Source organism: Rheinheimera sediminis (assembly GCF_004005375.1).
Lineage (GTDB): Bacteria > Pseudomonadota > Gammaproteobacteria > Enterobacterales > Alteromonadaceae > Pararheinheimera.
In genome coordinates this window covers 1-57,671 of the sequence record NZ_RZUF01000022.1, presented here as the reverse complement: position 1 = coordinate 57,671, position 57,671 = coordinate 1, and the positions used below count along the sequence as shown (strand labels likewise).

The following is a 57,671-nucleotide window of genomic DNA, read 5'->3' as shown; positions in this document are numbered from 1 at the left end:
TTTTGTACTGGCTTTATGGCACTACTGGCTGGAGCAACAACTCAAGCCTGAAGCTATACTATTTATAAGTGCGGTTTTTAATTGGATCCTGGCTTTGTTGTGTTATGCGCAGCAAAAGTTATGGCAACAGCATCTGTTGGCTCAGCATTATTTTTGGTTAGCTCTGTGTACGACAAAGCAGTGGCTTGTGTTAAAACTGTTGAATGTTTTACCTGTATTGCTGGCTCTTCTGCTGGCACTGAGCTTATTTGATGCTGTGTCTGCTGTTTGCACTATAGCTTTGGCTGTTGCTTTGAGTTTCAGCCAACAGCTGAAGTTACTGTCGGTGGCGAGCTGTTGTTTTATCCTTTTAGTGGTATTGAACTGATAAGGTCTCCTGCTATGAAAACCTTGATGACATTGCTTTTACTCTGTAGTCAGATGGCTTTAGCCCACACTTTATGGATAGATGTGCGCACTGCAGAAGAGTACAACGCAGGGCATTTAGAAGGCGCGATCAACATTCCTTATGATGAAATTGAACAAAAAATTGCAGCTGTCAGTGCGGATAAAACAGCCGATATTCAGCTTTATTGCCGCAGTGGACGTCGCTCAGGCATAGCTCTGGAAACCTTGAGAGGGATGGGCTACAGCAAAGTGACGAATGCCGGAGCTTATGAGCAGCTCAAACAAAAACAGCCTAAATCTAATGAGTAGCTTGTGGTGCTTTTACCTGGTAAAGAGGGCGCTTTAATTCGGTTTTAAAGGCAACATAGCTGGATCGTAGCGAGCTTATAGTGAGTTGTTGCACCAGCCATTTAGGCAGTTCACCGCCTGGGTTGGCGCTGCCCTGATACTGCATGATAAACCCCTGGTCCCTGGCGGTTAAAGTCCAGACTGCTTTGACATCGCGAATTCGCACATAGTTTTTAGTTTCAGGCACTATATAGGAGCAGTCACTGATTTTGATCTCGATCTTACTCTCTTCTCTGCTCACATCAGCACAGGTCACCATATCCCGTGGCCTGACTGGCCAGACCGAGGTAAAACGGGTATAAACCTTCCAGTGATGTTCTGTGCTGCCATCCAAAAGCCTGGCATCTTCGCTTTGTTTCAGCCAGCGCTGTACTGATTTGGTGTCTTTGAGTAATAGCAAAAAGCTCTCTGGTGTGCCCGAATAAAAGGCACTGGCTTTGACCTCCAGCTCTGGGGTGTATCTGTAGCTTAAACTGATGCCGGCTTTGGTTTTTAATGAGGTCCATACAGGTTCTGCAGAAGCAGAGGGTTGAGCCAGCAACCATAAAACCACAGCGAATAAAAAATGCATAACCACCTGACTTTTTTCGTTAAGATACAAGTCTATCCGAAACACAAGGTTGTTGGGTGCGATGAAAAGCAGTATCGATGAAAAAATAGCGCTGGAACATCAGGCCGCCAAACTTTTTATGCGACTGTACCAGCAGAAATTCGGCGTCAAAATGCAGCATATCTGGCACAATGAGCCAGCTAAGCCTGATGTGTCCTGTTATCTGCAGCAACAACGGCTGGATCTGGAGATTGCGCATTTGTATGGCAGCGAAGCCGAAGCAATGAAAATACTGGGGAGGGAGCTTAAAGGCGGCACCCTTGAAGCTTTGCAGTCTCTGGACCACTGGCCTGTCGCAGAGCGTTTATTGCAGGCGCTGAATAGACTCATTAGCAACAAAGCACAAAAAAGTTATGACTCCGAAAAAGTCTGGCTGGTGATCCGCAATGCTCATCCGGATTGGCAGGCACAAGAGCTGGAACAAACCCCACATTTGTTAAAAATTCCGCTAAAACATCCGTTTGAACAGATTTGGCTGGTGGCGGATATGACGGGGCAGGCCGGACTTGTGCCTTTGTACCCGTTGTCCACGGCCAATGAAAAGAAAGAGCAAAACTGATGAAACTGCTTAACAAAGCTCAGCAGTTAGCGCAAAGGCTGTATTTCTGGCGTTTTGGCCTACTATTTTTAGGTTTTTATGCGCTTGGTTTTGGTTTTTATTATCTGTTGCAAGGCCCATCCGTGGTCTATGAAGTCGCCTTGTTATTATGTGTAGTATTGTTAGGCTGGGTGTTATTGGCCTGGCTGGCGTTACTTTTATTTCGTCATTTACCTGATTGGCAAACACCACAAAGTGGGTGGCAGAGATTAAAACAAGCAGTGCATAAATTGTGGTATCAGGCCTTGCTTTGGGGTTGTCTGCTGCTTAGTATCGCCACTTTGTATTTAATGGCCAAAGCGCTGAAAGCTTTGATCAGCCAACTGGTTTAATAGATGAAAGGTAAGCATGCGCTGTGATTTGTTTTGCTCTGTAGTAGATAATTTTGGCGATATTGGTATTTGCTGGCGTTTAGCTCGCCAATTACAAAATGAACATCAATGGCAAGTCACCTTGTGGGTCGACGATTTAGTCAGTTTTCAGAAAATTTGTCATAGTGTAAATCCACAGCTGGCCAGTCAGATGCAACATAATGTGCTGGTACGACATTGGACTGCTGTATTGCCAGAGCTTGTCGCGGCGGATAGGCCAGATTTGGTGATTGAAGCTTTGGCCTGCACCATTCCGCAAACCTATTTACAGTGGATGGCTGCTTTTACTGATAAACCTCTATGGCTGAACCTGGAGTATTTGTCGGCTGAAGACTGGGTGCATGGTTGCCATGCCTTGCCATCGCCTCATCCGCAGTTACCGCTGCAAAAGTATTTCTTTTTCCCGGGTTTTACTGAGCAAACTGGTGGCTTGTTAAGAGAGCAGGGGCTGGTTGATTCTTTGGTAAAACTTAGTGATACACCAGTGCTGCAACTGCAGTTTTGGCAACAACTTGGCCTGTTGGATGCGATGGATTATCAGCAAAAAATCTCATTGTTTGCTTATAGTCAGGCTGGAATTCAACCTTGGCTGGAACAGCTGGCTGGTGCAACAGTAAAAACGCTAGTGTTGGTACCACAAGGGCAACTGGCAATAGATTTAACCCAACTTTTCTCCGAACTAAAAACAGGACGTTTTGACCATAAGTCATTGAGTATCCGTATTTTAGATTTTATGCCTCAGCCTATGTACGATCAGTTACTGGCCTGCTGTGATATCAACTTTGTCCGGGGTGAAGACTCGGTGATCCGAGCTCAGTGGGCGGGTAAACCTTTTATTTGGCAAATATACCGTCAGGACGAGCAGGCGCATTTGATTAAATTAGACGCGTTTTTGCACAAGTACCTGCAGCAGGCATCAGAGGAACAAAAAGACTGCCTGAAAAATCTGCATATGGCCTGGAATCTGGAGCAGGATATCAGTACAGAATTCGCTTTGTTCGGCAATTTTAGTGAGCAAATTCAAAAGCATAATAAAAAATGGCAGGAATATTTAATTCAGCAGCAAGATCTTGCCAGCAACCTCGTGCGTTTTGCTGAAAATAAACTTATAATGTCGCGCAATTTTTCCTAACAAGAAGATATTTCAATTATGATGAAGACTGCTCAAGAAGTACGCGCTGGCCAGGTAATCATGGTCAACAACGAGCCAATGGTTGTTCAGAAAGCTGAATTCAACAAATCTGGCCGTAACGCTGCTGTTGTAAAAATGAAAATGAAAGGTCTGTTAACTGGTGGCGGTCTTGAGACTGTATACCGTGCTGACGACAAGTTCGAACAAGTTATGTTAGACACTAAAGAAGTAACTTATTCTTACTACGCAGACCCAATGTATGTATTTATGGATGCTGAGTACAACCAGTACGAAATCGAAGCAGACAACATGACTGATGCTCTGAAGTATCTGGTTCCGGATATGCAGTGTTCAGTTGTATTCTACGGCGAGCGTGCTATCTCTGTTGACTTACCTCCATTCGTTGTTCGTGAAGTGGTTTACTCTGAACCAGCAGCACGTGGCGACACTTCAGGTAAAGTGATGAAGCCAGCTAAGCTGGATACAGGTTTCGAATTAATGGTTCCTGCTTTCGTTGAAATCGGCGACAAAATCGAAATCGATACCCGTACTGACGAATACCGCAGCCGCGCTAAGTAATTAGCCCTCCTGTGATACCAGGGGCCAGAGTAAAGTTAAATCCTGAATTTAATTTTACTCTGGCCCCTTTGTTTTTCTGACCCAGTACTTTTTTAAGGAATTCTGATGAGCATTATTTCAACCCGCATTGATGGCCTTGAACTGCGTTTAGCAACAGAAGCCGATGTTCCTGTTATTTTAAGTTTTATTCAGCAATTAGCTGAGTATGAAAAGTTGCTGGATCAGGTGGTAGCCACTGAGCAAAAATTGCGCGACACCTTGTTTGCTGACAAAGCTTATGCCGAAGTGGTGCTGGCTAACTATCAGGGTAAAGATGTAGGTTTTGCATTGTTTTTTCATAATTACTCGACCTTTTTGGCCAAGCCAGGAATTTATCTGGAAGACTTGTTTGTCGAACCAGCCTGCCGTGGTGTGGGCGTCGGCAAAGCGTTGATCACTTATCTGGCGAAGCTGGCGGTAGAGCGTGATTGTGGTCGGCTGGAATGGTCTGTACTGGACTGGAATCAGCCTGCTATCGACTTTTATCAGTCTTTAGGCGCTGTGATGTTACAGGACTGGCGCATCAACAGGGTGACTGGCGCTACCTTGACCCAGATGGCAGAGCTTTTCCCTGCCCCTTAGTCTCAGGCTTTGTACTATCGAAGTGAGTATAAAGCAGATAGGGCTGGCGTCTCTGACCTAGGCTTGGTGCATCACACAGCCAGCTCTGAAGAACGCATGCTTTGTTCCATTCTTGTTCAATCTCTGGCCTGGGTTTTAAAATTTCCGATTGCTGGTAAAGCCAGTTGAGATAAAAGACTGCAGCTGTTGTGTTGCATAAAAAGGGTCTTTTGCCTGCATTAACCATCCTCAGTGCTGCTCAGGTAATAAAAAACCAGTCAGGACAAAACCCATTTCATTGGCAAGGCGAGATACGAGAGAGCATAGCTGCTCTTGTGGCTGCTTTGGCTAGTTTAATGATGCCTTTGTATCAAAGCTTATTTAAACCAAGCGAGGCAAGTCGGGATTTAATGCAAACTTGTTGGATAATCAACCTTAACTCGACATAAGCCTTGCCACTGAATAGACATCTTTTCGCGCCTTGAGATCCACAAAATCTGTGCATTCAGTCAGCAAAGACTTTGCTTGCTTGACCTAATAGTTTTACTTCGTTGATTTAATTCATTACATCAAAAAAAATCGACACTCTTTATCCCGAGTTCAGGTTAATCAAATCTATTTTTCTGTGACCTTTTTTTAAAAGGGGCGTTCTGTTTCTGTTCTGGTTCTGGCATACTCTTTTAATATTGAGAACGGTTACATTGATAAAAATGAAATTTATGAAAGAGTTTTTGGTTTTTTGATTGATTATTTGATAAAAGTGAAATATGTTTAAATAACAATAAACAGTGTTTCTTATTTGAATAAGTCAGGCAAGGCCTCAGGCTCAGTCACGTTTTAGTCCGGGTGCGACCGGACTAAAGCTTTCGTAATAAAACGGACTTTAATTACGAAACTTGGGTTAACATTCTTTAAAAAGAATGTCCTGAAACAGCAGAACCCTGCTTTGCATGGTTTTGCAAGGCCAGTCTTATTGACTGGCCTTTTTTATAGCCTTGCCCCTCAACACAAGCTATAGATACAAGCTATACATAATAGTCGGTAAGAATGGCATTGTACTCATTACCGACTAGGCTATTCATGCAGCTTTGATTTAAATCACTTTTAGTCGAAGCAATTTACATACACCGAGGGGGCCCTATGTCAGTACAGCGCAAGTTTATGTTAACACTCACAGGCCTGGTTTTACTGGCAATGTTAGCCTCTATCATTCTGATTTCATTCACTAAATATCAAGAAATAGAAAGCTCCGTCAACCAAGACCAAGACCGTTTGAATCGGGAAATCACCAATATCCTGACCATCACTGACAGCTTGCTGAGCCAACAGGTTCAAAGCAGCATGAAACTGTTCCTCCGTCGTATTGCTGAAATGGGAGCTGTATCGCAGGGCGATGATTTAACTTTTGGTCCACAACAGGTTCCTGATTTACTTTTAGGCACTGCAGCTCAGGGGAACAATTACCAGCTGGTCGATGACCTTACAAGCATTATGGGTGGGACAGCTACTATTTTTAGCCGGTCAGGAGAAGATTTTGTTCGTATCTCCACTAATGTCGTGACAGACAAGGGCAGAGCTACTGGTACTCTGCTGGCGCCGACCGGTGCCGCTATAGCTGCGATAAGGCAAGGTAAAGCATTTTACGGTTCTGTGGATATTTTGGGTAACCCTTTTGTGACTGGTTATGAACCATTACTCAACGCACAAGGTGCAGTGGTCGGTATAGGATATGTTGGCTACAAAGCCGATTTAGAGTCTCTGCAACAGTTATTGGCGTCCAGCCGTCTACTTGATTCAGGTTTTGTTGCCTTGCTCGACAGGAACGGTGCTATTCGCGCTCAATCCAGTCATATTCAGGCATCAGAACTGGAACAAATCCTGAAAACAAAAAATCCGGATTGGTCTATCCAAACCGCACAATTCGCCCCTTGGGGTTACCAAATTGTCTCGGCATATTCCCATGCTGAGTTAAATGCCGCAGTGCGCGACAATGTAATTAAACGGTCAGTCGCTATAGCTGTAGGTGCCATTATTCTTCTGCTTGTAGTGTACTGGCTGACCCATAGCATAGTAGTGACCCGAGTCAATGACACCATACGTGCTATTAAAGCTATTACTGAAGGCGAGGGTGATTTAACCCGGCGTTTTTCCAATTACAGCAGTGACGAGTTTGGTGAAATGGCCCGCTGTTTTGATCAATTGCTCGAGCAACTGCGCCTGACTATAGTTGAACTGAGATCCATGACCCATGGTTTGGTGCAAGCTTCTGTCGAACTAACCAAGGTTGCCGAAGAGTCCAGTGCTGAAGTTGCAAAACAGACCAGTGATATTGAAGTAACAGCGTCATCCATTCATGAGTTAGCTACAACATCTTCTGTCGTGGCGCAAAATGCGGAGCAGGCAGAACATGCCAGCGTTGAAGCGTCAAAGTTGACTCAAGGCGCAATGAAAACCTTGGACGCAGCGGTGAAAAATGCTGCACAACAGCTTCAGGACTCTCAGCATTCGCAACGTTCAATTGCAACTTTATCGGCTTCAAGCGCTGAAATTGGTAAAGTACTGGAAGTCATCAATACCATAGCGGAGCAAACCAATCTGCTGGCTTTAAATGCTGCCATCGAAGCAGCCAGGGCTGGGGAGCAAGGCCGCGGTTTTAGTGTGGTTGCTGACGAGGTACGCTTGCTAGCTGGCCGCACTCAGTCCTCTACTGGTGAAATTAAACGCATGATAGAGCAATTGCAGCAAGGGGTGACCGAAGTTCAGCTGTTAAACACTAATGCACAGGACACAGTAAAAGATAATGAAATCAAAGCAAGCCAGGCCAATAATGCAATGGTCTTGGTACTAAAAGCTATTGAAGAAATCAACCAACTGAACGCACAAATCAGCTCGGCCGCAGCCGAGCAGCGTGATGTGGCTGATGCTGTAAATCAAAAAACCAGTCATATTCACTCAGCGGCACAGCAAAATGCAATGCATAGCGCCACGACGAAAGACTCAAGTCAGGGCCTTAAGCAAATAGCGGAAAATTTTAGCGCCGTCTTATCTAAGTTTAAAGTCTGAATAGCTTTTGCAGGGGCATCAGCAGCAGTCTGATGCCCTGTTTCTTTAATTCAGCTTTACTTTACCAATGTAGTGGCATTTTTCAGATATAAAGCACCTTGTTGCTGTACCGTGCTGACATCCATTTTTTCAGAAGCAATATGCACTTCTTCCAACACCACTTTGAGTTGGGCTGTTTCCTGATGAATTTTTTCCAACGCTACTTCCATGCTGTAGGTCAGCTGATGAATTTCAGCCATAGCCTCAGGGGTAAGCTTGGCAGATTGCAGCTGAGCAAAACGTTGATTTGCTTCTTTAAAGTTAACCACAGCTTCCGCCAGAGTTTTGGCTTCTTTGCCTTTGAAATGATCTGGCCGTTCCAGAGCGGATATGGCAAAAGAGCTGGCTATCAAGGCAACACAACCTAAAACTAATACTGAACTTTTCATCGCAGACTCCATTAATTACATTTAGATGAGAATAGTTATCAACAAGGTTATCATGAAGTCAGGGGCTACACCAGATCGGTTGTGTTATCGTAGATTATTTTATCGCTTTGTTTGGTGATCCACTCGATCAAGCTATCCAGCACATGCCTCGCTCTGGCCGCTTTGGGATCATTGATAAAGCTGGCCACTACCCAAACCCGGCCGCTTTGGTCTGTAACAAAACCAGCCAGCGCCACTACATTTCTCAAAGAGCCGGTTTTTAATCGAGCTTTACCTAGGGTCTGGGCTTGGGTTAAACGTCGTTTTAAGCTGCCGTCGACTCCTGCCAGGGGCAGACTTGCCAGTAACTCCGGCTGATACTGTGCCCGAAATGCATGCTGTAACAGGGCCGCCAACAAGTGTGGGCTGATGCGCTCAGTTCTTGATAAACCAGAACCATTTTCTAAGCTTAGGCTGCTATCGTCCAAAGCTAATTTACGGATAAAACTACGAATGTGTTTCTCAGAAGTGATGGCGGTCAATTCAGTTTCTGTTGCGCCTTGGTGTGCTCCTATTGCCAGATACAGTTGGCGCGTCAGGGCATTGTCAGAGTTCTTATTGATATCCCTCAGTACTTCAGCCAAGGTACGACTTTGGTGCTCAGCAAGCAGCACTGTGGCCGCAGCGGCCTTTTGCTCCAGCACAGGGACTGCTATTTGTCCGGAGATTTGCTGCCATAGCTGCTGAATCGCTAAACGGGTGAAATCGACTCTGTTGATCAGTTGTAAATAATCATAGTTGTGGCAGTTTTTTGGAAACTTACCCTGTACCACCAATTGCACTGCATGAGGCTGACGTTTAAAGGCCAGTTGGTGCAGATCTGGATACCAGTCTGAACAGGCTGTGTCTGTCAGCTGAACCTGGTCCGTGATCAGTTCAAGACCTTGCAGCGACGGATAAAATTGCCCAGAAAGCTGTTCTGCAGTGGACTTCAGGCTGATCCCCAACATATTCCGCTGTAAAAACAAAGCGTCTGGCAATAGGTTGTAATATTCACGTGGAGTTTCATCAAAAGGTAAAGCGCTGAGCTCTTGACGGGCTGGATTAAACCAGCTGCGGTCGATATGAATTGCCGGTATCTGCCTTATGCCCAAGTCATAGGCCTGCTGTAGCAAGAACCAAAGCTGCTGCAGCGTCAAATCCATATCTGCGACCCCTTGAAGTACTAAGGGGTGCCGCATTTGCTTTTGTGCCTGCTCATAAGCTAGTAACTGAGTTTTACCGCGATAGGCAGCACCCAATAGCTCCAGCCCAGTGATACTGGTCAGCAGCTTCATGGTCGATGCGGGTTGCATAGATTTTTCCGCTTGATAACTAACTTTTTCTGTCGGATTGGTTAAAGGATAGGCTACATAAGCGAGAGCCTCAGCAGGTAGCCGTGCTTGTTGTAACTGCGCTACTAACTGTGATTGCAATTCTTCTTGTGTCAGATGCTGTGCTTTATCTGCAGGACTGCTGGTACAGGCCAGGATAGATAAGGCAAAAACACAAAGGACTATAACTCGCTGAGCTGGCATTCGACATCCTTGGTTATTGCACCGGAAAATCAAAGTAGGTCGTAGGGTAGTTTTCAGCAGTCAAGCTAAAATGCCACCACTCTCTTGCATACGAGATAAAGCCTTGTTGTTGCATCAGATCTTTGAGTAACAAACGATTGGCTTTTTGTTGTGCGTTCACTGCTGTACTGTCTGAATATGAGATGCTGTCGAATAATAGGTAAGAGCCTCCCATATCAAGCTGTTGCCATTGGCCTGCAGCATTTTTTTGCAACAAGGTAAGGTCCACGGCAGAAGCTCGGCTATGGTCTGAATAGGCCGTTATAAAAGTGGGACTCAACTGATTTTTCTGCAGTTTGGGGTAAAAAGATGCTTTGGTGCTTTGATCTGTAGTGTCAGCACTCCATAACATCAAGTGATTGGATGCGCGCTGGGGACGGTAACAATCCAGTAATTGCAGCTGATAACCCAGACGTTGTGCTTTTTGCGCCACGAGAGCCAAAGCTTCGGCAGTATTTTTGGTTAGAAAGCAGCTATTTGCCTGATAACCTGGCACTGTTTTGCCAGTAAAGTTATTGTTGCCTGCAAAAGCCATAGCGATTTGAAGCTGGTTTGTCACCTCCAGAAGATTGATAATATCTGCAGGTTGGCGGGGCTCAACCCTAATCTTATCCAGTGTTTTTGCAGTGTCAGTTGCGGCCTGCGGCGCTGTTTTTTTTTGCTGTACTGTAGTGACGCAGGACACCAGTAAAAAGCAACTAAAAGTGACTAAGGCTGGTATTTTCATCTGATGATCATCCCGTTTTTGCTGTGTTTGTCTATCGTTAGCCTATCATCAACCAGCCACTGATTAAAAAAGCCAGCAGCGCCAGCGCACCGCAAAACAGAGCATAAGGCAGTTGAGTTTTTACGTGCTCTAACACGTCACAACCGGCAGCGACGGAGCTGACTACCGTGGTGTCGGAAATAGGCGAGCAATGATCACCCCAAATCCCACCACTTAAAATAGCCGCCAGCAGCAGAGAAGGAGGTAAGCCCAGCATTTCCACCAGTGGCATACCAATAGGGATTAAAATGGCAAAAGTGCCCCAAGAAGTGCCTGTAGTAAAGGAAATAACAGCGCCAGCGATAAAAAGCAAGGCGGGAATAAGTACCAGTGGCGTGGATTCTTTGACAAAAGATGCAACATAAAGCCCAGTGCCAAGATCTTTCATCGCACTACCCAGAGCCAGCGACAGCAAGACGATACTAACTAAAGGTAACAACTCACTCATGCCTTTAAAGCCCATAATCACCAACTGTTGATGGTTGAATTTTGTGCTGTAAATCATCAGACCATAAGCGACGACACAAGCCAGGGTGGTTGCGTACAACGCCGCTTTGGCGCCTGAGCCATCCACCAAATTGCCATTGCCAGTCCAGAACATAAAAGCCACCATACCTAAAACCAGTGTCAGAAGTGGCACCAGCATCAGCGAAGATGTGGTTGGCGCTATCTCCAAATCACTCTGATTCGATACTGAATTTAACTCGATTTCAGACTGTTTCATCGGGCCATAGACTTTGTCGGTATAGATGGTGTAAAACACCGTTATCAAGGTGAATAACGCATAAAAATTAAGTGGGATACTGCCAATTAACACGGATATTGCAGATTCTGGCAAGCTATAGCTGCTTAACAGTCCCAGTACATAAGCGCCCCAGCCATTCAGTAAGATTAAAATACAGATAGGAGCGCTGGTGCTGTCTACAATATAAGCCAGACGGGCGCGGCTCATTTTAAACTTATCGTATAAACCGCGGGATACTATGCCAGCCGTCAAAGCACTCAGGTTGGATTCAATAAAAACCAAAATACCTATGCCATAACTGATAAAACCAGCCTGGCGTTTAGTCCGGGCTACGCCTTTGCGAATAAACCAGTTCACCATAGCTGAGACGCCACCAGAATCGCGCATATAGGCCATTAGCGCGCCTATCAGCAATGAAAATAACAAAATTCTGCTGTTATCGGCGGAAGAGGTGACTGAAATGATTCGCTCCAGACTTTGCACTGGACCCTGTAACAGGGCGCCAAACAGGCTCAAGTCAGGTTGTTTTAGATAAAGTAAAACTTCAGCACAAGAGACGGCTAAAATCAGTGCCAAAATGACTTCTTTACGCCAAATAACGACGGCAATAGCCACTACAGCGGGTAATAAACTTAAACTATCAGGCACTCTAGCTTCCCTAGATACAGAGTTAAGCAAATAATAGCTTTTATACTGCAGCAATTAGCAGTGCCTTTCCAGTTCGCTTAAGCTTTTTATCAGGTGAGTGGACTGATTTTTATGAAGAATAGAGGAAACGTCAGGTTTTCAAGGACAAATAGCAAGGAAAAACAAAAAAAATAGCTACGGCTTGGATTGGAGCTGTAGCTAATTCACTGCTGTTACAGCTGCTGGTTTGGGCCATTGATGCAGCTGTGCAAGCAAAATCGGAACATGCTTTTATTTAAAGGTCAGGCTTGCGGCATCCACGCTTTGCACACCTTTAATATTCTCTGCTAGTTGCACAGCCAGCGCTTTTTCAGAACCACTATCAACCAAGCCATCAAGCGTAACCACACCTTTGTTCGTATTGACAGCTATGTCGGAACCGTCGACATTACTCGAATACATCAAAGTGGATTTCACTTTAGTGGTGATCCAGCTATCGGCGATCACTGTGCCAGGTTTGGATTCGTTATCCGGATCCGCGACTACTGTTAGTTTGTTGTCCACTGAGACTACACCTCTGGTGGTTATCGCCAGGTTGCCAGCTAACTCAACCGCTTCCTTCGTTTGCGCACTGCCGGTTAAGGTGACCATGCCTTTTTTGGTGGTGATTTTTGTATCGCCGCTATCGATATAGCGACTCCACATTAACTTTGATTTGACCGCCGCTGTTACACTGGCATCATCAATATGTTCAGCATAACTTGTGCCGTCTTTCCTGATGGGGGTTTGGTAGTTATCTTCGGTGATCATCTTATTATCAACGTCGTCTATACCTTTGACGCCTTGCGCAATTTCAGTGGCTAAATCTTTATTTACATCATTTTCTACTCTACCACTGATAGTGGCTTTGCCCTCTGTGACAGCGACACTGATATCATCGTGGCGTAAATAAGGGCTGAGCTGGTATGTGGTTTGAATTTGGCTCTCCAGCCGCGCATCCAGTAGTTGCTGGCTCGTTTTGCTGTCTTGAGCTATCACAGGGACTGACACACTGGCTAACATCAAAACCAGCGCTGTTGAGTGTTGTTTGTTGAGTCGTTTCATAGTGTTCTCCTTGGCAAGATTAACCGCGATTATCGATAAATTTTTTCACTTGTTTGTCAGCGTCAGGGCGACTGATGGAATAACGTTTTTGTACCAGCTCAGCTAATTTATCAGCTGCGCCTGCTGATTTTTTTAACTCACTTTGAGACAGCTTGGTCCACATTTTTTGGGCCGCTCCAAGGCGTTTTTGCCAGGCATCTTCTGCTACTTTGTCTTGTTGTGGCGTTGTTACTCCGTTAACCAGACTCTTTTGCGAACTAGCTGCTGTTGAGGTTTGAAGTTGATTTACTACTTTGGTGCTTGCTGCCGAAGTTCTTGTACTTGCAAGACTGATGCTAGTTATGTTCTGTTTAGATGAAGTCATAAGTATTCTCCTGGGCCAGCATGCTGTTGCAATGGTGCAAGGCATGCGGGGGATAACGTTTGACTACCATAAACCGGATAGGAAATCAGTTCGGTGCGCTGACGCGCTAAACGAACCAAAAGCTTATTTGATTTGCATATCATCTTGAACCGACATAACGCCGGCTATGCTGCGCGTCAGCACAATGGCGCGGTTGGCGTCAGTACGTGACTGAATAAAGCCACTTAATTGCACCACGCCTTTGAAGGTTTCCACGTTGATTTCCGCAACGTTTAAACCTGCTTCTGCTAAAAAGGCTGCTTTTACTTTAGCGGTGATCACTGTGTCGTCGATGTATTCACCCGTTCCTTCCGAGGTGCGGTTGGAGGCACAGCTCAGGCTGCCCAGGACTGTTACTGCCAGCAGGCCAGCAGTTACTAAAGCTTTTATCGTCATCAGTTGTAGTTCCTTGATTTTAGTTGAACTGAGTTCAGGTGCTTGAAAGAGTCTGGTTCAAAGCAAGCTGAGTTCATAAAAGGCCAGACTGGGCTGAAGTGATCAAAGACGGCGTCTTTGTACTATGCGCAGTATAAAAAGCACTAATGCCACAACCAGCAAAAGGTGCAATGCACCCCCTAACGAGTAAGATGACACCATGCCCAACAGCCATAAAATGACCAGCACAGCAACAATTGTTTCTAACATGTGGTACTCCGGATCGGTAAAGAGGTAGTTACTTTGGAGTAAGAGCTGATCAGGGTCTGTGCGTTGACGTACTCAGAGCCAACTCTCTTAACGCTGCAGAACTCAGCTGGAGGCCAGAGGCTAAAACTTAAGTAACCCGGGTGTGGATAGAACCGAAAAAAGCCCCAAAATCAGGGGCAGAGTTTGAGTGATTTGACTATCGGCAGTTGTTCATCAAGAGCTGTGTCAGGAGTTGCTACTCTGGTAGTAACCGTGGATCAGTTCCTGCCAGCTGCTGTCAGCCATATCGGGCCAGTGGTCTTTATCAAAACCTGGCGCGTTATCCAGTTTGTCTTTATTGACATTCAGTTTAAATCTTTTGTGTTCGGTATCCAGAACTAATGAGCTCCATGGCACCGCAAACAGTTTTTCCCCCATGCCTAAAAAAGATCCGAAGGACAACACGGCATAGCTGACCTTGCCAGCTTTCATATCTAACATTAGTTCTTTGATATCACCGATTTTTTCTTCATGGTGATTATAAACATCATTGCCTATCAGGGTTTCCGCGCCCATCAGACCAGGGCCAGGTCCGTTGTTATCATGTTGAAATGGGCTGGTACTTTTATAAATGCCGTACTGATCTTTATCATTGTAATTCACTGAGAACTCCTTGAGGCTTTCGCCTGAGCTGCCGGCACAGCGGCATGATACCGGAACTCAAGTCTGCCTTATTCTGAGGGTTGCTTCCGTTCGTTAACGAACGAAGTCAGTCTGTACACTAGGTAAATCGGGTAAAAAAAGTTGTTGTTTATCAAGCAAGTCGCGATAGCAACTGCAGCTTACCTTCTCCAGTGCTGTGCGATTTAAAATATGAATTTGGCCTCTGTGATAATCGATGATATTTTTTTGTAGTAGCGCCCCTGCAGCTTCGGTCACACTGCTGCGCCTTACCCCCAACATCGAAGCCAGGTACTGGTGAGTCAGAAAAAACTGATCGCCATCAGCTCTGTCATGGGTCATCAATAACCAGCGGGCTAAGCGGGGTTCAGTTTCATGATAATGATTGCAGCAGACTAAACGGGTCAGTTGTATTACATAAAACGCGAGATACTGTTGCATTAGGTGTTGCAATGTAGAGCTATCTTTTAACTCTGCAGTAAAGACCTGAGTCTCGATCTGTAAAGCAGTGCCATTACCCTGAACTACGGCTTGTACTGGAGATAGATGCACACCAATACTAGACAACACTCCCAACATGCCCTCATTACCAATTAAACCTACTTCTAATCCTTGGTTATGCTGCATTGAGGTCAGAATGGAAATAAAACCTGATAAAGGGAAATAAACAAAACCACAGTCTTTTCCTTCCTCGCACAGCAATTGTCCAAATTCCATTTGGATAGTTTTGCCATGCCGTATGATCTTTTGCAGATCTTGATCGGACAATTGTTGCAAAAGTTTATTTTGTGGTGGGGCTCGTTGCATCTGATACGCCTTATTTAACAGGAATAAATAGCATTCTGTTTGATTTGATTGCAGATTTCTGTTCGCCACAGCACTAAACTTTTTGCCTCGCGCATCAAAGCTCAAAGGCGCAAAACGATGTTCATGCAGTCCCGTGCTACTTATCGCGGGTTCAGGTGAGATAGGTGGCGCAGGCTTACTCACACAACCGCAGTTGAGGCACTGTATCCAGGAGGGCGGGAGTCACAACCATAGCAATAAAAGCGCAGAAAACGTCAGGCAGCACAGCACAATCAGGTTCTTTTTGTGCTTTTAGCCCAGTGTAACAAACGGTCAGACTCTTTGCGGACTACCGCATAACACTCACAGCTTAAGCTCTCCAGTTTTGGACGATCAAGTACCTTTATATGACCTCTGTGATAATCAATCACTCCCAAACGTTGTAAACGTCCGGCCGCGTCAGTCACGCCTTCTCGGCGCACCCCCAACATATTGGCGATCAATTCTTGTGTCATCACCAACTCATTGCTGTCCAGTCTGTCGAGTGACAGCAGCAACCAGCGACATAATTGTTGGTCAATAGAGTGATGGCGGTTACAAACCGCAGTTTGTGCCATTTGAGTAATAAGTGCCTGAGTGTAGCGGAGTAAGGTATGCAACAAAGCACCGTGGCGATTAAATTCATCTTTTAAGCGCTGGCCTAATAAACGATAAGCCTGGCCAGCGCTCTGCACTATGGCTCTGCTGGTTGTACTTTCGCCCCCCATAAAAAGTGCGACACCAATCAACCCTTCATTACCTACCACCGAGATCTCGGCGGAAGCGCCACTTTCCATCACATACAACAAGGAGACGATCGAATTGGTAGGGAAGTAGACATAACGCAATGTATCACCGGATTCATAGAGAACTTTGCCTAAAGGTAATTCAACCAGCTCCATATGTGGACAGAGTCTATCCTGCGCGTCGGCAGGCAGGGCGGCCAGTAGGTGATTCTGTTGCGGGCCTTTTATATCAGACATCAAAAACTCCATGTATAAGTTAGCGATCAAGACCGATCGACGCCAGCTTATGCGGTTTGGACTTAGAAGTCTGTACGTCGCCGTACATAAGGCTGAAGATTATTGAATTGAGTTTTCAATTCAAAGACTAAAACTGCTGTCATTGCTGCGTCGTACGCTTTTTCTGTAGCCAGTGTTGCGCCAACCTCAAAGCGACAGACCAGAGCAAGGCCGATTCTTTGCTCTGAACTTTGTTGCTCAGCCGCACCAGCCAAGGGGCTGAATCCGCAAGTTGAGTTTGTAACAACCTCATCCCTAAACTTCGGGGAAAGGGATCGGCGTCTTTTGAGTGTTGCGGCTCGATAAGTTGTTGGATCAAAAGGCGTTGCTGTTTTATTCTCTGCCGTAGCAGCAGGATCTGGACCTGGATGGATAGTGACTGCTCTGTACTCATAGCTGGCGCCTGATAAGTTGTAGGTCAGTTTTTAGTTCCTCATAACAAGCACTAAAGGCGCTCTGACCTTTTTTGCCAAGTTGCTGGACTAGAAAAAAACAGCTGGCTGCAAGCAAGATAAATACCACAGGTAAAAGCCAAACAAAGAGGCTGAAGTGTGGATTAAACCTGTTCAGGTAAAGCAGTGCAAAGCCTGCAAACAGGCAAGCGAGCAACACAAAACTCATGCTCAGAGCGCTTACAAGCATAATCCACTGCAAACGACGTTTTTCTTGCTGCCATTCCAGTTGGATTAACTGGCTATGTAAACCCAATTGAGTCAGCAGTTGTGGACTGGCTTTATCGAGCAACCAAAGCCAAGGTGCAGGATCAAAACCAACAGAGGCATGTTCCATTTCAGGTATTGACATTTGAACTCCGATGAAAAAACCGACCTTAAACTGGTCGGTATATTTACCCGCCTTATTTCAGGATATAAAAACTGCGTCCTGAGTGGATGGGGGCTGAATTATTCAACCTGAACTCGGGATAAAACTCGGGATAAAGAGTGCCGGCCTTTTTCGATTTAACGAATTAAATCAACGAAGTAAGATTGTTGCTCAAAGCAGCACAAGTCGTTGCTGACGGAATATGCAGATTCTTATGGAGCCAAGGCGCTTTGTCGTTCGTCGTAGCAAGCTATGGCCAGACAGAGCAACGCACAGAGGAGTAAAAAGATGCCTATTCAGTGGCGCGGCTTATCCCGGCTTCAGATTATTTAGCCGCTGTACCGCTGTAGCGAGCGATAAAAGCACCCAATACGAAGCTTGTTGCAGCACAAACAGCAATAGATTGCCAAGGCTGCTGGTGCACGTAACGGTCTGTAACTTCTGCTGAGTGTCGTGCCTTGGCAGCAAAGTTTTGTCCTATCCCTTCCACTGAGGCTTTGGCTGTTGCCACTCGCTCAGTCAGCTTTTTCTTTGCTTGCTCAAATTCTGCTCCTGTCAAAGAAGTTGTGGTTTTGAGTAAGTCTTCGATGTCAGCAATAAAGTTGTGGAATTCATCGGTTAAAGCCGGGCCACTAGTGCTGATATGTTGAGCTGCGCCATCGATATGATTTGACATACATGCATCCTTTTAGAGTAGAAGAAATCTGGTCCTTGAAAAAATCTTAGCGTCAAATCCTTTTGCCCAGAGTGAGGAAGCAGAGTACAGGGTCGAAACTGGACTGTATGTGGGCCGTAACACAAAGCTGTGTATTCACTTTGTTTTACATCTTCATTTTTTTGATCAGTTCCAGTCATGTGATTTTGTGCGCGCTGGCGCACCGATAACACTGAGCTGAGGGGGCAGAATGCAACCACAGTCAGACTAGTACCCGGCTGAATTTCAGCAAGAGAATTGTCCTTTGGTGTTGTTTATTGATTAATGATCAGGGAGTTACCATGTATTTATCCACGAATGTATTTTCGTATGCCTCAAACCTCTACCCATCTGTTCGCCAGACTATAGTGCTCATCAGTCTGACTGCGCTGCTGGCTTCTTGTGCTTCAGCCCCTGAAGCACCGACAGGGCAGATCCAATCAGCAGAACAAGCCATAGCGGCAGCTGAGCGCATCACAGCCAGTGATTATGCATTGCCTGAATTACTGGAGGCCAGAGCAGATTTAGTCTCTGCGCGCACTGCTGTTCAGAATGAAGATATGGTGGCAGCGAGTCGTTATGCCGAGTTATCTAAAGCGGGTGCTGAACTGGCTTCTGCCCGGGCGGGAGAGGGAAAAATAAGAGCTGTTATCGACGATATGCAAAAAAATATCGATGTGTTAAGGCTGGAAATGCAACGTAAAACAGGACAAATGCAATGAAAATTACAACAAGTACAACGCCAATTCTTGTCCTAATCGCTGGTGTTATGGGTTTATCCGGTTGTAGCGCTACAGTAGTTAAACCTGAGGGATCTTATGCGGTCAGACAAAAACTAACGGCCTTGCAGGCCGACCCGGCGATGACAAACAGGGCTGTATTGCCGGTACAGCAGGCGACTACAGCTGTCGTCACAGCAGAGCAACCAACGAAAGACAAAGCTCTGGCCATCTACAGAGTCAAATTGGCAGACAAAAAAGTGGATATTGCGAAGGCTGTGGCACAGACCAGTTATCTGGAAGATCAATACAAAAGCTTGGGACAACAACAAGCGGATGCCCGTCTGAATTCCAGAACTCAGGAGGCAGATGCAGCCCGTTATGACGCTAAATTAGCCAGGCAGGATGCAACTACAGCTCAGGCTGAATCGGAAATGGCCAGACAACAGGCTTTAGAGTTAGAGCGAGAAATTAGCGAGCTCAACGCAAAACAAACCGAAAGGGGCTGGGTTGTGACTTTGGGCGATGTGCTTTTTGATACAGGCCGTGCCGAGCTCAAAGATGCTTCCCGGACTAACTTGTCGAAACTCTCTGCTTTCTTGACCCGTTATCCAGAGCGCACTGTAAAGATTGAGGGCCATACTGACAGCGTTGGTAGTTCTGATTCGAATCAAGGTTTGTCAGAGCGGCGCGCTAACTCAGTGCGACGTTATCTGGAGAATCAGGGAATAGCGTCGAATCGCTTGAATGCATCAGGTTTAGGTGAACATTCACCTGTCACTGATAACGATACAGCCAGCAGTCGTCAGCAAAATCGCAGAGTGGAAGTCATTATTGCCAATACAACAGCTGCAGCACTCTGAGTAAGCAGTGACCTTGTGATGCGGATAACTGCCAGAGCAGGTAGCTCTGGTGGCAACCCGGTCTACATTTGAACTTTGCAACCGTAAATTTTAGCGGACTCAATCTGGATGCAGTACAGCGCTGCTGGCACAAAGTGAGCAGAATTCACTCTGTGCAGCAATGCCACAGTTAGGTTCCTGCCGCTGCCGGATCACTGCTGTGCGCAAAGAAGACGGGTAAGAAGTACAGAATTTGTGCGCTACCTGAGTGCGTTAGCGAACATTGAGTTTGATTCTGCTGTATTAAGTTAATTCAGAGCATCCAAAAGGAAATATTGATGACTAAGCAAATGACCGAACATAAACAATTACGCCAGCACGCCAGAAAACATCTGGAAGCGGGTGCTGTTACCCATGGTTACCAAGCCGGGCGGGGTGAGTTGGTGCATTTATTGAATTCTGCCTTAGCTTCAGAACTGACTTGTGTATTGCGTTATCGCAGCCATCATTTTCTGGCTAAAGGTATTCATGCCAACGCAGTGTCAGCGGAGTTTTTGCAGCATTCCAACGCTGAGTTGCAACATGTGGATTGGCTCGCTGCCCGCATAGTACAACTGGGAGGTGAGCCTGATTTTTCACCTCAGGGTTTGATAGAACGGAGTCAGTCAATTTTTGGCTCTGGGCAAAACCTATATGAAATGATGAAAGAAAACCTGATTGAAGAGCGGGTTGCGATAGATCATTACAGAGAAGTGTTGCAGTTTATCGGCAGTGATGACCCAACCAGTACACTGCTGATCCAGAAGATCTTACAAACGGAAGAACAGCATGCTGACGAACTTGCCAGCTTATTATGGGGTCTGCCGGAGCAGCATAACTAAGCAGCATAACCAGGCAAAGTATCAGGAATGGAATCGATGAAATCAGATCAACAATTGACCACAGATATTGAGGCGGAATTGAGGTGGGACAGTGCAGTAGAGTCTGACTCTATTTTGGTGTTAGTGCATGCCGGCATTGTGACTTTATCTGGCAGAGTATCGTCTCTGGCTGAACTGTGGCACGCTCAATCTGCAGTGCACAGAGTCTATGGAGTACAATCGCTGGATAATCAACTTGTAGTGTCCTTGCCCCACCAACATGTGTATCAGGACGTTGATTTAACCCGAGTGGCCGAGGCTGTATTGCAATGGTCCAGTCATATTCCGCCTCAAGGTATCGAACTCAAAGTGGCTATGGGCTGGATCTACTTAACAGGTGAGGTTGCTTTTGATTACCAGCGTCGCGCAGCGACTGAAGCCTTGTGTTACCTGGCCGGCGTACGGGGAGTCACAAATGAGATCCGCCTGACTCCGAAAAATCTGGCTGGCTCTGTGAAAAAAGACATCGAAACTGCGCTGGCACGACAAAGCCGAAAAATGAAATCGGCCATAGAAGTGGAAGTCATCGAATCCGATGTGGTGCTAACGGGCACAGTCAATAGCTGGTCTGAACATGACAAGGCGCTCGTGTCAGTCTGGAGTACACCAGGTGTCAGCCATGTCACTGACCATATTTATGTGCTCTAGCTGTGCTTTAAGGCTTGAAACAGGCTGGTGACTAAGGCTGCTTTATCAGGCTACAGGACTGTCGAAGTCCGTTTACTGTGACTTAACCCGCTGCACAGTTAATCTATCCTGTCAGAGGCTTGTTGTGAATTTGTGCTGTACAGAGCATCTTGGGAAAGAGATTAAAATCCGTTAGTATGAAGCCAGGTGTTATTTTTCGGCCAATCTAAATGGACAAGCTTCGTCTTTCCCCCTTACGCAAAAACAGAACCGCAGGCCAAACTCAGCGACGGATCTTGTTTTGCAGTCAGAAAGCTCAGCCTAAGGTCCGGCATTATGCCGGTTTATCTGTTTGTAGCTCCATAACAATGGCTCTGGTAAAACAGGCTCAACCTTTAGCCTCCATCCTTCACTACGCTGCTGATAGACAGGTCCCTGAGCTTTCGATTGATTCTTTAGTGAGTTTATGATGAAAGCCTTTATCAAATTGAATTGTGATTTAGGCGAAAGTTTTGGCGCCTGGCAAATGGGCATGGATAGCCAGGTTATGCCTTTGATTGATCAAGCCAACATTGCTTGTGGTTTTCATGGCGGTGATCCGACAGTATTAGTCCAGACCTTAACTCTTGCCAAACAACATCAGATCGAAATTGGCGCTCACCCAAGCTATGACGATAAACAGGGCTTTGGTCGGCGTTCAATAAAAATGCCAGCCGATGAATTAAAACATTTACTTTGGTATCAGATTGCCGCAGTAGATGGAGTGGCAAAAAGTCTTGGTTTGTCAATTAGTTATGTTAAGCCTCATGGTGCTTTGTATAACGACATGATGGCAAACTCTGCTTTGCTTGAAACTGTGATGCAGGCAGTGGCCAGTTTCTATCGCCCTTTAAAATTGATGTTGTTGGCGACAACAGCGACAACGCAGCATAAAGCGCTGGCTGAGCGTTATCAACTGGAGCTGTTGTTTGAAGCTTTTGCTGACAGACGTTATCAAAGCGACGGTAGCTTAACGCCCCGCAGCCGGCCGGGCAGTGTACTGGATCATCAGGCAGCACTGTTGCAAGTACAACAGCTACTGCACAGTGGCACGGTACAAAGTGACAGTGGTGAGACTCTGTCTATTGAGGCCGATACTTTGTGTGTTCATGGGGATAACCCGGCGGCTCTTGGTTTGGTGCAGTCTATTCGTGATTTGTTGGCTGGCGCATGATTTCACTGCAGCTGGCTGGTGAAAATGCACTGATCCTATATTTGTCGCCTGAAATCTCAGCACAGCACCTGATGCAGCTGCAATACTTAGCGCAACAAATCCGCACTTTAGTTGCTGATCAATTGCAGGACATTGTGCCTTCCTATGCATCACTGCTGATTGTGTTTAAGCCAGAGCATAGTGGTATTCTGGCACTACAAGCTATGTTGCAACAACAGCTTGCCTTAGGCTGTTCGGAGATTACACAACAAAGCCAGCGCATCACACTACCCGTCTACTATCACACTGCCTGGGACCTGGGGCAGGTTGCGCAAAATTCAGGATTAAGCGCTGCTGAGGTTATAGAGTTGCATCAGGCTCGTGATTACAGAGTGTATGCCATAGGTTTTGCGCCAGGTTTTGCCTATTTAGGTGAACTAGACTCACGCCTGAGCACCCCACGTCTGGTAAGTCCGCGGCCTGCAGTGCCAAAAGGGGCTGTTGCTATTGCTGACCGACAAACCGCAGTTTATCCGGCAGCATCACCTGGCGGCTGGAATATTCTGGGGCTTTGTCCAACCCCCTTATTTCAAGCCGAAAATGCCGGTACAGCTAAGCCTTTGATGCCTTTTAGGGTTGGGGATCAGGTTCGTTTTCAATCCATCAGCAGAGATGAGTTTTTAGCCTTAGGTGGCGAGTTGCCGCAGGAGCTGCGCTGATGTCAGCTTTTGTGGTACTCAAGCCTGGCGTAGTCTCCACGTTACAGGATCAGGGACGCTTTGGTTATGCGCATTTGGGTTTAACTCAAGGCGGGCCTGCAGATCATCGGAGCTATCGCATTGCCGATTTATTGTTGCAAAACCCAAGCCCCAGTTGCCAAGTTGAGGTCTCGGTAGGGGGGCTCAGTGTAGTGGCTTTGGCAGACACAGTGTTTTGTGTGACTGGTGCGCAGATGCCGCTTACAGTAAACGGACAGCCTAAAAGTTTATGGCAAACGCACAGGGTGAAGAAAGACGATGTTATTGCGCTTGGATTTGCTCAAGCTGGAGTGCACAGTTATCTGGCGGTGGCTGGAGGGTTTCGGTTGCCAAAATATTTTGGTAGCAACAGTACGGTGCTGCGTGAAAAAGTAGGAGGTATAGCGGGGGGAGCTTTGCAGCAAGGCCAGTTTTTACCAGTCCGACCCGCGTACCGGTCTTTGCTGTTCACTCTGCCAGAGTCATATTGGCCCGGGTTTTCAACCCCGCTTGAGCTGGGTTTGGTGCCGGGCTACCAGCAGCAGTGGTTTGATACAATACAGTGGCAACAACTTTACAGCACCGACTATAAAGTATCTGCTTTGTCTGATCGTATGGGGTATCGCCTTGAAGGAGAGCCACTTTGCTGCCAGCCCAGAGCTTTATTGTCCGAAGGTATTTGTTATGGCGCTGTGCAGCTCCCGCCAGAGGGCTTACCTATAGTACTGTTAAACGACAGACAAACCTTAGGAGGCTACCCTAAACCCGGTGCGGTATTAGCCACAGATGCGGCCGCTTTGGCACAGTGCAGGCAAGGTCATTCTATCCGGTTTTATCCTGTTTCGCCTCACCAGCTTCATGTTCATCAGATGCAACTAAACCGCTACTGGGCTGAACTACCTCTGATGTTTCGAAGTACATCTTGATCTAGTTAACCTGCACTCGGGATAAGCTGCGCCACTGAATAGGCATTTTTTACGCCTCTCTGCGTTGCTTTGTCTCACCATAGCTCGCTATGGCGTACGACAAAGCGCCTTGATAAGCGCGAAAATTTGCGCATTCAGTTAGCAAAGACTAAAGCGACTTCAATAAATTCGCTTATCTATTTGATTTGTTTGGTTAGATATAGAGTATTCGACAGTCATTATCCCGAGTTCAGCTGAGTTAGCTGGGTTTCACTACTGATACTCTGACCCGGAGAGCGACATACTGAGCATGGGGTTAGCTTCAACAGCCTAATTTGTACCCATTATATTTTATGTCATGACTACAAATACGATGAATGATGATGAATCTTCGGTAAGGTCATGAGTTTTTTCGTAATTTTCGCCTATGCTTTAGGGCGATGATAAATATCAGTGAGTTGTTAGCACTTTATAGGATGGGCAAATATGCTTTTACGGAATTACAATATTGGAACCCGCTTATTGGTTGGTTTTGCAGTTTTAGGCTTACTAGTACTGTTGCAGGGCAGTATGGCACTTCTTACTATGAGCCAGATGCGCACTGTATCGGTTGAGATTGAACAGAATACGCTCCCTAGTCTGGATAATCTGGCAGGGCTGAATTTAAGTATGGTGAGAGTCAGGGTTAACACCTTTCGTTTGATCCTTGCTGAAACTGATACACAAAAAACTCAGTACAAAGCTGCGCTGGATACAGTCAGGGCTGAGGTGACATCCTATCAACAGGCCTACGAAAAACTGATTTCTATTCCCGGCGAGCGAGAGCTGTATCAGGATTTCGTATCAGCTCAGCAGCAATATTTTGCTGGCCAAAGTTTGCTGCTGCAAGCGCTGGATTCGTCAGACAGAACTGAGGCTGTCCGTATTAGCAATGAGCAATTAACAGCGCATTCAGATCGCATGACCCAAGCTTTGATGAAATTAATGCAAATGAACCGGGACTATGCAGGGCAACAAACACAACTCTCTTCTGATCGTTATGAAAACAGCAGGATGCTGATGGTCTTCGCGATTTTGGTTGGCATAGTGGTGAGTATTTTTATAGCCTTGTGGATGACTCGCAGTATCACAGCCCCGATGAGCCAGGCTTTGACTGTGGCGGAGAATGTCGCCTCAGGTGATCTCACGCAAAACATTAGTGTGTCGGGTCAGGATGAGGCTAGCCGGTTAATGGCGGCTTTGCTCAAAATGCAGCAGAGTCTGCGTGATGCGATGAACCATATTTCCAATTCGTCGAATCAATTGGCTTCCGCCTCTGAAGAGTTAAACTCTGTGACTGAGGATTCGTCCCGTGGTTTACAGCAGCAAAATGATGAAATACAGCAAGCGGCAACAGCCATTACCGAAATGAGCTCTGCTGTGGATGAAGTGGCGCAAACCGCAGTACAAACGTCAGAGCAATCAACAGAGTCTGCGAAAATGGCGGTGCAAGGCCAGCAACAAGTGGATGAAACAGTGACAGCGATTCGTGACATGAATCAGGATGTTGCTTTAACCTCAGAACTCATTCAGGGCCTGGCGGTGCAATCTCAGGACATAGGTAAAGTGCTGGATGTGATCCGTGCTATTGCTGAGCAAACCAACCTACTTGCGCTGAATGCGGCAATAGAAGCAGCTCGGGCCGGGGATGCGGGCCGCGGTTTTGCTGTGGTTGCCGACGAAGTCAGGGCTCTGGCGCACCGTACTCAAACCTCCACTCGTGAAATTGAGGAGATGATTGCCAAAATCCGCAGCGGTACAGGTGATGCCGTCAATGCCATGAAACACAGCAGCGAAAAAGCAGTTCATGCTTTAACTGTGGCTCAGGCTGCAGGTCAGGCGCTGAGCATTATTACAGAGCGCATTAATAAAATCAGTGACAGTAATTTGGTGATTGCAAGCGCAGCAGAGGAGCAAGCTAAAGTGGCACGCGAGATTGATCGAAATATAGTGAATATCAGTGATTTAGCGGCTCAAACTGCGGCAGGAGCCAATCAAACAAGCGCCTCTGCTCATGAACTTTCCCGTCTTGCTGTAGATTTAAATGCGCTGGTGACCCGCTTTAAAGTCTAGATAAAGGGCCTTTGCATGGATGCAGTTTATCCTGTTTCATCTGCTGTCTCATCGCGAGTGTATCTGTTTGATGCACTCCGCGGTTTTGCCGTCTTGATGATTTTATTTGCTAACATTTTCGCCTTTGCCTATCCGCTTGAGCTCGGGGATAAGGCTGGATTGTCAGATACAATGACTCAGTGGTCTCAGCTGCAACATCAGCTGTATCTGACTTTTATCCGGGGTAAATTTATTTGTCTGCTGACCTTATTGTTTGGTGCCAGTTTGTTTTTACTGTGGCAACAAGCGGGTTCATTAAGGCTCAAACCGAGAATGTTGGCTTTAATGCTGCTTGGTTTTTGTCATGCTGTTTTTGTCTGGTCGGGCGATATTCTGTTGATCTATTCTCTGGTGGCTTCTGGCCTGTTATGGCAGCGGGCGTTACAGTGGCCTATGGCGCAGCAACTCAGTCGGGCTAAAACTTATTTGGCAGCAGGATTAATGCTTCCGCTACTGATTTGGCTTGTCGCCGAATCGGATCCGAAGATGCAGGCTGATACTGAAACACTAATAGCGCTTTATACCGGCCCTTACATGGTACAGTTGTGGCAGCAAATTCAGTATATCGCCTTGATAGCCGTTGATACGCTGCTGGTCAGTTATTGGTGGTTTGGCGGCATGATGTTACTTGCGTTCTGGGCTCTGCAGTCTGATTGGCCTTGTTTGCTAAAGAGGTATTTTTATCCGCTACTCTTGCTCGCTGTCGCTTGTGCCGTGCTTCCATTAGCCTGGACCGGATTTTCAGTGCAGCAGCAGGTCCCTTCGCCCTTTCAGATGATTTCCGATTTGTGTTTTGCTTTGGTGTATATCAGATTATTTATCTTGATGTTGCCCAGGCTTCCTAAAGTGATGGAGCTGCTCAGGCGCTGCGGTCGTTGTTCTTTGTCCCTGTACCTTTGGCAATCCATCAGTATGGTGGCACTGTTTCGTTGGTTTTGTCCTGATTGGTTTGGGACAGTGAACAGAGACACACTGACTGCTATTGCAGCAGCAGCTGTGATGCTGCAACTGCTATGGGTCTGGCTGTTGTACCAGCCTGGTCAGCTCTGGTGGTGTGAGCGTATTTATCGGCAACTCGGTGCTGCACTGGAGAAAAAAGCAACAACTGCAGAAATACATAGAAGTGACTGAGCCGCCAGCGCTTTTTGCGTTTGTCTGACGGCGCTTTGAGCTGTGGTGTTTGCATAGATCTCGACAGGATCCTGAACAGGAGCAGAAGCTTCAACCTAAGTTTGAACAAACTACATGAAATCTTCACAAGGGTCAGAAGATCGGACACGCGTCCTAAAGATCAGTGTCAAAGACTCTGATCTTTAGGCAAGACCAACCAGATTTTACCGTAATGTCGTAAACTATCGCTGCGCTGCTGGGCTTCATCTCCAATGCCCTGATAAACATCGATACGACCCGGAGTTTTAATGGCCGCTCCTTTATCTTGCGCCAGCATCAATCTGAACTCATGACCTGTTAATTCACCTTTAGCATCCAGTAGAGGCACTTGCGCCAATAATACCGATCCTAATGGTATAAAAGCAGGGTCTACTGCCACTGAATGCAAGGGAGTTAAAGGCTCATTGGCTGCACCTACAGGTTTACTCAGGCCAGGTGAAAAAAAGGTATAACTGGGATTTTTGCTCATCAGCTCACGTTGCCTGTGCGGGTTTTTCGCCAGCCATTCTTTAATAGCAGTGGCAGAAATGGTGTCTGCAGTGTATTCGCCCATTTCAATCAGCACCTTGCCTAAACTGCGATAGGAATGGCCGTTGCCGCCACCGTAACTCAACAAATGCTGCTGACCGTATTCATCTTCAACTACGCCTGATCCTTGCACCTGCATAAAAAAGTTGTCAACCAGACTCTTGCTGTAAAAAAGCTCCAGGCCCTGGCCAGACAATGCCTGTTCGAAGTCGATTTGTTCGCGGCTGGGGTATGAGCTCATGCCGGCTGGTTTACGGTAAAGAGGGTATTTGTAGTCTGTGTCAGGTCTGGAACTTACAGTAAAAACCGGTACATAGTATCCGGTAAATTGTACGTTACCTTTGCCATCTTCTCCGGCTAACTGATGCAACGCAAAGTTTTCGCCACCTGTTACTGCAGGTTGTTCTGCCCAGCGTTGTAAGTCTCGTATTGTTTGTTGCAACTGGCTTTTACTGACGGCTAATCCCGGTAAATTATGCTGTTGTGGAACCGACTTTTTGTTTAAATAGTTCAGTTGCAGTTCAAGGCCAGCTAATAACTCTGGTGTGAGCCACTGAGCTTTTAAACGTGCCCCGGCTTGAAGTTCGTATATGCCGTTGATGGGTTTCGCTTTGTGATCCAGTCCATTGTTAGCAAACTGATTAGACTGATGTATGCCAGAGGGCGTTTGACTACAGCCAGACAATAACAAGCTGGCCAGAGCAAGCCAGGAAAGAGTGTGTTTCATAACAGTCAGAATTCAAAAAACATCGGATGGCGGCACTCTATGCCACTCAAGCATGACTGACAATATCTGGCCTTTGATTTTTTAGCAAAGCAGGAGAGAAACAACTATTTGATAAAAATATTAATACTTGTATTATCAGTAGTGAGCAAAGAAGGTTGTACTTTGGTGTGACAGGTAAAACAATGAAACTATTGAAAGCGAGAGTTTTGGTGTTGCTGGTAGGGTTGTTTGTCCCTTTGGCTGTGCAGGCGGCGGCTAAAGCTACAGAGCTCAAGTTTGTGTTGTATTTTCCACAAGTTCCGCCTTATATGTATCAGGATAAAGAATCTGAGCTGGTTGTAGGTTTAGTACCTGAGGTTCTGCAGGATTTTTTTAGTCAGCAGAATATTCAGGTACAGTATGTGGCTGATAACAGAACCCGGGCTGAGCACAGTCTTTACCAAGGTGACGTAGACGCGATTTTGCTTGCGAAAGAATGGACTCAACATCCGGATAAATTGGTTTTTTCAGAACCTTTACTGGAGCATAAGGACTTCTTATTCTCCCGCCAGCCTATGGCGACAGCAGGCCAATTAGCGGATTGGGTGAAGGGCAAAGCCATTTGTACCCGTCAGTATTATGTCTATCAGGCTTTAGAGCCATTTTTTCAAACTAACGACACAGCGAGGGTAGACTCGTCCAGTGAGCTGACTCAACTGACGATGTTACTCAATGGTCGTTGTGATTTTGCTTTTATGAACGAGCATGTTGCAAACTGGTTGTTACATCACCATTTTCCTGAACAGCAATTGTACCGTTCTGCCAGCGGCTTTAACCCTGTAGGTTTGACAGTGGCGTTCCATCCGCGTTGGAAACCACAGATGGCCGCATTTAACCGGTATTTACGTGAACAACAACAGCAAGGTGTTATTGCACAGTGGCTGAAGTTTTACGTGACTAAATCCTGATCATTCGCATCCTGGCTCCACTGCTGTCTGCTGAAGTTTCCAGATTGAACCATTGATACACTGCTTTAGATCAAATCAAAGCAGTCTTTTTTGCGCCATACTCCGTAGCGTTACGTAACCCTTTGGGATCTGGCATTGCAAGATGGCGATAGGCGAGCCAGGTCAAGCTTCATGCTCGAAGCCGGGTTAGAGAGCCAATTCAACAGAACTGCAATCTTAGATACTAAGGTTAGATCAAGGGGCAGAACACCTTGAATCAACCAATCAAAAATACGGAGTAAGAGATGGGAAATTTAGACAGACGTAATTTTTTAAAACTATCAGCCTCAACTTTAGTGGGTATTACTTTAGGTGGTACTGCGTTACATGCAGTAGCTCAAGAAGTGGTCAAAGATGACGATCCGATGGTTGTAGCTATGAAATATGTGGCAAAATCTACGGTAGATGGAGCCAACTGCGCCAATTGTATGCATGTACAAGGCAAAGACGGTGAAGCCTTAAGAGGCTGTAATATTTTCCCGGGCAAACTGATTCATGCTGAAGGATGGTGTGCAGCCTGGGCGAAGAAAGCTTAGTCAGAGTATCTATAGAAAAGTAAGACCTATGAAAGCCGGTGGTTTAAGTTGCCGGCTTTTTACTGAGTGAATGACCAGCTATTTATTGCATAGTGGTAAAGCACTTGATGCTTATCCCCACTTGGCCCTCTATTGACAGTCTGGTACAGGCCATAGTTAGCAGCTAAGATGGTCAGACTTTTTATTGGTATAGGCAAAGTGATGAGATCCTGGGTATCAGCCTTATTAGATTCGGCAGTGGGTCGCTGGTGTGGTGTACCTCAAGCCATCGGATTAGAGCGACCACAAGGCGAAAGCTGCTGTTTTAGCGGCACAGTTGTGTTGTGTGGTAAAACGTCAGAACACAGTGTTTTGCTGCGTCAGCACTTAAACCAACTGCCCGCCGTTTGTTGTGAAGATCTGACAGCAGAGTTAGTGCAGGCCATCATATTTGATGGTACAGAACTACAAAGCACGGCGGAGTTAGAGTTAGTCTGGCAGCAGTTACAAGGTCTGTTACCTGGTTTGGCTAAGCATGGTCGGCTGCTGATACTGGCCAGAGCTGTAACCGATGCTACCACTGCAGAGGCAGCCGCCGCAGCCGCTGCCTTATCTGGTTTCACCCGTTCAATTGCTAAAGAGCTGGGACGTTTTGGTAGTACAGCCAACCTGTTGTCCCTGGCCAGAGGCGTTCAGCAGAGCTTGTTGCCAGCCGCTGATTTTTTCCTGTCTAAAGCCTCAGCTTATGTCACAGGTCAGGTGTTAGCTGTACAGGCTGCAGAGTTAGCTGTGCTGAGTTCATGGCAGTCTCCTTTATCAGGAAAGGTCGCCTTAGTGACAGGGGCCGCTCGAGGTATAGGAGCCGCTATAGCGACAACTTTGACAGCGCAGGGGGCCACCGTGATTGGTGTGGATGTACCTCAGGCAGAAGCAGCTCTGACGGCTCTGATGCAGCGATTGCGTGGCAAAAGCCTGTTGCTGGATATCAGTCAAATTGACAGTGCGCACCAGTTGCAACATTGGTTAACTGAGCATGAGCTGACACTGGATATTCTGGTACACAATGCTGGCATTACCCGCGATAAAATGTTTCACAGAATGACAGCTGCACAGTGGGATCAAACTCTGGATGTGAACCTATCTGCGGTGCACCGTATTACGGCGGCCTTGCTGGAACAACAGCTGATCCGCTCAGCGGGGCGGGTCGTGATGTTATCGTCGATGAATGGCTTGGCAGGACAAAAAGGCCAAACCAACTACGCCAGTGCAAAAGCCGGATTAGTAGGCTATTGTCACTTTATGGCCAAGCAACAGCTTAACGACATCACCTTTAACGTCGTAGCACCTGGTTTTATCGAGACCCCAATGACAGCGGCCATGCCGCTTATACCCCGTGAAATAGGACGGCGGCTAAACTCGCTGAATCAAGCTGGTTTGCCAGAGGACGTGGCTTTGGCTGTTGCTTTTTTTGCCCGGCCAGACGCTGCTGGATTAAACGGCTCTGTGCTGCGGGTTTGCGGTCAGTGTGTTATCGGCGCCTGAGCTTTGTATCTCTGAACCTGGCGATGCTGTTGCCCAGACAAGGGGCGGTAGCCAGGCTTTTTTCCATGGCATAAATTGTTCAGCCGGCATAGGGCGGGCAATGCCGTAGCCCTGAGCTAGTGCACAACCCAGTTGTAACAGCATTTCACCATGCTCTGTGGTTTCGACCCCTTCAGCAATAATTTCACGTTTAAATTCAGTGGCTAATACTATAATGCCTTTGAGAATGGCTAAATCGTCAGGGTCCACCAACATATCGCGAACGAAGCTTTGGTCAATTTTCAGCACTTTTGCAGGCAGTCGTTTTAAGTAGGTCAAGGATGAATAGCCTGTGCCAAAATCATCCAACGCAAAACTAACACCGCTGCGAATACAGGCCTGCATAACCGCCTGTACATGGGTTAAATCATTCAGCGCGCTGGTTTCCAGAATTTCTAGCTGCAATAAAGATGCGGGTACTTCTGAATAAAAACGTAGCAACAATTGCAGGCGGTTGACAAAATCCAGCTGCTGCAAGTGATAAGCCGAAATGTTCACACTGACGGGGATAGTCATCCCGAGACGTTGCCATTCAGCCAACTGCCGAAGTGCTTCTTCGATGACCCAGTATCCGAGTTCGACTCCCAGACTATGTTGCTCAATCGCGGGTAAAAACAGGGCAGGAGAGACCATACCTTTACGCGGGTGCATCCAGCGGATCAAGGCTTCTGCGCCCATCACTTCACCACTGTGCATATTGACTTTGGGCTGATAAAACAGAACGAACTGTTTACGCGCCAGCGCCTGTCTGATCTCTCCTATGGTTTCCTGATGGCCTCGCAAACTACGGGCATAGTCTGTGTCAAATACATGGCAGCGATTTTTGCCATCCTGTTTGGCCTGATACATCGCATGATCGGCTTGGCGTATCAATTGTTCAGCTTCTGTTGCATCTGTTTGCGGATAAAAGGTCAGGCCTATACTGGCGGACACTGACAGCACCCATTCATCAATTTTTAGCGGTTTCGCCACTGTATCCAGCAACAGCTTAATTTTGGCAAGGCCAGCTTTTTTATCGGTGAGTGCTGGTAACAACACCACAAACTCATCACCGCCAATGCGGGCTAACAATTCGGTGCCGGCAAGCTGAGACTGCATTCGCTCCGACAGTGCTATTAAAAATTGATCACCAGTTTCATGTCCGTGGCGATCATTAATTTCTTTAAAACCATCCAAATCGAGGTAGGCCACCGCCAGCATCTGCTCTGAGCTGGATTCTTTTATCAGCAGTTGCAGGTGTTTGGTTAAGGCGCTGCGATTGGGTAAGCCTGTCATCGCGTCATAAAGCGCAATTTTTTCCAGGTATTGTTGTTGTTGGTATTGGTTGGTGACATCGGAAAACAGGCCGACATAATGTTGTATCTGGCCTTTATCATCCAGCACTGCACTAAAGGTCAGACTTTGGAAAAAATCTTCTCCCGAGGCTTTGCGGCTCCAGAGTTCACCAGACCAAAAGCCCTGTTGCTGCAAACTTTGCCACATAGAGCTAAAGGCATGCTCATCCTGATGCTCAGATTGTAATAAACGTGGTGTGCAGCCTATAGCCTGTTTAGCGCTGTAGCCCGTGATCTCTGTAAAGGCCTGATTGACATCAATCATTACTCCCTGCGGATCTGTGATCATGATGCCTTCTCGGGCATGAGTGAAGACACTGGCCGATAAGCGCAACTTATTATCTGCAGTGTGCTCCAGTGTGACATCGCGGGACATACCCACTGTGCCGACGTAGTCTTGATCCACCAGTACCGGTGCCTTGTAAGTCTCAAACCAACGCATCTGAGTTTCAGTTTTGTGCTGCGAACGGATCAACTGAGGCTGACCTGAGGTCAGCACTTGTTTATCGTGCACCACATGACTCAATGCTTGCTGGGGATCGAATAACTCGGCATCGGTTTTACCTACCAACTGCGACATATTTAAGTGCTCAAACTGCTCTGCAAACTTTTGATTTACTTCCAGATAGCGGCCATGAATGTCTTTTAACCAAACGACAAAAGGAAGACTGTCGATCAGGGTGCGCTGGTATTGCTCTTTTTGTTGTAGCTTTTGGATTAGTGTCTGACGTTCCTGAATAGAGCTATTGAGCCGCAGCTGGGTAGCCCCTAGCCAGCTCATAATGCTACCGGGTTTAGCCTTGCGCAATTGAGTGCCTGGCAGTACTTCGCCCCGTCCCATGGCTTTAATTTGATCGTATAAATGACTGACGGAAGCCCCAAGAATACTGTTGTGTACTCGTTTAATGTCCCACAACGAATAAAACAGCAGCAACCCAGACAAAATAAACAGCATACGCATCACTAAGGCATAAAACATGGCATCGTCCACTTGCTTTGCTGTACGCTGGTCGACCAGAGCATAAACATTGGCTATGGGTTGCATAATGGCCATCTTCGCCTGGTGATAGTTTTGGTCAAAAACTGCAGCCAGGGCCTGCTGCTTGTTTCTTTCTTTTTGTATCGGGTCAGATTCTGTTTTTTCCAGCAACTGCATCGCTTTTTGTTCAATAACAGCCAACAAGTCAGATTGAATTTTTGCTTGCTGTAAGGCCACCATTTCAGCATCGCTAAAGCCAGTGGCTTTCATTAAATCCAGCAACGCGATACGTGAACCTGCCGGGCGTGGTCTGTTATTGTTGTCGTCGACTAAATCCCAGTAGACCTGATGATAATTGACAGGGCGAGCGGACAGGCCATTACGTATCGAAATAATTTCATTGAAGTGATTTTTGTATCTTTGCTCGCCAGTGGCAATATAACTTCGAACCATGCGGGTTAAGTCATCGGAGGACTGGCGTAATTCCCCAATGATTTTTAAAGAATACACGCGCTGATCATTGGCGCCGTCTATGCGTTTTTCTGCAGAAACATAAGCAACAAAAATAACGCTGAAGGCTAACAACAACGCACTAGCTGCCCAAAATCGCAGCGTAAGCTCAGAAGTAGAGTAACGCTTTACCTGCACAAAAACTCCTGCTTGCTATTTCTGTTCATCTGCGTTGGTGTAGATGAAAAATATTGCTCCATTGCGTGTCAATAGTTATCGAGCTGGCTAACGAAAGCAAGCTGATCTATTCAGTTTTTGCAGTTTTATTTTCAAGAATTTAGAAAAAATGCACACACTTTGTTTTTTCAATGAACCTATCATCGTCTTATCTGGTCCATATATGCTATACGCTAAATAGCTCTAAACCAGGATAAGTGGTGCCACCTCACCAGCTCTTTATTCAGCTTTTGAGTGTCAGGTTCTATTGATGGCTGGGTAGCTGAATAGCGTGCTGTGGTCAGAACACTTGTCCTGTATGCCGCTACAAACTTTACTATGAAAGAGTTTCTATCTTTGTTAAGTTGTTATTATCGTATTGATTTATTTCAATAAAATGAAATTTTTGACACTCATGCCCCCGAGTTCAGCTGCAATGACAACAGGTGGATCTGTGATGGATAAGTACCAAACATTTTATCAAGCTAACCCGGAGATCCCGGCTTTAGTTCAAGCTATAGAACAACAGGTAGCGCAATGGTCACTGCTTGTGGCTTCACTGCCGGCACAGCAACAACAAAGTCTAAAAAACAGCATGTTACAAGCTAGTTTGGCATTGGATCACAATTCTTTGTCTGTTGTTCAGTTGCAGCAGCTGGCTGCTGGAGAGCGTGTAGTAGCTTTAGCACAGGATATACAACAAGCGCAGAATGCATTGACCTTGTATCAGCAGCTTGATCAATACAATCCATATAGCAGTACTGATTTAAAAAAGGCGCATCAAGTGTTTATGCGCGCTGTAAGCTCTGATGCCGGATGCTACAGAGCTCATGGTGCAGGGGTGTACGAGGATCATAAATTAGTACATATGCCGCCAGCACCGGCCAAAGTAAAGCCCTTGGTTGAGGAGCTGCTGGATAAACTGCGGCATGAGCAGGTGCATCCGCTGGTCGTATCTTGCCTGATGCATTTTCAACTTGCCTTGATCCATCCGTTTTCTGATGGCAACGGTCGCCTTTGTCGTTTGTGGCACTATTTAGTCTTAATGCAATGGCAGCCTCACTGTATTTATTTACCTCTTGTTTTGGCACTGCGAGAGAAATCCCGTGAATATCAGAAAACCTTACGTCAATCCGTACCTAAATATGATGCGACCGCCTTTATTCTTTTTATACTAAGGACAACAAAAGAAAGTCTGGCTGCTGAATTGCAACAACTGGAATTGCAGCAAGCTGAGTTGATCCAGTGTAGCCAAGCCGCAGATTTTTTAGCTCAGCCATTGCCCGACCTTTCCCAATGTCTGAAGCTACAAGCGAAAAAAAAGAAAACCAAAGCTTCAGGGCCTTGGTATAAAACTGCAGACCAGATTTTAAAAAAGCTGAAAAAAGACAACAGATTAAGTGCGAAAACATTGGCTGACGAATTAGGGCTTAGCTCAAGAGCCATAGAGAAACAACTGGCTAAATTAAAAGCGGAAGGTAAGCTGTTGCGCACAGGCCCGGCAAAAGGTGGACGTTGGCAAGTACTGGCCTGAGCAAAGTTTAACTCGACTGTGTTGCAGTCACTGGTAGCATTTTTTGTACTTTTGGTCTTTTTTGTCATCTGTTCCGCAGCGCGACTCAGTACACTAGCCTTTTGTCAGATTGAACAGGTGTTTTGTGCGTAGTTTTTTTCTGCTGTTAGTCTGCTTGGGTGCTGGTTTTCAGCTCTTCGCTACGGAAGCGAAGGCGCAGAGACAGGATCAAAGCAGTACGTTGTTGCTTATTTCTATCGATGGTTTCAGTCAACAATACTGGAATAAGTATCCGGCCCCGGTATTGCACCAACTGGCAAAGGGTGGGGCCAGAGCTGTGAGCATGCAACCTGTCTTTCCAACTAAAACTTTTCCAAATCACTACAGCATAGCGACAGGTCTGTACCCGGCCAATCACGGGATAGTCGAAAATAATATATACGACGCCGATTTTGATGCTGTGTTTCGCATGAGTAAAGCTGAGGAAGTGACCAATGGCCGCTGGTGGTTGGGCGAACCTATCTGGGTGACTGCAGAGATGCAAGGAGTGAAAACCGGCACTTATTTTTTCCCTGGTTCGGAAGCTGCTATCAAAGGCACTCGCCCGGCGCTATGGCAGCCTTATGATGGCTCAGTCAGCAATATCGACAGAGTGGAATCAGTGTTGGCCTGGCTGGATTTACCACCTGACCAGCGGCCGCAATTTCTGACGTTGTATTTCAGTACAGTGGACGACGCTGGCCATGCTTATGGCCCAGACTCCAATCAAGTCGCTGAGGCTATTGCTGATGTGGACCAAGCGCTGGACGTTTTAGTCAAAGGCTTGGAGCAAAGACAGCTAAAGCATCAGGTCAACCTGATGTTGGTGTCAGACCACGGTATGGCCAAAGTTCCCCAACAGCAAGTGATAGCGGTCGATCAATGGTTTGATCAGAAAAAAGCAGCCTTGGTATTATGGACTCCAGAGCTTGTGTCGATTTTCCCGAAAAAATCTGAATTGGAAAGCATTTACCAACAGCTAAAAAGTTCTTTGCCGCCTGCGGCCAAAGTCTATAAAAAAACCGACTTACCCGAACGCTGGTTCTATCAGAATAGTAAACGTATAGCTCCGCTTCTGGTGGTGCCAGAAGTCGGTTGGCGTTTAATGCAGCAACACAAGCAAAAAGAATGGTTAGAAAAACCCGGGCGAAGTGCAGTGACAGGCAGTCATGGCTACGATAATAGCAGTCCGGAGATGCAGGCTATTTTTGTCGGCCATGGCCCAGCGTTTACCGCAGGTAGTCAAATTCCTGCTTTTGCCAATATCGAATTGTATAACCTGATGTGTCGGATCCTGGGTATTCAACCTGCGCCTAATGACGGTAACCCGGATTGGGTTGATTCCGTTTATCAACTGGATAAAGCGGAATAAGGCGGGCCAGATACACAGGCTATAGTTTTTTCGTCATAAAGTGTTTGCAGCCGGTGAATGGGTAGTTCTGCTGTGTCCATTCCAGCTGATAGCCATGTCGCTCGTAAAAAGGTTTGGCCTGAAAATCCAGCGTATCCAGAATAACAAAGCTGCAACCCCTCGCTTTGGCGAGGGTTTCAGCTTCAATCAACAGCCTTGATCCTACGCCTTTACCCCGAACTTTTTCGTCCAGCCACAAAGACTCCAGATAAAACCAATGGCCAAAAGTACGGCCAGCCAATGCCGCTATTAAGTTACCATGATGATCTTCAAGCTTTAATCCCAAAGGCTGCCTCAGGCTTGCATCCCAGTGCAAGGCGTTAAACTCTGCAATTTTTTGTTTAGCCAATTCGGCAAATTCAACAGTATGGACAGCAGTAAACATCAAAGGCCTTAGTGAGTTCTTGTTTATTCGTTTTTTTATCTTATTGATTTATTACATAAATGCAAATCTCAGGCTGTGCTTGATTGTTTTTTTCATTATTGCAGTAAGGGGTTAGCTAAAAATGATAAAAGCGATCAACCGTCCTTGCTTTAATTGTTCATTTGATAATAACGATAAATTGTTCTAGGCTTTAGCCAGTTTTTACCTGCTTATCTGTTGAGCTATTCTGGTGCAGAAATGTCGTTAGTAGATTTGCTTACAAATTACTTGTATCTGTTGCGCTATCTGGTTGTGCTGCTGATGGTGCTGTTACTGGTGTTTGCTCTGGACGACGTATTTATTGATTTGTACTACTGGGTAAGGCATTGGAGCCGGCATTTACGTTTTTACCGCAACAAACAAAAGTTTGATGAGCAGCAATTGTTTCACTTAAAAGAATTGCCGATTGCCATTATGGTGCCTGCATGGCAGGAGGTTGGCGTGGTCGGTAAAATGGCAGAGTTTGCCGCTGCTGAACTGGACTATGAAAATTATCAGATTTTTGTCGGCACTTACCCAAATGACCCCGCTACACAGGCTGATGTAGACGCCGCCTGTGCCCGTTTTCCTCATGTGCATAAAGTAGTTTGCGCCAGGCCAGGGCCAACCAGCAAGGCCGACTGCCTGAATAATGTGATTACCTCTATTTTGGATTTTGAACGAAAAACCCAGGTCAAGTTTGCCGGTTTTGTGCTTCATGATGCCGAAGACGTGGTATCCGCCATGGAACTGCGCTTGTTTAACTATCTGTTGCCTAAAAAGGATCTCATTCAATTACCGGTCTACCCTTTTGTGAAAGGTCCTTTTGACTTTACCTCTGGTCATTATATGGATGAGTTTTCCGAAAGCCATGGTAAAGATGTGATTGTACGTGAGGCGTTGGTCGGGCAGGTGCCCAGTGCCGGCGTTGGTACCTGTTTTAGTCGCAGAGCTATTTTGAAACTTTCAGAGCATGGCGACGGCTTGCCTTTTGACGTGCAATCGCTAACCGAAGACTATGACATTGGTTTTCGGCTGAAACATTGGGGCATGACAGAAATTTTTGTGCGTTTTCCTGTGACTGATTCGAAGCTTGCGCGACACGCTGAAACCAGTCGCAGCCGCAGTCCAAGCCAAGGTAATGTTGTTTGTGTCAGGGAGTATTTTCCGGAAACTTTTCATACCGCAGTGCGGCAGAAAAGCCGCTGGATTATTGGCATTGTATTTCAGGGCTTTAAAACTCACAGATGGACTAATAATTGGCGGTTAAATTACTTTCTCTGGCGTGATCGAAAAGGTGTGATCACCTACTTTGTCAGTTTTATCTCGACGTTAATTTTCGCTCAGCTCTGTCTGTTCTGGTTTTATGATCAGTTAGTGCCTGATGGTTACAGGTTTTTATCCATTTTTGTTGACGACCCGCTGGTGCAGACCTTGCTGGGTGTTAATTTTATTTTCTTCGCCAACCGCTTACTGCAACGCATGATTTTTGTCCGGCGGTATTATGGTATAGCCCAGGCCCTATTGTCGGTACCTAGACAGCTGTGGGGCAACGTCATTAACTTTTTTGCCAATGTACGGGCCTGGCGGCAGGTCTTGCAGCATGGCGACCCTCGCCGCGTAGCCTGGGATAAAACTCAACATGAATACCCTAGTGTCAGTGAAAGCAGAGCAAACCGATCATTAGGCTCTATTCTTACCGGATCAGGCTTACTGACGGAGCGACAAATAGAAACAGCCCTGGAGCAGAGGCAAAAAGCCGAACGATTGGGCCAAACTTTATTGCGTTTAGAACTGGTCTCGCCAGAAGAACTGGGACGAGCAGTGGCCTTGCAGCTGGATTTACCTTATGCCGGGGTCAATCCTTTTACGCTGCCCGAAGCAGTGATAGCGCTGTTACCCGCGCGACTGGCACTGAAGTATATGGTGTTGCCACTGAGCTTAGAAAACGGCATGTTACATCTGGTGCGGGAGAGCCAGCTTTCCCCTGTAGCTTTGGGGCAAATTCAACGCCAAACAGGTTTTAAAGTGCAGCTAAGCATTTGTGCTTACGGTGCCGTGAGTTTAGGTATACGTCATTGGTATCGGCATGAGCAGGGGTTAAACCCTGACGATTACCTGCGGGCTTGTCTGCAGACTAAGCAGATTGATGCACGAGAGCTGGAACTGCTGCAACAACGTTATTTTGCCTGTCAGTTGTCTTTCGGTGATTCATTGATCCAGGCTGCTATCTTAGACCCCGCTGTGGTGAACCAGGTCCTGATTAGTTACGATCATCAAAGTGGCCAGCGACTGGGGGATTATCTGCTCAGTGAAGGAATAGTCAGTGCTGATAGTCTTGCGAAAGTGGTGGAGTTGCAGCGTGAGCGCAGGTGCAGTATCCAGCAACTGACAACCAGGCTGTGTCATGATAAAAAACACTACAAGGATGCATTATTGTGGTGTTGAAATATCAACTTTTATTGCTGTTGCTGGTGCACTCCAGCCTGGCGGCGACCACAATGACCGAGTACGAGCAATTTCGCGTTTATCCCTACTTAGAAAAAGCCGATCGTTTACACAAAAAACAAAACCCATCAGGCTCTGTGGCCGAAATAGACAAAGCCTTGGCTCTCGTGCCACAGCAGCCAGATTTACTAAATTTGCGTTTTCGCTATCAAATTGAAGCCGAGGATCTGGCAGGTGCTCAGCAAACTCTTACTCAGTTGACAGCAGCACAGCGTAAGGGGCTTTTTCCGCTGCTACTGACATTGCAACTCAAACAGCAAGAGCAACCCGACTTAGTGCTGGTAGACAGCCATTGGCAAGAGTGGCAGCTTGATGAACAAGTGGCAGTGGCGCAGCTGGTCACGGCCCGAATGATAGCGTTGGGACAGGAAGACGTTGCACAGCGCTGGTTAGCGACAAAGCGTCCTTTAAGCGGTGGACTACTTAGTTTGCATGCATCACTGTCTGAGGCATTACAGCAAACGGCGCAAGTGATTACCGATTTATCTTCTGTGCCAAAGGAGCACTTAAGCGAACAAGATAAAAACAGAATGATGTTGGCATTGCTGCAGACAGGACAACACAATAAGGCCCGGCAATGGGCGCAGGCTGAGCCAGGATCTGAAGCTGCTTTGACGTTTTATCGTCAACAGTTACAGCAACAAATCGCCCGGCAGGACTGGGCCGGAGCCGCGACAAGTTTTCATGCCATTGAACAGCACCACTCGCTGACACCTCAAGAGCTAGCGCAAAAGTTGCAATGGCATATACTGCAAAAAAAGTGGCAAGAGGCTTTCCGTACTGCTGATCAGCTGCAGTTAGACTGTTGGACCAGAGTTGATTTGGCCATGCAATCAGGCAATGAGCTTGAGGCAAAGCGTTGGTTTGATCAATGTGATGCCGCAGCAAAGCCTGATAGCTGGCTGGTGTATGCCGAAAAGTGGCTGAGTCCTGATGCAATAGCACAAGTAGCACTGGCAGAACCTCACCAGGCGCAACAGCGTCGTTTGGTGGCGCAAAAAAAATTAGCAGCGGGAGATTACCTGCAGGTGCTGAAACTGTTGTTGAGCGATCCAAAACAAAGCCAACAGTTCGATCTGGTGCTCGCAGCCACTCAGGCCTTGCCGCAAGGCCAAAGCCGATTTAATGCGATGCAGCAGCTGCATCAATATCAGGCCACCCGACAAACGCTGGACGAACTAAGTTTTCACCACATAACGAACAAGCAGCCAGAGAAAGCTTTGGCCTTGTTAGAGCAAGCCCTACCATTTAGTGCGGAGATTGAACAGCAGTTGGTACTGCCACAACGCCTGCTCGATTTGCTGTTGTTGCAAAGTCCGCTCGATCAAAAGTTGCTGGCGAAAACCGACAGCTGGACAGTATTGGCTGAGCAGCGTGCCGAACTCTGGCGTATTGCCGGACGCTGCAACAGAACCCTGGAGCTGCTATCTGAAGGCGAGTTGACGGCGGCCGGATACCGCAGTCTGGCATTATGTCTTGGCAATGATGACACGGAAATGGCGTTATTGCTGTGGCAAAAGGCTTATCAAAAACAGCCTTTGGTGTCAGATATGCTGCATATTGCCTACATACAGCAAAAACTGCATGAACCAGCAGCTGCTTTTGCATCTTTTATCAGTATAGATAGAAAGTTTTTGGCGGATACAGACAAACAAGTGGTGGCATGGTTAGCACTGGATATAGATAAAATAGAACAGGCTGAGGTGTATTTATTAGAATCATCAGCGGACCATACAGCTTGGTATCTGGCAGCGGCAAGTTTAAGACGTAATCAGCAGCGCTACGATGACGCTTTGGTGTATCTGAATAAAATAACGCGAACCAGCGATCCACAGTGGGTTAGTTTATATTCACAAAAAGCCTGGATTTATCAGCAACTGGGCCAGCAGCTGCAGGCCGAGCAAGCGTGGCTGGCGGCACTGGAAAAGGCCCCAGAGCAAGCAGAGCTGCATGCAGGCTACGGTTATTTGTTGCTGGACATGAAGCGCGATGAGCAGGCATTACAGCATTTAAAGCGAGCCGCTGCAGCAGAGGTTTATCAGAAAGACGCCGGCATAGCGGGGCAGGTGGCATACCTTTCTGCGCAGAATAAAGAAAAAGATCAGGCGTTGTTTTGGATTGAGCAGTCTATTGACCGCCAGGCACTGAACGATAAACAAAACCCCTTAACAGCGACAGAACTTTACCGACTGAAACGTTTTCATCAGACCATAGCGAAACAGTGGCAAATCAGCGGCAGTGTTGCCGCCCATCAGGGCGCCAGTCAATCCGCACTGGACAGCAGTTCTGACCGGCCTTTACTCGATCCTGTGCGCAATGACGCTGCGCTCAGGTTGGAGTACTTTATCGACAGTTTAAACCGGGATAGCAGTGTTTATCTGCAACTGGCTGCTAATGGCAGCAGTGATAGCCCGCTGTCAAACTATGGCCAGGAATTAGGCGTAGCGCACAAACCTCTGGCTGGTGTTAACTTATGGCTCAGTGCAGCAGCACAGCAGTATCCTTTAGGTAGCGGTGAGTGGCGTTCTATGCTCAGAATGAGCGCTGATTTCTTTAATCAGGCTCAGTGGATGGCTGAATGGAGGCCAGAGCAGCAAAACTGGCAGGAGCGTAAGTTGTTTATTGACGCAGTGTATTGGCCAGAGCAAGGGCAGCTGTATTTTCAAGGGAAATTCGAACAGGGCAAAGTGGTTAAGTTGAGTCAGCAAGGGCTCTCAGTGCTCAGGTTTTATGGTCTGACTCAGCTGGATTATCGCAAGCAACAAGCACAAGGCGCTGTGGCTGCTTTGGAAGGCTGGCAATGGACAGCTGGACTGGGTGTGCAATCCCGCTTTAGTACGGGTGAAAGCTATTACGATTCTTACCAACATCAATGGGAGCTCAACCTGGAATGGCAGTATCAATTGGCTGGAGACTTAAGCGACGAACCCAACGCCTTATCTTTGCAATTGCAGTATCGGCATTAGGTAGTTTAGCCGGTTCGGTTCGTGCTGATATTGTGTTTTATCAGCCATTGGTGCGCGATCAGCACTTAACTACAGCGCAATGGCAGCAGATACTAACATCGGCTCAGCAGCAGGGCATGACGGCTTTGGCTTTGCAGTGGGGGCAACATGGCGAGGTGGCGTTTTATGCAGAAACAGGTCCAGCGGCGGCTCTGCTAGCGGCAGTTGAACAGATGAAGTTGCCTCTGTGGCTTGGGCTTTATGCCGACCCTTTATATTTTCAGACTATTACAGCAACGGGGACCGACAAGAAAAAATACTTTAAACAGCAACTTAATTTGTCATTAGAAGTGCGACGTAAGTGGCTGGGTTATATAGCCAGGCATCCACTGCAACTGCAGGGCTGGTATTTTCCAATGGAGTTAAATGATACAGACTTTACTGATGCTGCTTACGTGCACTGGCTAAGAGCCGAGCTAAAACGCATAGCTCAGGTGCTGGAAGAGCCTTTAGCCATCAGTCTTTACTACCACGACGTGGTACCTGTGAAAGACTGGTTGGCGGCTGCAGAGCAGATCGCAGAGAGTAAACTGCAGCTTTGGGTGCAGGATGGCTATGGCGTAACACAAGCTCAATCAAACAGGGCGCTGTTATTAACGCAATTGCCCTGCAGCTTTTCAGTCATTGCTGAGCAATTCAAACAAGTATCAGCTCCGGACGAAATTTTTCGAGCCAGACCTCTTACGCCTGAAGAACAACAACAGCAAAGCCGTAGCTGCCACCCCAGAATTTTGTTTGAACTGCGTTACATGCCGGCAGCAGAAGGGCTTTTACCTTTGACAGACCCTATAAAAGCAGAGTTAAATCCTTGAGCCGTTTAAAATAACAGCAAACAAACTATCTTTTCAAAAAAGTGCTTGCAAGCAAAGCGGCGGCTGCATAACATAGCGCCCGTTGTCACAGCAAAGTGATAACAACTTATCAAAACGCGTCCTTAGCTCAGTTGGTTAGAGCATCACCTTGACATGGTGGGGGTCGGTGGTTCGAATCCACTAGGACGCACCAAATTCTCCTCTCTCGAAACCCTTGTAAAATAAGACTTTTTTCAAAAAAATCCAATTTAAATTTATCGAGTAATAGCCCTATTTTTTGCAATTTTTTCCGTCGGTGACCAAACGGTGACCACGACTTTCAAAAAATCTTCTGATAGTTGTCTTTTTTGACTGCTATACTGATTTCCTTAAAAGGGTAAATTGTTTACGCTACCGAAAAAGTTTGAATAAACCTCAAATCTGCATTTTTATTGAAGGATTTATCTGTTTTGGCAGCTGTCGCGGCCGAGCGGGATGTCATTGACATTATCCAAGGACAGCTTTGCTCCTCACTCAGATCAAAGGTATTTCCAATACCGTTTTACCAGGTTGCCTTTCTATTGAGTACATTGGATCCAAACAAGCCGTCAGTATAAGCCTTTGTCTTCTGGCAGGAAGGGGCAAGTCAGATATATGCTTTATCGACACACTAAAAATATCTTTTTTGTTCAGAGCTTTACGTCCGGCTTAAGCTAGCTAAAATGATAAATAGCAAGAGGAGAAAAGCTATGGATCATGAAGTTATCCTGCTTGAGCAGCAGAGCTTAGAAGCACTGCTACATAACTATCGACAATTAGAACAGCTTAACGGAGCTATTACTTTCCTGGCCGAAGCTGATTCACCCGTCCTTACTGCAACAGCCTGGCACTTTACAGAGTCAGAAAATATGCTTTTAAAACAAAAGGGTATCAAAGCAGCTATTTTAGAGTTGCTGGATATCTTAGTTGAACAAAGAAAGAAGCATCGTATCCGCCCAAATCGAGAGGGCAGATTACATGTTAAAAATGGCACCTTGGCAATTGAATGGTTAACTGAGGGCACAGCGCTCATATCCGCCTATGAGCAGACAGGGTAAGGTTAAGGCAATCGTAGCCACTTAAAACCATAGTGTTGCTGCTTCTATGCGGAGTTGCTCTATATACCATTGCATGGGTTTAGAACTTTTCCACCTCAATCAATAGGTACAGAATTCTCATAAGATGTAACTACCGGGGAAAATAGGTGTAACCGCCTTGGACAGCTATCAGCGGACTGCCATCATCTTCGACTAATTTCTTACCTAACAAAGGATGGTCATCCATTAATTGACCGACAAACTCCCAACGATTATTCGGATAACCTTGTCTTTTTCGGCTAGAAAATGTAGCTCCAGCTTCGAACCAACCCTCAATTGAATAGACTCTGATGACAATACTATCGACAACCGCAAGTGCAATTTTATGAGTTAAGTCTTGCCGTTTTTTCGCAGATACGCCTTCCCAAAATTGCCTGGTACAGTCATAAATTTCTTGTTCAGTTGCTGTGGGCGAATAGGTCCGGTGGATAAAAAATGCTATACAGCACTCTTCAATATCGCTTACTTGTATGGGTGCAGAGGCATACAGCTTCTCAACTGTTTCCGCAGTAATACGGCCTCTTTCAATGCCATGCCCACGCACAGCATTTGTCAGATTTTCGATGCCAATTGAATCAATAATTGCCGCTTCGACCTCAAACGCTGTTTCTTCTGATGACAATCCATACCTTAAGATATCAACTCTGGGTTTAGTGCCATCTGCTTGAATTTCATCAATTTTCTGAGATTTTTTTGACTCATTTTTGAATGCTTTAAAATGGTCGAAAGCACGATTGTTACCTGATGCTTTTCCGACGTAGAAGACTTTGTTATCTCTTGGATCTACTAATCCGTAGACGTAGAAACCGAGTTCTTCCTGTGTTTTTCTTGAGAATTTCATAGTTATACCTAGGTTTAACGTCATTTTTAAAGCTATGCGAATCATTACATAGTAACGACCAGCGAGCTTTTTTGGTAACGCGTGAATTATTCCTTTAGCGTTGCTGCGACTATGGTTCGAATTTTGTAGCCTAAAGTTGCTTTAGTCAGAACCATGGTGCTTCGCTTCCTGTGTTTTCTTATTCAATGCTAGCCTTTGTGGTGGGCAGCGTAAAGTACTGCCGCAACAGACTGCTTTAAGATTTTTCGATGTCTTTAAAGAATAATTTTACGTGGCCTATACAGTTTTTGGAGTTTTCAATTATGTGCTCTGGCACTATCAGCTCGTTCCCCAAGCGATAGAGAGGTTGCACCATGCCATACAACGCAAGTTTTTGAAGCCGGATGGGAGTTTGTTGCATGATAAATACTTGTTTAAGTTGTTCTTGAATAGCCTCCCAATAGCCTACCGTGCTCACCACCCATTCGTAGGGATCAGCGGAGGGCATCAGCAGGAATTCGTCATACGCCAGCATTTCTTTGCAGCAAATAATAGCCGTGGCTGTGTGTTGTAGCGGGATTTTGATCATGGGCATATTACTCCTGGTTTTGTTCTGACAAAGAAGTTACAACTGAGTTTAAAGCGTCAATTTGCTCAGCAGAAAACAGCTGCTTTACACTATTGTTGGTGCGCCATAGGTGGGCCAGATTGGCTAGATTCTCCCGGCCAGACTTCAGCACCAGGTAAAACACTTGTTCGTAACGCAGATATGGCAAAGCTTGTTCGAGCATAGATAGGCCATCGGGTGCCAGAAAAACACAACGGGTGATGGTGCGTTGCAGCCAGAGTACTTCAGCGTAAAAAGTCGGCATCACCTCGCACTGGCAAAAGGCCAAAGTTTTGAGTACCGGATGTGCTTGTGCTTTGCTGATAACCAACTGAGTGGCTAGATAAAAAAAGGGCCATAACTCATAAAACTGTTGGCCTTTGCTCTTGCTGTGTTTGGATCTATTGTCTGAGAAGCAGCAGTCGCTCGCGCTAATAGTAACTTGTTGAAAGAAGCCTGCTTGCAGCAGGTGCAACAGATCTATGGCTTCGTCCAGGGCCTGAACCGACACAATGAGCTGCTCTGCGAAAGCCCAGTCTTTTAGTTGTTGCTGTAAAGCCTGGTAGGGAAAGTGCAGCCCATCCATGAAGGCTTGAATGCGCTGCTTGTCGTCTTCACTAAACGCTGAGTGGATAAGCTGTAGCTCTTCGTTGGTCAGCTGCCGTTGCAACCGCTCAGTTAAAATACGTAGTATCAGCGATAGCGATGAATAGCCGTGATCCTCTGTACGCACCCTTTGCAAAATAGCCAGCAGTGATGGGTTCTCCTGGATGTCCCATTCGGCAAAATCCATTGTTATGCCGCGATACATTGACTGCAGCATTCCAGCTTCCATACAAAATCCGCACATAGCTTTACTCCCATCAATTGACCTGAAGTCAGCTTATCAGTCGGTGCGACGTATTGTGTCGTATGGCTGGCGTTAGTGAGCCTGTACGGGCGATATTTGGTTTGGTAATGGGTAAGAGGCGTTGTTTGTTAAAAGGGGACTTCGCTGTTGTCCAGCCCTTCTAATTCAGCGGCTTTGGGATAAATTCGATAAGCGACTATATCTCTTCCTGAGCCGTCATGGATCCAGTTGCCTCCTATACAGTCAGGCGAACGGAAATAAATGAGCCTGCCAGAGCGGAGTTTTACATCAATATCTATGCCTGGTGTCAGCATCTTCTGTTCACCCTTCCAGCTAACCCAGCCATTGTTAGGTTGGTCTTGGAAAATGTACTCTCTGCGATAAAGGTTGTCCATCACGGCCCTCTTAGACAAGCGAATATTTAATTAAATTAGATTAAAAAAATAGAAGGAACCAGAGTTTTTAACCATGGTAGCAAGATTCATCTGCCATACAAATCCGCCCCGGCCCTGAGTTTTTGCCTCAGCCGATCTCTAAGCTCTTCCGGGCTTGTTACTTCAACCGAGGTGCAATGCGACAGCAACCACCATTCTAATTGCCAGCCGCCCGGCACTGTAGCTTTTAGCGTGAAGTTTCCTTCTGGGCCTGCTTGTATGACCATATCCTCAGACAAAGGGGATTCAGTTAACAAGGCGGCCATGTAAGCGTTTATTTTTGCTTCTAATTTAATACTATTGCCGTTGGAAAATTGTAAAGCTCCGGTGGCAAGGTAGTCACTCAGTGAAAAGCCGTCTGGTTTTAGCGATTCTGTCTCCAGTAAGACTGCGGTTTTAAATCGATGTAATGCAAAAAGGCGAACGTCAGTAAAAGGGCTGATTGTTGCGACCAGATAGGTAATATGCCCTCGTTGCACCAAACCCAGCGGGTTGAGCAGATGGTTCTTTTCTGTGTTGTCGTGAAGGGCGAAATAGCTGGCTTGTAGCTGTTTATCATTAACCAAAGCCTGCTGAATACTATCGACCACTTCGGGAATTGATTGTGGTTGTAGCATAGGCAAAGTAGGGGAGACCACAGCAATTTTATCTATCAGACTGGCGCTGGGGTTTGATGCCGACAAGGCTGCAATTTTAGATCTGGCCTGCTGAAACTTCGGCTCGAGGCTACGAAGTAACTGTTTCGGCAATACAGTTTTTATGGTGCCTTCAACCATATGCAGACTAATTGCCTCAGCAATACTCACTCCGGGAATATCAATAGAAGCATTGTCCATCCAGCGCCACAGATAAGGGGTAGCTGATTCGTCGCTTATTAACGGAAAAATGCAGGACAGTTCCTGTAAATCTCTTTCTACCGTTCTTTTTGATACCTCAAAACCTGCATCTTTGAGCAAATGACATAGCTGCAAAGCAGAGCAACCGGGATCACGAGTAGGCATCAGCTTTAGCATTTCCCAGTGTCTGCTGAGGGTATTTCTAAATTTTGTGGCTGACATAAGATTTCCTTGTTTGCTTTGCTTAAAGAACGGCCCTGTTTCGTGCTTACTTTGTACCAAAAAATACAGCCTGCTCGATATCGTTCTGAGGTTGGGACAACCTGTATTTATAGTCCGACCATAGTTGCTGATAGAAGACCTTATCATCCAAAAAATAGTGTCGTGCTTCGTTCAAACTCTTGTTCGGCAAGCTTGGTGTGAAACTTAAGGTATTTATATTCTAAGATGGTGTGTTCACAACAGGTCGCTGGTCTCTTGATTTGTCGTTAATGTTTAACAAGGTTATCGTTTTCATTCTGGTGATTAAGTCGCATCAACTGCGGACCAGGTAGCCCCGAATAAAAAGCATCTTCACTTCGCCAACTCTCTTCTAATAGGGAGTTCTGTTGTTCGTTGGACTGAATTCACTCAGCGGATAAACTGGGAATATTCGATAGTCTGTTTTCGAGGCGGTGAATGCAATAGGCAACCAACAGGTAAAAGCGCGCACAGCCGGAACACTGTAACGCCAGATATATTTTAGCGTGATGAACTAGTCAAAGAATGGGTATTTAACTGTGCCAAGAGGAAATGCAAAAAGCTGCTGCAAGGAGCCTTTCCTAACTGATAATTGGACTTTATACTCGGAAATGCACCAGGTTAAACAATGAGCCAATGGAGGAAGTCATACCGTAAACCATGCTATTGCTATTTGCTCAAATTGCCACAGGGAACTTTTATTTTGGCATATACAGAAACGAAAAGGTGTTAAGTTTTTACACTTTTGTTGAACGGCTTATCAGAGAATAAGCTCTTCGCTCACCAGATCCTCTTAGTTATGACCTGAATTCAGGTCTTTAATAATCAGTTCTATAGCCCGTAGTAAGAAGGAAAGCGTATGCGTAGATTCATCCCTGTTTTTTGTGCCAGCGTGCTGTTGTCTGCCTGTGGTGGCGGAGGTGAAGCCACTGAAGTCGCTTCAGCCATCAGCGCCGTTATTTCTGGCACCACGACCAATCTGATCGCTGGTGATACGCTTAGCCTGAGTGCCAGTAAGAGCGTGACATCGAGCGCAGCCGCGTCCTATCGTTGGACTTTATCTGAAAAGCCCGCTGGCAGTGCCGTGCTTTTAGAGAGCGCTAATACAGCAGACTTGCAGTTTATCGCCGATAGAGCGGGCGATTACAAAGTGAATTTAACGGTGTCAGACGCGGGTCAAACAAAAACTACCAGTCTGGTTATTCAGGTGGCAGTCAATCAACAGCCGGAGCTTAGTTTACTGAGCCCTGAGCTACAAAATGTTCTTATTGATCAAAGTATGAGATTTGATGCGGCAGCCAGCCGCGACCCTGAGGGCAGGGCGCTGCAGTTTCAGTGGCAGGTGTTGTCTGAACCTACAGGCAGTCAGTTGGTATTAGCTGATCAAAGTGTGCTGAATGTCACACCCGCTGTATCCGGGCAGTACAACTTCAGGTTAGTTGTCAGTGATGGCATGAATAGGGTCAGCAAAGATATCGGATTTACGGCCTACAAGTCGGCCTTAAGCTTCAAAGCCGATGCGACCAGTGCAAAGACGGCTGAGCAGCAAGTCACCGCATTTTTTGGTGAAGGAAGCCTGGACATGCCACTCAGCCATCCGGCTGCTGAGCATTTACAGATAGAAACAGATGATGTAGTGGGGCCACATTTTGTCTTTAAGCTGCATTTGTTAGACGATGGCGACCGGGAGCTTGGGTTTAACGACACAGACCGGCAAAGAGCAGAAATTAAAAGTTATAGTCAGAGTGCGGACGCTTTAGTCTGCCGCGAGGGCGATAGAATGGAAGTCGACTTCAGCCTCAAATCCGACGACATTAATCTGTCGACCAGTTTTACCCATTTGTTTCAACTGAAAGGCAAAGCTGATACGCCACTCTTTACTTTGTCCGCCCAGAAAACAGATGGCGAGACGGCGTTGCGGTTAAATCATGTGCAAGGCACAAGCCGGCTATCGCCGCTCGCCGCTGTACCCTGGGACAAAGTAAAAGACAGCTGGTTGGCTATCTCTTTGGGTTTTTCCTGTGGTTCGCAAGGTTATCTGAATATAGTGATTAAAGATCAGCACCCGGGCGGAGTAACTTATTTAGACCAGAAGTTCCCCGAGCTGAAGATGTGGCAGGATCAAAGTAATGATGTATACGGTATAAAAACCGGCCTCTACCGAAAAATAAAAGAAAATTGCTTACCAGCTCAAGCTGACGCCACGGCATCCTGCGCCGATCTCAGCCTTATTAAAAAGGGGTTGGAGCGGCCTGAGGATAAGGTACGGCTGGGTCAAATCAACATTCGGAAATTGTAGTAGTGCATCGAAGATCGGGCAATTCGATGCACGGTCTTCGATACTGAAATTTTACTAAGGTGAATAAGTTAAGTCTCCATTCCTAAAAGGTATTGTAGCGGTTAGTACATTTATATTTTCTTTTAGGGCTGCAGCACGTGATATTGTCTGTTTAGACTACTACTTACCTGTCTATTGCAACATTGGCTTGTCTATGTTTCTTGTTTGGAAGTATCTATAGCTAAATAGCCAGCTCTGCATCTGGTTCTAGGTTATGTCTGCTATGCGACCTATGGTTTAAGAGGGCAATTATTTAAATTGTATTAAGCTCACCGTGCTCTGTGACATTAAAGGATGTTATTCGTATACATATTTACACTAAGATTGATACCTTGTATCAGTAATAGGCTGCTCGGACGGATATGCTAGTAGTGCTCATGTCACAATTCAATTTAGTATCTTGCCCCGTTTGGTGTTCCGAACCTGTGTTGATTCAGACATTCGTTTCTGGATTTGCCATGCATACTTTCAACAAAGGTATTTTTACATGTGTTTACCTGGCTGTATAAACCCCAGAGTAATGCCTGTTTCATTTATATAAATGATACACAGCTTCGCGAGTAAATTCAGTTTTATTGTCGCAGATAATCTTGTTTGGCATGCCCCGTTGTGTAGATAGTAGGCTCAGGAGTCTAGCCACCTGTCTACCGCTAATAGATACAGAAACGAATTGACCTAGCCAAAACTGTTTTGAGCAAATCGAACAGACTCTAGAGCAAATAATCTGCATTACTAATTTTGATATGCCTCGATAGCGAGGTAACACAAGCTATCTTCACTCCAAAAGTTCAGTGTTCGTGGACAGCATCGCCCACTGACGTGAAGAAGCGAATTGTTTTGTAAAGAACAATTGATTTGTACCTTTAGTTGTGTAATTGTGTAAATTAAATATAAATTATGTATAATATAAAAAAGGTATGTAATGAATAAATTAGCATATGTAATTTTATTCACTTGGTTGGCCAGTCTGTCATTAAGTGTTCAATCACAGACTTTTGACAGTGTTCCGGAAGCTGAAAGTACACACGTCCCTGAATCCAATAAAAGCTCTACTCTTCTTGCACCTTTGGCATTACCGCCCGGAGATGGCGGTGTTGGAGGGGGAACCCAGTCTCCAAGTCTCTTTACGCCAACTGAGCTTTATCAGCTCTCTTTGGACGGTTTTGCGGTCCTAGATAAAGGACTATTTGGCGATCAGCATGAACTCTACACTGGGGAACTCTGGTTTAAACAAACCGATCTGGAAATCAAAACAAATCTTGGTATACCGATATCAGTAACGCGTTCTGCCGGAACGAATAAAGATGGCAAGTATAATGTATTTGGTAATTGGAATTTGGATATCCCATCACTTTATGGGCCTATAATGGGTAATTTCATGACGGGTGCCAATGTTTGCTCCACGGCCTGGACAACAAGCAGATATATTCCGGGCTCGAGCAACGCAGAAATGATGGATAATGGTCCACACCTCGGGGGGGTGAATGCATCAAGAGTTCTCTTACTTCATGATGGCAGTATCAGCGCCCCAGCCAATACTCTTTACGTCAGTGAGGATAATTGGGCGGTTACTTGCGCCAACAACATCTATAAAGCAATTTCTCCTCAAGGCATTACTTACACATTCGGTCAGTTAGTTCAGTTCAACATGAACAGCAACCGCAACAAACCTAGCACAGTGCTCACTTCAGATGGCCACAGAGGGAGTGTGATGTTAATGGTAACAAACATCACAGATCGCTTTGGCAAAACTATCAATTTTACTTATCAGGATGGTTTGATTAGTAAGATAAGTAGCAGTGACGGCTCAGAAGTAAACTTCGCTTACAACGCTAATTATGATATCTCCAGTATTACAGCCAATGGCAGAGTTTGGAATTACACTTATTCCGGCGTCGCCCTTACAGGTGTGACTTTGCCAGATGGTAAAAGTTGGTCTTTTAACTTGGCAGAAATGCTAGCGACCCCCTCAAGTTATCAACCCACAGTGAGTGGAACTATTACTCACCCTTACGGGGCTGTTGGCAGTTTTACTGCACAGAGAACGAAGCATGGGCGCTCTTTGGTTCCAGCGTATAAAAATGTCAGCGGTAAATATATTCTGAATAAAGATGAATACCACAATTCATTAACATCCAAAAATATTTCAGGTCCAGGCTTGCCCTCTATGGCGTGGTCATACGTTTATTCTGCGAACGACGGTGCATATGCTGGTACAACAACTTCTGATATAAAAACAGTGCACATTTATGATCCAGAGGGAAATTCAGAAAAATACCATTTTTATCGTTCTTTTGACTGGCGTGAAGGTAAAATTTTTAAAAAAGAGGTTTTTCAGGCAGCAACGCTGAAGGGTACGGAAGTCAGTACATGGAGCAAAGGCAATAAAATAGGTCGAGTTTCAGGAGATAATATTTTAAGTGCAGGGAAAGATGATTACAGGACTAACCTTTCACAGCGCCTAATTAGCCGGGGCACTGATAGCTTTACTACAGATTTCTCCTCCTATGATGTGTGGGGCAACCCTGGAGCTTATACAGAATATTCAAATTTGAATTCAACCAGAAAGTACTACTCTCAGACCTATTTTAATGATTTGGCTAAGTGGTTGATTGGTTTTCCATTAGAGACAAAGCTATCCTCGGATAATATAAATTATCAATCACTAAATAGAACAGCTTATTATGCTACGAGCCACGCCTTTGCTTCGCTCCCACAATTTGAGTACAAATCTGGACGACTATTTCGCACTTATACATCGTACTTTGGCAGCGGCACCTCCAGCGGCATGCCTAACAGGATCACATTCAATGATGGCCGAGGATATGTTGAGATTGGTGCTTATAAAAACACAGTTCCGACGTTAATAACTAGGCCAACATCAGATGGCTTATCGACAGAGCAAGCTAGTTTGAGCGTCGATGCAAATGGGTGGGTGACCTCCTACACTGATTACAATGGGAACTACACAACTTTTGATTATAACCCTTTAGGTTGGAGGACGCTCGTTGACCCTGGTGATTCGAAATGGAATAGTACCTCTTTAAGCTATGCACCAGTTTCTGGATATCTGACAAGGACTACTTCCAAAGGTAATTATCGCAAACTAGAAAAGTTTGATGCTTTTTTAAGAACTATTCAGTCAGAAGAATATGACATCACAAACAGTGCAGGAAAAATTGTTCGTTATTTTGAATACGACAGCAATGGCAATTTGACCTTTGAAGGTTTCCCCCTGCTTGGGTCTTATTCTTACGGATTAATGAAATCTTACGATGCTTTAGGTCGAGTAACTTCAGTTCTAGATAATTCAAATAATGCAGAGACTAGATACTCCTATCTAAACGGTCATACAGTATCAATAACCGATCCTAAAGGTTATTCCACCAGCATCGCTTACCTAAGTTTCGGTTCGCCGGATTATCAGAGCGTTGCAAGTATTACTGCTCCAGAAAATGTACAGACCATTTTATCTTATGATATTCGGGGTAATCTGATATCTGTGACACAAGGAGGCATTACAGAACGCAGGGTTTACAATACATATCAGGACCTATGTAAAATCATTCGCCCTGATGTTGGGAATACAGGGTTCTTCTACAATTCATTCGGGCAGATCCAATGGAAAGCTTCGGGTTCATCCATAGACAGTGTAACTACGGCATGCGATACCCTCGCTGATGCGTCACAAAAAGAGACCTATAGTTTTGACCGTCGTGGCAATCTAAAAACAGTTGTTTTTTCTGACAGTAATTTGAACAGAAGTTTTGGATACGATGCCAATGATAATCTTATTTCAGCTAGCAGCGGTGCAGTGTCTAAGACGACCAGTTATGATTCTCTGAATCAAGTCATAAATCAGAAATTAACCGTCGACGGCAGAGAATTCAATTTAGTTTATGGTTATGACGCAAATGCTAATCTTAGTTCTCTGACTTACCCTGATGGAGAAGTTGTTAATTATCAGCCAAACGCTTTGGGACAACCCACACAGGTCGGTGCTTATGTAACTAACACGTCTTATCACCAAACAGGAGCAGTAAAAGGTTTCAGCTATGGTAACTCTTTTGTCCGCAGCACAATTGTTCAAAACAATGGTCTTTTATCTCGTGTGACTGACAACAGAAGCACGGTATCTGCTTTAGATCAAGGTCTCGTATATGACTTAAACTCCAATGTAAGCCAATTAACAGACTATGTGAGCTCAATTAATTCGCTTGTATTAACTTACGACGGTTTAGACAGACTAAAAACCTTTACTTCATCATCAATTGGAGCTGGCAGTGTATCCTACGACACATTAAGCAACATAACATCGCTGAAACATGGTAGTGAGATTTTAAATTATAACTACAGTTCAAATAGACTGAGCTCGGTGACGGGTTCAAAAAACTATAGTTATTCCTATGATAGCCAAGGGAATGTCGCGAATAATGGTTTATATTCGTTGACGTTCAATGCCGCAGGGCAATTGGAGTACGCCAAGGGGAACAGCTATCAGTATGATGCGAGTAATATAAGGGTAAAAAGTATAGAAGCTCAGGGTGTCAGTTACTTTGTCCATGGCGTTGATGGCAAGCTGGTATACCGAGATAAACAGGGAGTAGTAGAAAAATATTACTATCTGAATGGCTCACAAGTGGCAAAAACATCCAATTCTACGATTAGTTACGCTCATACTAACTATCTAGGGAGTCCAGAGGCACACTCGAATACATCTGGCGCTGTTACATCCCGAACTTACTATCGTCCGTTCGGCGCAACTATTGGCCTAACAGCGGATGATGTCGGGTATACCGGTCATAAGTATGATGCAGAGCTGGGTCTAACCTATATGCAGGCACGATACTATGATCCAGTCATAGGTCGTTTCTACAGCAATGATCCGGTTGATATGCTGGGGCACATGCAAAAAGGCAACCCAACGATGGGGTTCAACCGGTATGCCTATGCGAATAACAATCCATATAAATATACTGATCCAGATGGAGAGTTTCTCCAGTTTGTTGTTGGTGCAGTCATTGGCGCTGCAACGACATTCAATTCAATTAAAGACTCTGATATGAGTTTCGGTCAAAAAGCTGGAGCGATGGCTGTTGGGACTTTAGTCGGTGGTGCATCAGGAGGAATAGGTACACTTATTAACATGGCCAAAGGCGCAGGTGTTGCAGCATCGCTAACTACTGGAGCATTAGCTGGTGGCGGAAGTGAAGCCACAACCCAGTTAATTAGTGGGCAAGAAATAGATGGGGTCGAAATTGCTGGGAAAGCTTTGGAGGGTGCTGTTGCTGCTGTCAGTGGTAATGTCGTTGCAGGTATCACAGTACAAGGCAATGCAAAATCTCAAGTAGCTAAAGAGATTAAAGAACAAGCCTCTGCTGTTGTAGAAACTGCTACGGCTGGTTTAGTCCAAATGGGTGTGGACGAAATTCAGAAAGATTAGTTGATATACTGGTTTTTACATCGAGCACTAAAGGGGTGTAAATGAATATTAAGAGATATGTTAATGCATGGCTTATTTTGAGTATTGCTGCCGTACTTACGGGCTTTTACGTCCATTATGTGTTTGTTGTGGATGATGGTGAAGTTCCAAGTAAGGCGGATCTAGCAACCGTAAGAGGTCAACTTAATGACTTTGAAATTAAAAATAATGGCATCAGATTAGAAATAGATGGTTTTGATCCTGTTTTTATTTTGAAGACTAGAACTAACAGTTCTAAAGTTGTAAGTGTTCTTGAAAATTCAAAAAGTAACTCAATTTATACGATATTGATCGATGAGAGTGAGAAAGAGTGCAAACAGAAGTTAGACTACGCCTGTTCTATCTGGGGGTTGGAAATTGATGGTGTAAGCGTCTTGGAATATGATTTGGCGGTTAAACAGGCTCAGGGAAATATTAATCGCATAGATATTTTATCGAGAATTTTAATTGCTATCGGTATCATCGGGACTGTAGTGTTAGCGTTATTAAGGGTTAGATTAAGAAAAATTAAATAAAAATTACATTCCGTTTTTGAATCCAAAGCCCCGCCCTCACCAGTAGCTTGGTGTCAGTGGGGCCTTTTTCTGACCTGTCGTCGGGATTTGTTGTTACCAAAGCTGGGTGTCCCGCTCTGGCAGGATAGTTGTCACTACTT

At 45.8% G+C, this 57,671-nt stretch carries 52 protein-coding genes and 1 tRNA gene (1 of these 53 running past the window's edge); 30 read left to right on the top strand and 23 right to left on the bottom strand.

The window, feature by feature from the left end:
* Together EMM73_RS15460 and EMM73_RS15455 are read left to right on the top strand one after the other, a co-directional pair.
* Positions 1-367: the 3' portion of a hypothetical protein gene (locus EMM73_RS15460; protein ID WP_127687705.1), read on the top strand. 680 nt of this gene lie to the left of the window's left edge; the window shows 367 of its 1,047 coding nt (coding positions 681-1,047); the start codon falls outside the window, past its left edge; it ends in the stop codon at positions 365-367.
* Between the two features lie 14 nt (positions 368-381).
* The gene (locus EMM73_RS15455) at positions 382-696 is read left to right on the top strand and encodes a rhodanese-like domain-containing protein (protein ID WP_127687704.1); all 315 of its coding nucleotides are present in this window, start codon (positions 382-384) and stop codon (positions 694-696) included.
* On the opposite strand, the gene EMM73_RS15450 is transcribed toward EMM73_RS15455, so the two are convergent.
* Positions 686-1,306, bottom strand: coding sequence for an START domain-containing protein (locus tag EMM73_RS15450; protein WP_127687703.1), 621 nt, complete (start codon positions 1,304-1,306; stop codon positions 686-688). The two genes, EMM73_RS15455 and EMM73_RS15450, sit on opposite strands and share 11 nt — an antisense overlap.
* Positions 1,307-1,367: 61 nt before the next feature.
* Here EMM73_RS15450 and EMM73_RS15445 point away from each other — a divergent pair, with 61 nt between their 5' ends.
* From EMM73_RS15445 to EMM73_RS15420, 6 genes are all read left to right on the top strand, one after another.
* A complete protein-coding gene (locus EMM73_RS15445) occupies positions 1,368-1,904 on the top strand; it encodes a hypothetical protein (protein WP_127687702.1) in 537 nt (178 codons plus the stop codon).
* Positions 1,904-2,275 carry a hypothetical protein gene (locus EMM73_RS15440; RefSeq protein ID WP_127687701.1) on the top strand — a complete coding sequence of 124 codons (372 nt, stop codon included), beginning with the start codon at positions 1,904-1,906 and terminating at the stop codon, positions 2,273-2,275. The genes EMM73_RS15445 and EMM73_RS15440 overlap by 1 nt, the downstream gene beginning before the upstream one ends.
* A 16-nt stretch (positions 2,276-2,291) precedes the next feature.
* The gene (gene earP / locus EMM73_RS15435) at positions 2,292-3,446 is read left to right on the top strand and encodes an elongation factor P maturation arginine rhamnosyltransferase EarP (protein WP_127687700.1); all 1,155 of its coding nucleotides are present in this window, start codon (positions 2,292-2,294) and stop codon (positions 3,444-3,446) included.
* An 18-nt stretch (positions 3,447-3,464) separates the two neighbouring features.
* On the top strand, positions 3,465-4,025 hold the full coding sequence (gene efp / locus EMM73_RS15430) for an elongation factor P (RefSeq protein WP_008899474.1): 561 nt from the start codon (positions 3,465-3,467) through the stop codon (positions 4,023-4,025).
* Positions 4,026-4,130: 105 nt separating this feature from the next.
* Positions 4,131-4,646 carry a GNAT family N-acetyltransferase gene (locus tag EMM73_RS15425; protein WP_127687699.1) on the top strand — a complete coding sequence of 172 codons (516 nt, stop codon included), beginning with the start codon at positions 4,131-4,133 and terminating at the stop codon, positions 4,644-4,646.
* Positions 4,647-5,765: 1,119 nt separating this feature from the next.
* A complete protein-coding gene (locus EMM73_RS15420) occupies positions 5,766-7,688 on the top strand; it encodes a methyl-accepting chemotaxis protein (protein WP_127687698.1) in 1,923 nt (640 codons plus the stop codon).
* Between the two features lie 56 nt (positions 7,689-7,744).
* On the opposite strand, the gene EMM73_RS15415 is transcribed toward EMM73_RS15420, so the two are convergent.
* The 14 genes from EMM73_RS15415 to EMM73_RS15350 all read right to left on the bottom strand — a co-directional run bounded on the left by EMM73_RS15415 (position 7,745) and on the right by EMM73_RS15350 (position 18,006).
* Positions 7,745-8,116, bottom strand: coding sequence for a DUF6746 family protein (locus tag EMM73_RS15415; RefSeq protein WP_127687697.1), 372 nt, complete (start codon positions 8,114-8,116; stop codon positions 7,745-7,747).
* A gap of 65 nt (positions 8,117-8,181) precedes the next feature.
* The gene (gene dacB / locus EMM73_RS15410) at positions 8,182-9,672 is read right to left on the bottom strand and encodes a D-alanyl-D-alanine carboxypeptidase/D-alanyl-D-alanine endopeptidase (RefSeq protein ID WP_127687696.1); all 1,491 of its coding nucleotides are present in this window, start codon (positions 9,670-9,672) and stop codon (positions 8,182-8,184) included.
* 13 nt (positions 9,673-9,685) lie between these two features.
* Positions 9,686-10,438, bottom strand: coding sequence for a M15 family metallopeptidase (locus EMM73_RS15405; RefSeq protein WP_127687695.1), 753 nt, complete (start codon positions 10,436-10,438; stop codon positions 9,686-9,688).
* 37 nt (positions 10,439-10,475) lie between these two features.
* Entirely contained in the window at positions 10,476-11,870 is a 1,395-nt protein-coding gene (locus tag EMM73_RS15400) for a Na+/H+ antiporter NhaC family protein (RefSeq protein WP_127687694.1), read from the bottom strand.
* A 270-nt stretch (positions 11,871-12,140) separates the two neighbouring features.
* Complete coding sequence (locus EMM73_RS15395) at positions 12,141-12,953, bottom strand: BON domain-containing protein (protein ID WP_127687693.1); 813 nt, start codon at positions 12,951-12,953, stop codon at positions 12,141-12,143.
* A 19-nt stretch (positions 12,954-12,972) separates the two neighbouring features.
* Positions 12,973-13,317 carry a CsbD family protein gene (locus tag EMM73_RS15390; protein WP_127687692.1) on the bottom strand — a complete coding sequence of 115 codons (345 nt, stop codon included), beginning with the start codon at positions 13,315-13,317 and terminating at the stop codon, positions 12,973-12,975.
* Positions 13,318-13,440: 123 nt separating this feature from the next.
* Entirely contained in the window at positions 13,441-13,752 is a 312-nt protein-coding gene (locus EMM73_RS15385; RefSeq protein ID WP_127687691.1) for a BON domain-containing protein, read from the bottom strand.
* A 102-nt stretch (positions 13,753-13,854) separates the two neighbouring features.
* Entirely contained in the window at positions 13,855-14,001 is a 147-nt protein-coding gene (locus tag EMM73_RS15380; protein ID WP_127687690.1) for a lmo0937 family membrane protein, read from the bottom strand.
* A gap of 225 nt (positions 14,002-14,226) precedes the next feature.
* Positions 14,227-14,643, bottom strand: a complete 417-nt coding sequence (locus EMM73_RS15375) for a PRC-barrel domain-containing protein (protein ID WP_127687689.1) — start codon at positions 14,641-14,643, stop codon at positions 14,227-14,229.
* Between the two features lie 93 nt (positions 14,644-14,736).
* Positions 14,737-15,468, bottom strand: coding sequence for a Crp/Fnr family transcriptional regulator (locus EMM73_RS15370; RefSeq protein ID WP_127687688.1), 732 nt, complete (start codon positions 15,466-15,468; stop codon positions 14,737-14,739).
* 272 nt (positions 15,469-15,740) lie between these two features.
* Positions 15,741-16,469 carry a Crp/Fnr family transcriptional regulator gene (locus tag EMM73_RS15365; protein WP_127687687.1) on the bottom strand — a complete coding sequence of 243 codons (729 nt, stop codon included), beginning with the start codon at positions 16,467-16,469 and terminating at the stop codon, positions 15,741-15,743.
* 139 nt (positions 16,470-16,608) lie between these two features.
* Positions 16,609-16,902, bottom strand: a complete 294-nt coding sequence (locus tag EMM73_RS15360; RefSeq protein ID WP_127687686.1) for a hypothetical protein — start codon at positions 16,900-16,902, stop codon at positions 16,609-16,611.
* Positions 16,899-17,312 carry a phage holin family protein gene (locus tag EMM73_RS15355; RefSeq protein ID WP_127687685.1) on the bottom strand — a complete coding sequence of 138 codons (414 nt, stop codon included), beginning with the start codon at positions 17,310-17,312 and terminating at the stop codon, positions 16,899-16,901. Before EMM73_RS15355 ends, EMM73_RS15360 begins: the two co-directional genes overlap by 4 nt.
* A gap of 343 nt (positions 17,313-17,655) precedes the next feature.
* Positions 17,656-18,006, bottom strand: a complete 351-nt coding sequence (locus EMM73_RS15350) for a DUF883 family protein (RefSeq protein WP_127687684.1) — start codon at positions 18,004-18,006, stop codon at positions 17,656-17,658.
* Positions 18,007-18,326: 320 nt separating this feature from the next.
* Here EMM73_RS15350 and EMM73_RS15345 point away from each other — a divergent pair, with 320 nt between their 5' ends.
* The 9 genes from EMM73_RS15345 (at position 18,327) to EMM73_RS15305 (ending at position 27,248) form a co-directional block, all read left to right on the top strand.
* On the top strand, positions 18,327-18,746 hold the full coding sequence (locus EMM73_RS15345; protein WP_127687683.1) for a DUF4398 domain-containing protein: 420 nt from the start codon (positions 18,327-18,329) through the stop codon (positions 18,744-18,746).
* Positions 18,743-19,606 (top strand): OmpA family protein, encoded by an 864-nt coding sequence (locus tag EMM73_RS15340; RefSeq protein WP_127687682.1) that lies wholly within the window; start codon positions 18,743-18,745, stop codon positions 19,604-19,606. The genes EMM73_RS15345 and EMM73_RS15340 overlap by 4 nt, the downstream gene beginning before the upstream one ends.
* Before the next feature lie 317 nt (positions 19,607-19,923).
* Positions 19,924-20,466: a ferritin-like domain-containing protein gene (locus EMM73_RS15335; protein WP_127687681.1), complete on the top strand. Its 543-nt coding sequence runs from the start codon at positions 19,924-19,926 to the stop codon at positions 20,464-20,466.
* A gap of 36 nt (positions 20,467-20,502) precedes the next feature.
* Complete coding sequence (locus EMM73_RS15330; RefSeq protein WP_186435253.1) at positions 20,503-21,153, top strand: BON domain-containing protein; 651 nt, start codon at positions 20,503-20,505, stop codon at positions 21,151-21,153.
* A gap of 448 nt (positions 21,154-21,601) precedes the next feature.
* Positions 21,602-22,345: a 5-oxoprolinase subunit PxpA gene (locus EMM73_RS15325; protein ID WP_127687679.1), complete on the top strand. Its 744-nt coding sequence runs from the start codon at positions 21,602-21,604 to the stop codon at positions 22,343-22,345.
* Positions 22,342-23,043 (top strand): 5-oxoprolinase subunit B family protein, encoded by a 702-nt coding sequence (locus EMM73_RS15320; RefSeq protein WP_127687678.1) that lies wholly within the window; start codon positions 22,342-22,344, stop codon positions 23,041-23,043. The genes EMM73_RS15325 and EMM73_RS15320 overlap by 4 nt, the downstream gene beginning before the upstream one ends.
* Positions 23,043-23,987 carry a 5-oxoprolinase subunit C family protein gene (locus EMM73_RS15315; RefSeq protein WP_127687677.1) on the top strand — a complete coding sequence of 315 codons (945 nt, stop codon included), beginning with the start codon at positions 23,043-23,045 and terminating at the stop codon, positions 23,985-23,987. The genes EMM73_RS15320 and EMM73_RS15315 overlap by 1 nt, the downstream gene beginning before the upstream one ends.
* A 465-nt stretch (positions 23,988-24,452) precedes the next feature.
* The gene (locus tag EMM73_RS15310) at positions 24,453-26,078 is read left to right on the top strand and encodes a methyl-accepting chemotaxis protein (protein WP_127687676.1); all 1,626 of its coding nucleotides are present in this window, start codon (positions 24,453-24,455) and stop codon (positions 26,076-26,078) included.
* Between the two features lie 15 nt (positions 26,079-26,093).
* Positions 26,094-27,248, top strand: a complete 1,155-nt coding sequence (locus EMM73_RS15305) for a DUF418 domain-containing protein (RefSeq protein WP_127687675.1) — start codon at positions 26,094-26,096, stop codon at positions 27,246-27,248.
* Positions 27,249-27,414: 166 nt separating this feature from the next.
* Here EMM73_RS15305 and mltA read toward each other — a convergent pair whose 3' ends face one another.
* A complete protein-coding gene (gene mltA, locus EMM73_RS15300) occupies positions 27,415-28,542 on the bottom strand; it encodes a murein transglycosylase A (RefSeq protein ID WP_127687674.1) in 1,128 nt (375 codons plus the stop codon).
* A gap of 182 nt (positions 28,543-28,724) precedes the next feature.
* Between mltA and EMM73_RS15295 the strand changes: the two genes are divergently transcribed.
* From EMM73_RS15295 to EMM73_RS15285, 3 genes are all read left to right on the top strand, one after another.
* Positions 28,725-29,489, top strand: coding sequence for a substrate-binding periplasmic protein (locus EMM73_RS15295; protein ID WP_127687673.1), 765 nt, complete (start codon positions 28,725-28,727; stop codon positions 29,487-29,489).
* A gap of 284 nt (positions 29,490-29,773) precedes the next feature.
* A complete protein-coding gene (locus EMM73_RS15290; protein WP_127687672.1) occupies positions 29,774-30,064 on the top strand; it encodes a high-potential iron-sulfur protein in 291 nt (96 codons plus the stop codon).
* A gap of 168 nt (positions 30,065-30,232) precedes the next feature.
* Positions 30,233-31,585, top strand: a complete 1,353-nt coding sequence (locus EMM73_RS15285) for a 3-oxoacyl-ACP reductase (protein WP_127687671.1) — start codon at positions 30,233-30,235, stop codon at positions 31,583-31,585.
* Here EMM73_RS15285 and EMM73_RS15280 read toward each other — a convergent pair.
* Positions 31,535-34,585, bottom strand: coding sequence for a sensor domain-containing protein (locus EMM73_RS15280; RefSeq protein ID WP_127687670.1), 3,051 nt, complete (start codon positions 34,583-34,585; stop codon positions 31,535-31,537). The two genes, EMM73_RS15285 and EMM73_RS15280, sit on opposite strands and share 51 nt — an antisense overlap.
* Positions 34,586-35,060: 475 nt before the next feature.
* On the opposite strand from EMM73_RS15280, the gene EMM73_RS15275 reads away from it, so the two are divergent.
* The gene (locus EMM73_RS15275) at positions 35,061-36,137 is read left to right on the top strand and encodes a Fic family protein (protein WP_186435252.1); all 1,077 of its coding nucleotides are present in this window, start codon (positions 35,061-35,063) and stop codon (positions 36,135-36,137) included.
* Positions 36,138-36,261: 124 nt separating this feature from the next.
* Entirely contained in the window at positions 36,262-37,527 is a 1,266-nt protein-coding gene (locus EMM73_RS15270) for an alkaline phosphatase family protein (RefSeq protein WP_127687668.1), read from the top strand.
* Positions 37,528-37,546: 19 nt separating this feature from the next.
* Here EMM73_RS15270 and EMM73_RS15265 read toward each other — a convergent pair whose 3' ends face one another.
* Entirely contained in the window at positions 37,547-37,951 is a 405-nt protein-coding gene (locus EMM73_RS15265) for a GNAT family N-acetyltransferase (protein ID WP_127687667.1), read from the bottom strand.
* A 237-nt stretch (positions 37,952-38,188) separates the two neighbouring features.
* On the opposite strand from EMM73_RS15265, the gene EMM73_RS15260 reads away from it, so the two are divergent.
* The 5 genes from EMM73_RS15260 (at position 38,189) to EMM73_RS15240 (ending at position 45,370) form a co-directional block, all read left to right on the top strand.
* Positions 38,189-40,417, top strand: a complete 2,229-nt coding sequence (locus tag EMM73_RS15260) for a glycosyl transferase family protein (RefSeq protein WP_127687666.1) — start codon at positions 38,189-38,191, stop codon at positions 40,415-40,417.
* Positions 40,408-43,443, top strand: a complete 3,036-nt coding sequence (locus EMM73_RS15255) for an NfrA family protein (protein ID WP_127687665.1) — start codon at positions 40,408-40,410, stop codon at positions 43,441-43,443. Before EMM73_RS15260 ends, EMM73_RS15255 begins: the two co-directional genes overlap by 10 nt.
* Positions 43,368-44,294 carry a DUF4434 domain-containing protein gene (locus tag EMM73_RS15250; RefSeq protein WP_186435251.1) on the top strand — a complete coding sequence of 309 codons (927 nt, stop codon included), beginning with the start codon at positions 43,368-43,370 and terminating at the stop codon, positions 44,292-44,294. Before EMM73_RS15255 ends, EMM73_RS15250 begins: the two co-directional genes overlap by 76 nt.
* A 116-nt stretch (positions 44,295-44,410) precedes the next feature.
* Positions 44,411-44,487: transfer RNA gene (locus EMM73_RS15245), tRNA-Val, on the top strand.
* A gap of 535 nt (positions 44,488-45,022) precedes the next feature.
* Complete coding sequence (locus EMM73_RS15240) at positions 45,023-45,370, top strand: hypothetical protein (RefSeq protein WP_127687663.1); 348 nt, start codon at positions 45,023-45,025, stop codon at positions 45,368-45,370.
* A 130-nt stretch (positions 45,371-45,500) separates the two neighbouring features.
* Here the strand turns inward: EMM73_RS15240 and EMM73_RS15235 are convergent, their stop codons facing one another.
* The 5 genes from EMM73_RS15235 to EMM73_RS15215 form a co-directional block, all read right to left on the bottom strand.
* Positions 45,501-46,250, bottom strand: coding sequence for an LEM-3-like GIY-YIG domain-containing protein (locus EMM73_RS15235; protein WP_127687662.1), 750 nt, complete (start codon positions 46,248-46,250; stop codon positions 45,501-45,503).
* A 235-nt stretch (positions 46,251-46,485) separates the two neighbouring features.
* The gene (locus EMM73_RS15230) at positions 46,486-46,818 is read right to left on the bottom strand and encodes a hypothetical protein (RefSeq protein WP_127687661.1); all 333 of its coding nucleotides are present in this window, start codon (positions 46,816-46,818) and stop codon (positions 46,486-46,488) included.
* A 7-nt stretch (positions 46,819-46,825) separates the two neighbouring features.
* Positions 46,826-47,659 (bottom strand): hypothetical protein, encoded by an 834-nt coding sequence (locus EMM73_RS15225; RefSeq protein ID WP_127687660.1) that lies wholly within the window; start codon positions 47,657-47,659, stop codon positions 46,826-46,828.
* A gap of 155 nt (positions 47,660-47,814) precedes the next feature.
* A complete protein-coding gene (locus EMM73_RS15220; RefSeq protein ID WP_127687659.1) occupies positions 47,815-48,081 on the bottom strand; it encodes a hypothetical protein in 267 nt (88 codons plus the stop codon).
* 86 nt (positions 48,082-48,167) lie between these two features.
* The gene (locus EMM73_RS15215) at positions 48,168-49,178 is read right to left on the bottom strand and encodes a helix-turn-helix transcriptional regulator (RefSeq protein ID WP_186435250.1); all 1,011 of its coding nucleotides are present in this window, start codon (positions 49,176-49,178) and stop codon (positions 48,168-48,170) included.
* A gap of 877 nt (positions 49,179-50,055) precedes the next feature.
* Between EMM73_RS15215 and EMM73_RS15210 the strand changes: the two genes are divergently transcribed.
* The 3 genes from EMM73_RS15210 to EMM73_RS15200 all read left to right on the top strand — a co-directional run bounded on the left by EMM73_RS15210 (position 50,056) and on the right by EMM73_RS15200 (position 57,531).
* A complete protein-coding gene (locus EMM73_RS15210) occupies positions 50,056-51,495 on the top strand; it encodes a PKD domain-containing protein (RefSeq protein WP_127687657.1) in 1,440 nt (479 codons plus the stop codon).
* 961 nt (positions 51,496-52,456) lie between these two features.
* On the top strand, positions 52,457-56,977 hold the full coding sequence (locus EMM73_RS15205; protein ID WP_127687656.1) for an RHS repeat domain-containing protein: 4,521 nt from the start codon (positions 52,457-52,459) through the stop codon (positions 56,975-56,977).
* 41 nt (positions 56,978-57,018) lie between these two features.
* Positions 57,019-57,531, top strand: coding sequence for a hypothetical protein (locus tag EMM73_RS15200; protein ID WP_127687655.1), 513 nt, complete (start codon positions 57,019-57,021; stop codon positions 57,529-57,531).
* Positions 57,532-57,671: the final 140 nt, after the last annotated feature.

What these genes read in the sequence shown, in the direction of transcription:
- EMM73_RS15290 (WP_127687672.1), top strand. Translation starts at nt 29,774, where the DNA reads ATGGGAAATTTAGACAGACGTAATTTTTTAAAACTATCAGCCTCAACT.
- EMM73_RS15320 (WP_127687678.1), top strand. Translation starts at nt 22,342, where the DNA reads ATGATTTCACTGCAGCTGGCTGGTGAAAATGCACTGATCCTATATTTG.
- EMM73_RS15240 (WP_127687663.1), top strand. Translation starts at nt 45,023, where the DNA reads ATGGATCATGAAGTTATCCTGCTTGAGCAGCAGAGCTTAGAAGCACTG.
- EMM73_RS15235 (WP_127687662.1), bottom strand. Translation starts at nt 46,250, where the DNA reads ATGAAATTCTCAAGAAAAACACAGGAAGAACTCGGTTTCTACGTCTAC.
- EMM73_RS15275 (WP_186435252.1), top strand. Translation starts at nt 35,061, where the DNA reads ATGGATAAGTACCAAACATTTTATCAAGCTAACCCGGAGATCCCGGCT.
- EMM73_RS15420 (WP_127687698.1), top strand. Translation starts at nt 5,766, where the DNA reads ATGTCAGTACAGCGCAAGTTTATGTTAACACTCACAGGCCTGGTTTTA.
- EMM73_RS15350 (WP_127687684.1), bottom strand. Translation starts at nt 18,006, where the DNA reads ATGTCAAATCATATCGATGGCGCAGCTCAACATATCAGCACTAGTGGC.
- EMM73_RS15415 (WP_127687697.1), bottom strand. Translation starts at nt 8,116, where the DNA reads ATGAAAAGTTCAGTATTAGTTTTAGGTTGTGTTGCCTTGATAGCCAGC.
- dacB (WP_127687696.1), bottom strand. Translation starts at nt 9,672, where the DNA reads ATGCCAGCTCAGCGAGTTATAGTCCTTTGTGTTTTTGCCTTATCTATC.
- EMM73_RS15360 (WP_127687686.1), bottom strand. Translation starts at nt 16,902, where the DNA reads ATGAGTACAGAGCAGTCACTATCCATCCAGGTCCAGATCCTGCTGCTA.
- efp (WP_008899474.1), top strand. Translation starts at nt 3,465, where the DNA reads ATGATGAAGACTGCTCAAGAAGTACGCGCTGGCCAGGTAATCATGGTC.
- EMM73_RS15265 (WP_127687667.1), bottom strand. Translation starts at nt 37,951, where the DNA reads ATGTTTACTGCTGTCCATACTGTTGAATTTGCCGAATTGGCTAAACAA.
- EMM73_RS15365 (WP_127687687.1), bottom strand. Translation starts at nt 16,469, where the DNA reads ATGTCTGATATAAAAGGCCCGCAACAGAATCACCTACTGGCCGCCCTG.
- EMM73_RS15330 (WP_186435253.1), top strand. Translation starts at nt 20,503, where the DNA reads ATGAAATCAGATCAACAATTGACCACAGATATTGAGGCGGAATTGAGG.
- EMM73_RS15405 (WP_127687695.1), bottom strand. Translation starts at nt 10,438, where the DNA reads ATGAAAATACCAGCCTTAGTCACTTTTAGTTGCTTTTTACTGGTGTCC.
- EMM73_RS15335 (WP_127687681.1), top strand. Translation starts at nt 19,924, where the DNA reads ATGACTAAGCAAATGACCGAACATAAACAATTACGCCAGCACGCCAGA.
- EMM73_RS15225 (WP_127687660.1), bottom strand. Translation starts at nt 47,659, where the DNA reads ATGCTGCAGTCAATGTATCGCGGCATAACAATGGATTTTGCCGAATGG.
- EMM73_RS15260 (WP_127687666.1), top strand. Translation starts at nt 38,189, where the DNA reads ATGTCGTTAGTAGATTTGCTTACAAATTACTTGTATCTGTTGCGCTAT.
- EMM73_RS15220 (WP_127687659.1), bottom strand. Translation starts at nt 48,081, where the DNA reads ATGGACAACCTTTATCGCAGAGAGTACATTTTCCAAGACCAACCTAAC.
- EMM73_RS15440 (WP_127687701.1), top strand. Translation starts at nt 1,904, where the DNA reads ATGAAACTGCTTAACAAAGCTCAGCAGTTAGCGCAAAGGCTGTATTTC.
- EMM73_RS15200 (WP_127687655.1), top strand. Translation starts at nt 57,019, where the DNA reads ATGAATATTAAGAGATATGTTAATGCATGGCTTATTTTGAGTATTGCT.
- EMM73_RS15355 (WP_127687685.1), bottom strand. Translation starts at nt 17,312, where the DNA reads ATGTCAATACCTGAAATGGAACATGCCTCTGTTGGTTTTGATCCTGCA.
- EMM73_RS15455 (WP_127687704.1), top strand. Translation starts at nt 382, where the DNA reads ATGAAAACCTTGATGACATTGCTTTTACTCTGTAGTCAGATGGCTTTA.
- EMM73_RS15395 (WP_127687693.1), bottom strand. Translation starts at nt 12,953, where the DNA reads ATGAAACGACTCAACAAACAACACTCAACAGCGCTGGTTTTGATGTTA.
- EMM73_RS15210 (WP_127687657.1), top strand. Translation starts at nt 50,056, where the DNA reads ATGCGTAGATTCATCCCTGTTTTTTGTGCCAGCGTGCTGTTGTCTGCC.
- EMM73_RS15445 (WP_127687702.1), top strand. Translation starts at nt 1,368, where the DNA reads ATGAAAAGCAGTATCGATGAAAAAATAGCGCTGGAACATCAGGCCGCC.
- EMM73_RS15340 (WP_127687682.1), top strand. Translation starts at nt 18,743, where the DNA reads ATGAAAATTACAACAAGTACAACGCCAATTCTTGTCCTAATCGCTGGT.
- EMM73_RS15345 (WP_127687683.1), top strand. Translation starts at nt 18,327, where the DNA reads ATGTATTTATCCACGAATGTATTTTCGTATGCCTCAAACCTCTACCCA.
- EMM73_RS15390 (WP_127687692.1), bottom strand. Translation starts at nt 13,317, where the DNA reads ATGACTTCATCTAAACAGAACATAACTAGCATCAGTCTTGCAAGTACA.
- EMM73_RS15385 (WP_127687691.1), bottom strand. Translation starts at nt 13,752, where the DNA reads ATGACGATAAAAGCTTTAGTAACTGCTGGCCTGCTGGCAGTAACAGTC.
- EMM73_RS15285 (WP_127687671.1), top strand. Translation starts at nt 30,233, where the DNA reads ATGGTCAGACTTTTTATTGGTATAGGCAAAGTGATGAGATCCTGGGTA.
- EMM73_RS15325 (WP_127687679.1), top strand. Translation starts at nt 21,602, where the DNA reads ATGAAAGCCTTTATCAAATTGAATTGTGATTTAGGCGAAAGTTTTGGC.
- EMM73_RS15450 (WP_127687703.1), bottom strand. Translation starts at nt 1,306, where the DNA reads ATGCATTTTTTATTCGCTGTGGTTTTATGGTTGCTGGCTCAACCCTCT.
- EMM73_RS15205 (WP_127687656.1), top strand. Translation starts at nt 52,457, where the DNA reads ATGAATAAATTAGCATATGTAATTTTATTCACTTGGTTGGCCAGTCTG.
- EMM73_RS15215 (WP_186435250.1), bottom strand. Translation starts at nt 49,178, where the DNA reads ATGTCAGCCACAAAATTTAGAAATACCCTCAGCAGACACTGGGAAATG.
- EMM73_RS15230 (WP_127687661.1), bottom strand. Translation starts at nt 46,818, where the DNA reads ATGATCAAAATCCCGCTACAACACACAGCCACGGCTATTATTTGCTGC.
- earP (WP_127687700.1), top strand. Translation starts at nt 2,292, where the DNA reads ATGCGCTGTGATTTGTTTTGCTCTGTAGTAGATAATTTTGGCGATATT.
- EMM73_RS15370 (WP_127687688.1), bottom strand. Translation starts at nt 15,468, where the DNA reads ATGCAACGAGCCCCACCACAAAATAAACTTTTGCAACAATTGTCCGAT.
- EMM73_RS15295 (WP_127687673.1), top strand. Translation starts at nt 28,725, where the DNA reads ATGAAACTATTGAAAGCGAGAGTTTTGGTGTTGCTGGTAGGGTTGTTT.
- EMM73_RS15305 (WP_127687675.1), top strand. Translation starts at nt 26,094, where the DNA reads ATGGATGCAGTTTATCCTGTTTCATCTGCTGTCTCATCGCGAGTGTAT.
- EMM73_RS15250 (WP_186435251.1), top strand. Translation starts at nt 43,368, where the DNA reads ATGGCAGTATCAATTGGCTGGAGACTTAAGCGACGAACCCAACGCCTT.
- EMM73_RS15425 (WP_127687699.1), top strand. Translation starts at nt 4,131, where the DNA reads ATGAGCATTATTTCAACCCGCATTGATGGCCTTGAACTGCGTTTAGCA.
- mltA (WP_127687674.1), bottom strand. Translation starts at nt 28,542, where the DNA reads ATGAAACACACTCTTTCCTGGCTTGCTCTGGCCAGCTTGTTATTGTCT.
- EMM73_RS15315 (WP_127687677.1), top strand. Translation starts at nt 23,043, where the DNA reads ATGTCAGCTTTTGTGGTACTCAAGCCTGGCGTAGTCTCCACGTTACAG.
- EMM73_RS15310 (WP_127687676.1), top strand. Translation starts at nt 24,453, where the DNA reads ATGCTTTTACGGAATTACAATATTGGAACCCGCTTATTGGTTGGTTTT.
- EMM73_RS15380 (WP_127687690.1), bottom strand. Translation starts at nt 14,001, where the DNA reads ATGTTAGAAACAATTGTTGCTGTGCTGGTCATTTTATGGCTGTTGGGC.